This window comes from Brevibacillus borstelensis (assembly GCF_003710865.1).
GTDB lineage: Bacteria > Bacillota > Bacilli > Brevibacillales > Brevibacillaceae > Brevibacillus > Brevibacillus borstelensis.
Genome location: NZ_RHHO01000026.1, coordinates 57,672 through 106,055, shown reverse-complemented (window position 1 = coordinate 106,055; position 48,384 = coordinate 57,672). Strand labels below are relative to the sequence as shown.

The following is a 48,384-nucleotide window of genomic DNA, read 5'->3' as shown; positions in this document are numbered from 1 at the left end:
ACAAAAATCTTGACAGACCCCTGGTGCACGTTCTCTTTGAAAAAGGGATCATTTTTTCTTGCCTTTCAAGGCAAACTCCTCTGTTTTTACCGTTACGTCGAGAGATACTGGTATTCGACTAAACACCTCGTCCCAATTTTCCTTTCGCTTCTTCCACTCCTTCGGATAATGGATGTGCAGTTGTTTTCCAAAGCCGGCTACATCTACGCGAAAGTCCTTTTGTGTTTTTTTCAAGGTATTGTTGACTATCTGTTCAATCCTTGTTTTTACTGCAGCATTTACTCTATCGAGGTAGTCTTTTTCAAAAGCGTTTTCGTTTAGAGCCCAGTCTTCTCCCAATCGCCCTTCCACTTTGATGTCTACTCTGAAAGACAATTGTCCATTTTTTACGATCGGAATGATCTTGCTGCGGATTTTTCCGATTTCATATGAAAAAGGATCTCTACTCCCTTTGATGACTGCTTCAATAATGCCGCCTTTATGGCCCTCTTCTGATTTTCCCGTACCCTGGACCAAATTGAGTCCGGCTGTTTCCTCTTCGCCGATCCACCCTAGCATTTTTCCGGTTTTTCCGCTTATGACGGCTGCGCCAGCCAGCTTCATTTCTTTTTGGTGCAGAACCACCCTTGGTACGCAAAAGCTGCTGTCGGCAGATAATTGTTCCGAGACTGTCCCAATGGATATAGGCTGGGCGATATGAATGGATTTAGAAAGGTTATCGATTAGGCTTAACAGCTCGAAGGAGGGCAAGTCTTCATTTTTGGTTTTTGCTTCAAGAATCTCTCTCCCGTTTCCCTCCGCTATGGTCAGATGAACGGTACGACGCATCTCGGTATCTCGCAAATTCATGTTTAGCAATTGGGCCAGATTAATTTTACGAGATACCTAATCACCCAAAATAATTATTTTCAAGTGCATGAAAAAGGGCGGACGACCTATGCGAGTAGCTGTTTCTCTCGCAACCTGGAAAGCCGTATCCCCTGAACTTGTAATGTTAATGTAAGGCTTTTGGTTGGAAGGGTTTCCCCTTGAGGTTCCCCCAATAATTTTGGGGTTTACGATCTGATAAGTAACGGAGATAGGCATTATCGTTTTATGCTTGTGAACGATTTGTTTTTCTTCCTCGGAGGTCCGCTTCTTCTGTATAGCCTGGTCAACGGACATCCCGATGGCGATCCCCAGGTCCTCGATCTCCCGACGATCCCAGCAACCGCTGGAAACGATGGCGCTGCACAGGAGGAGCGTAACTAAGATTGGCAGAGATCTGGCTTTCATCATGCTCATGGTCTCGACCCCTCATTAACCGGTTGATCGTGTTTCGGCCGGTTTCTGGCTATCGCGATCAGAAGCAAAAAAAGCGGGATGAGGGTCGAGACAAGGACAGAGAAAAAGCCAATGCTCTTGCCGAGTTCCAATGCCCCGTTGAGATCTTTTGGCAATAGCGCGATTCCGTATATCACGGGGAGAAGCAAACACATGACGAGCTTGATATTCCAGCCGATGAGAAGGTGAATTCCTAAAGAAGCTAAATACAAATTAATAAAAAACGTTGTAAACATATTTAGCAGCCAGATGGTGATAAAAAAGATTTCAAAGTGTTCAAAGAAAGCTCCTGGAAATTCGATCTGCTTTACGAATTCCATCGTGGGCCAAGTCAAGGTAATCACTTCGTTAAGCGTCAAGGAGCCGATTACCATGATGACGATGGTCATATAGATGAGTGTGACGAGTGCAAAGCCGAGCAGTATAGGGAGCGTTGATTTTTGGGCATTGCGCGTATAGGCCACAAGAAACAGGATCACGTCAAAACCTGAGAAGGCCTGGGCGGTAGGGAGGATGCCCGGGAGTAAGGCTGACGGTCCGTTTTCAAGGAACGGACGTATATTGTCAAACTCAAAGTTTTTCCAATTGAGAAAGAGAATCGTAAACACGATCAACAGGGTGATGGGGAGATAAAACTCATTGATCCGAATGATCGCATTCAAACCGCCTGACACCAAATAAAAGCCAACCAGTATAAAGGCCAGCATGGTTACCTCCAGAGGGGTTTCGTCCAATAGGAAGTGACGGACAACCTCCGCCTGCACCCGCGCTTCAAAGGCCCCAAATGTCGTAAAGTTGCAGATGTACAAAACACTGATCAGAGTCCCCAGTACTTTTCCTACGATGCGCACGTTGTAAATATAAAAAGTCTCACCCGGAAAGCAGTTGCTTAGATGCAGGCAAATCATTGCCGCGACCGCAGTAATGATTCCCCCAAGGATAACGTCGATCCAGACATCCGGCGTTCCCACCTCTTCAGCGATGACGCGGGGGAGGGTAAGGATGGCTACCCCGATGATGGTAGAAACAGTTGTAATCGTCAGCTGGAATGGTGAAAAAGGAGAAATCCGAAGGGAACTCACGAAAGCCCACTCTCCTTTACTTTGATTGATCGGAACGGTTTCGGTCGAGCGGCTTGAACATCGCTGGCCGGAATTTTAACAGCGTCTGCAAGGGCAAGCGAAGGAACAGGTCCTTCCACGTGTATACACGATTGGGGACATATGGAGCCGCATAATTGATGCCAAAGCTTTTGAGTCTTACCACATGAGAGGTGATCAAGACAAATACGAGAATGATCCCGTATAGACCGAAAATAGAGGCGGCCAGCATCATCCCGAAACGAAGCAGACGTATCGCGATGGCAGCAGGGTATTGTGGAAACGCAAAGGACGAAATGGCCGTCAACGCAACGACAATCACCATGATCGGGCTGACGATACCCGCTTCGACAGCGGATTGTCCGATGACAAGGCCCCCTACTATTCCCACTGCTTGACCGACAGGCTTTGGCAAGCGCAAACCAGCCTCCCGCAAGAGCTCAATGGTTATTTCCATAAACATCGCTTCTACAATGGTGGGAAACGGAACTCCCTCTCGCGTACCCGCAATAGAGATGGCCAATTTCGTCGGGATGAGTCCTTGATGGTAGGAGACGAGCGCTACGTATAACGCAGGCAAGAAAAGCGCAAAGAATAGCGCCAATGTCCTGAGCATGCGGATGAGTGAAGCGGGAATCCAGCGGTCGTAGTAATCCTCCGGCGATTGCATCAGCATGGGGAACGTTACGGGGACGATCAGTGAAAAAGGCGTACCATCGATCAGAATCGCAACCCGGCCTTCCAAAAGCGCGCCCTCCACGCGATCCGGCCGTTCCGTATTTTGAACCTGCGGAAAGGGAGAATAGGGGTTGTCCTGAATGTAGTTCTCAACATACCCGGATTCAATCGGATCGTCGATGTCGATTTTTTGCAGTCTCCGTCTTACCTCATTCACCAGATCCGGATTCGTTACCCCGCGCAGATAGCAGATGATGACCTCTTTTCGTGCCCGCCTGCCTAAAAATAAAGATTCAAAGGTCAGATGGGGATCCTTCAACCGCCGGCGGAGAATCGCTGTATTTTCATTCACCTCTTCTACAAAACCGATCCGCGGACCACGTACGAGGGCTTCGCTGGCAGGCTCCTCTTGCTGCCGGGACTTGTCCTTAGCCGTTCCAAATATGACGGCGCCGGGATACTCGTCGAAGAGAACGCAAGTATTTCCGGCCAATATCTCCGAGACACATTGATCAGATTTGTATACCACTGAAATATCCCCGAATGTGCTCGCATGCTGTGCAAAATGTTTCAGGTTTTGCGGATAGTCTGGGGGACTGGCCTCCACCTCTGTGAGAAAGCGCCGGGAGATCACCCCGAATACTTGACTGTACAAAAATTGCTGGTCAACCATCCCTTTTGCATAGATGGCGACAGCCTTGCGTTCTGTCTCGCCCAAGGACATTTCTCTATAAACGATATCGGAGCTGTTTCCGAGCAGCGTCAAGATATGCTCCAGATTGTCGCTGAGAGAGGGGACAAGCTCCGGGGAGTGGGACTTTGCATACGGCTTCATCTGGGTGAATCCTTTCCAGGTGAATTCTTAGCTCCGAATGACAAGCTCGGATTTGCGAGTTTGGGTAGAGTTTGCCCCAAAATGTGCCATCTCACTCAAGCGAAAGAAGCTCCGCGGCATAGTAGGGGCCTCGCGAATCGACACCAGTCAGCCGGGCAACAAGGCGCTCACCTGATGAGAGCAGGGGAGTAAATCGACCTTTGCAAAGGAATACTACGAGTATCCAACAAAAGGGAAAGAGGGATTCAAATGATTTCCGCGAAACAGCGTCAGCAGGTCCAAAATCAGATGCAGCGGGACGAAAGCAAAGTTGTCAACATTGTCCTGAGCGATGAACGGCAAGTAGCGGGAGAAATCGAAAAAGCCACCCACCAGGGATTGTTCCTGACGGATGGCAGTTACTACAGCTACGCCGATATTCGGGAGATCAACGGACTATAGACGGTTGCAGGCGGACAACTACAGATCGGAGGCCGGAAAAAAGTGTCGCAAGCCATCCGGCAATTCTTTTTGCCACAGGCCCCAGACATGGTTTCCCGGCTTCTCCCGGTAGGAAAGCGAAGCGCCCTTTTTTTCAAAAATGTCTTTTGTTTTGCGGTTCCATTCCACAAAGTCAAAGGTTCCCATGTGTGTTTCGACAGTTGTTTCATCCAGTCCAACCACCATCCAGACATTCAGCCAAGAAAGGTCGTCTGCAGCGGACAGTTGGTCCAAAGTAGGCTGGAAATACGCCCCCGACAGGGAGAGCAGATTCGGAAAGAGAGCGGGTTCGTCCAAAGCGATGTGCAAGGAGACGGTTCCGCCAAGCGAATCGCCCGCCAGCACGCGCGCTTCCGGATTTTTCCGTACCGGATAACGCTCTTCGATGTAGGGGATCAATTCTTCTATAAAGAAACGCTTGTACCCCTCGTGCCGCGATCCGATAGGGGAATATTCGCTTGTCCGTTTGCTTCTCTCCACGGAGACGCCGACAACGAGAAAGGGCGGCACTCCTTCGTCGAGGATCAGTTGATTGGCAATCGTGGCAATCCGACCCATGGTAAAAAAATCATTCCCATCCTGGCAGTAGACGACGGGATAGGAGAGCAGCTCGTTGTATCCGGGGGGGAGATATACCTTTACGGAGCGGGGCGAATCCAAATAGACGCTGGGAATTTCTTCTTTGACAATCGTTCTTTTTACATAGTCTGACATGGGATTTCATCTCAACTCCTAAACGAAATTCCAAACTAATCCTTGAAAAAAACTGATACAGATTTTATAGTAAATGATAACAGGAAGGAAATAAACCCTGTAATATCAATACTATAACACATTGAACAGTTATTTTATCTGAGGTATAACAGGGTTGTGCGAAAGTGGTTGTAAGCACTTTCAACACGGCGACTTTCTGCGCAATTAACCTTTCCCGCTTTATAATCCAGTGACGAGGTGAATGTGATGAGCGTGACTACTGCTGTTGAACAAACGGGTAACAACACTCCGCTGCAAATTCTTGCTCCGGACGGTACCGTTGTTCGTCCTGATCTCATGCCCAAGCTTTCTGATGATGAATTGCGCGATCTGATGCGCAAAATGGTCTTTACCCGTGTGTGGGACCAACGTGCAATCAGCTTGAACCGCCAAGGCCGTCTTGGTTTCTATGCGCCGGTTGCCGGCCAGGAAGCCGCAATGATCGGTTCCGAGGCTGCCCTTTCCAAAGAAGACTTCATCCTGCCAAGCTACCGCGATATTCCGCAAATGGTATGGCACGGTTTTCCAATGCACAAAGCTTTCCTCTACTCCCGTGGTCACATTGAGGGCGGACGCATTCCAGAAGACGTCAACGTTCTGATGCCGCAAATCATCATCGCTGCTCAATGTACACAGGCTGCAGGTATTGCGATGGGCTACAAGCTCCGCGGTGAAAAACGCGTAGCGATCAACTACTTTGGTGACGGCGCAACGTCCCAGGGTGATTTCTACGAAGGGATGAACTTTGCCGGCGTTTACAAGCTGCCAGTCATTTTCTTCTCGCAAAACAACGGATACGCTATCTCCGTGCCGTTTGAAAAGCAAACAGCTGCTGAAAACGTTGCTGTAAAAGCAAAAGCTGCCGGTATCGCCAGCGCGCGCGTAGACGGTATGGACATTCTTGCTGTGTACCATGCTGTGAGCGAAGCGAAGCAACGCGGTATTGACGGCGAGGGAGCGACTCTGATCGAGGCGCTTACTTATCGCTATGGTCCGCACACAATGGCTGGTGACGACCCGACTCGCTACCGTACTGGCGAAGAGCAAAGCGAATGGGAACAAAAAGACCCGCTGATTCGCTTCCGCAAGTTCCTGGAAAACAAAGGGCTGTGGAGCGAAAAAGACGAGGAAGCGGTTATCGAAGAAGCAAAACAAGCGGTTGCTGACGCGATCAAGAAAGCGGACGAAGCGCCGAAAATGAAAGTTAGCGACCTCATCGACGTTATGTTCGAAACACTGCCGCCTGAACTGGAAGAGCAAAAGGCGGAATATCTGGCAAAGGAGTCGAAATAACCCATGGCACAAATGACAATGGTTCAAGCCATTACGGACGCAATGCGCGTTGAATTGAAACGCGACGAAACCGTTCTCGTCTTCGGTGAAGACGTGGGTAAAAACGGCGGGGTATTCCGTGCAACAGAAGGTTTGCAAGCCGAGTTCGGCGAGCAGCGCGTATTTGACACGCCGCTTGCCGAGTCCGGAATTGGCGGCCTGGCTGTGGGCCTCTCCGTCAACGGATTCCGTCCGGTTGCCGAAATCCAATTTTTCGGCTTCGTATTCGAGACATTTGACGCGATCGCCTCTCAGGCGGCACGTATGCGTTTCCGTTCCGGCGGACGCTACAACAGCCCGATCACATTCCGCTCTCCTTTTGGCGGCGGGGTAAAAACGCCTGAGCTGCACGCTGACTCGCTGGAAGGCTTGATCATGCAAACGCCTGGGGTGAAAGTGGTCATCCCATCCAATCCGTACGATGCAAAAGGCTTGCTGATCTCTGCCATCCGCGACAACGATCCGGTTGTATTTTTGGAGCACATGAAACTGTACCGCTCTTTCCGTCAGGAAGTACCGGAAGGCGAGTACACCATTCCACTCGGCAAAGCAAACGTAGTGAAAGAGGGCAGCGATGTTACCATCATCACCTACGGCGCTATGGTTCATACCAGTCTGAAAGCGGCTGAAGAGCTGGAAAAAGCTCGCGGCGCGAAAGTGGAAGTGATCGACCTGCGCACAGTAAACCCGATCGACATCGACACGATTGTCGCGTCCGTGAAGAAAACCAACCGCGCCATCGTGGTGCAGGAAGCGCAAAAAACATCCGGCGTAGCTGCCGAAATCATCGCTCAAATCAACGAACGCGCCATTCTGCACCTGGAAGCGCCAGTGCTTCGCGTTACTGCACCGGATACGATCTTCCCGTTCGCACAAGCAGAAGACATCTGGCTGCCAGATGTGAAACGCGTCGTAGACGGTTTGACCCAAGTACTCGATTTTTAATCACATACCCGGCGGAAAGAGATTGCTTTCCGCCTTCTTTAGGCAACTCTTTTTCCATAATGGATAGTTATGCTTGTACAAACAACCTCATTGAGGAGGAGATAGCGTGAGTCGTTTTACTTTTAGACTCCCGGAGCTTGGCGAGGGCATCCATGAGGGCGAAATCGTCAAATGGCATGTCAAGCCGGGGGATACCGTTGAAGAAGACCAAGTTATCATGGAAGTGCAAAATGACAAGGCTGTAGTGGAAGTTCCATCTCCTGTAAAAGGAAAGGTACTGGAACTGAAAGTTACGGAAGGCACTGTCTGCGTAGTCGGCGATCCGCTGATCGAATTTGACGTGGAGGGCGAAATCCCGAATCTCCCTGACCATGGTCATGGAGACAGTCAAGCAGCAGCACCGGCTGTCGAAGAGAAAATGGAACCGGGCTGCGATATTGGCTCCCAGGTAAGCGCAAACGCAAACCAAGCAATGGATACTCCGCTCGCACAACCTGCAGCGACAGCAACCGCGGCACCAATCGATCGCAAACACGTACTGGCTACGCCGTCTGTACGCAAATACGCTCGTGAAAAAGGCGTTGCGCTGGCAAATGTGCCAGGCACAGGCAAACTCGGCCGCATTACGCGTGAAGATATCGACCGCTTCCTGACTGGCGGAGCAGCAGTTGCTCCTGCAGCAGCTGAAGCGGCAGCACCAGTGGCTTCTGATGCTCCGGAAGCAACTGGCGTACAGCAAGCAGCGGCAGCTCCGACTGTCCACTACGCGGCACAAGCTGGCGAAATCGAAGAACGGGTGCCTCTCAAAGGCATTCGCAGAGCGGTTGCCAAAGCAATGGTTAAATCTGCTTACACCGCTCCGCACGTCACCATCTTTGATGAAGTGGACGTGACAGAGCTGGTCGCTATGCGCAAAGACGCGAAGCCGCTGGCTGAACAGCGCGGCGTAAAGCTGACCTATTTGCCATTCATCGTCAAGGCTGTTGTCGCAGGACTGAAAAAGTTCCCGGAACTGAACGCTTCCATCGACGACGAAAAACAAGAAATTGTTTACAAAAAATACTATAACATCGGTATCGCTACCTCTACGGACCAAGGCTTGGTTGTGCCGGTAGTGAAGGCTGCCGAGCGCAAATCGATCTTTGAAATCGCTGGCGAAATCAGCGAGCTGGCTGCAAAGGCACGCGACCGCAAAGCGTCCGCTGACGAGCTGAAAGGCTCTACCTTCAGCATCACAAACATCGGTTCCGCAGGCGGCATGTTCTTTACTCCGATCATCAACTATCCGGAAGCTGCGATCCTCGGCGTAGGCCGCATCAGTGAAAAACCGGTTGTGAAAAACGGTGAAATCGTGGTTGGCCAAGTGCTGTCGCTCTCGCTCAGCATTGACCACAGACTCATCGACGGCGAACCTGCTCAGCGATTCGTCAACTACGTGAAGCAGCTCTTGGAAAACCCAACACTGCTCGTCATGGAGGGATAACAAGCGATGGTAGTAGGAGAATTTACAACAGAGGTAGACGTTCTCGTCATCGGTGCCGGTCCCGGCGGTTATGTGGCAGCCATTCGCGCTGCCCAGCTGGGCAAAACCGTGGCTGTCGTAGAGAAAGCCGAGCTCGGTGGCGTATGTCTGAACGTCGGCTGCATCCCGTCCAAGGCCATGATCCATGCAGCTCATACGTATGAGCATGCTCAACATACAGATGCCATGGGCATTACCATGGAAAACGTAAAGGTAGACTTTGCCAAAGTTCAGGAGTGGAAAAAAGGCATCGTCAACCAGCTGACTGGTGGCGTCGGCAAACTGTTTAAAGGCAACAAAATCCAGGTAATCCCCGGCGAAGCTCTGTTTGTGAGCGAGAACGAAGTCCGGGTATTCCATGGCTACGATGTAAACCGCTACCGTTTCAACCACTGCATCATCGCGACCGGCTCCCGTCCGATCGAGTTGCCGGCTTTCCCGTACGGCAAGCGTGTGCTGTCTTCGACGGAAGCACTTGCACTGACGGAAATTCCAAAGAGCATGGTCGTAATCGGCGGTGGCTACATCGGCGTGGAGCTGGGTACCGTGTTTGCCAAATTCGGCACGAAGGTAACCATCCTGGAAGGTTCTGATCAAATCCTTCCGGGCTTCGAAGCGGAAATGACCCGCCTCGTTGACCGCAAGCTGAAAAAGCTGGGCGTGGAGATTCATACAAAAGCGCTGGCACAAGGAATGGAAGAGAAGGAAGACGGCGTTGTCGTTACGGCTGAGGTAAAAGGCGAACAAAAGCAAGTCGAAGCTGAATATATCCTCGTGACAGTTGGCCGTCGTCCGAACACCGACGAGCTCGGCGTACGCGATATCGGCATGAAACTGACTGACCGCGGTTATATTGTCGTAGACAAGCAAGGTCAAACCAGCATCCCGAATGTCTACGCGATCGGGGACATCGTTGAAGGACCAGCCCTGGCCCACAAGGCTTCTTATGAAGGAAAAGTGGCTGCCGAAGCAATTGCTGGACACCCGGCAGAGGTCGACTACAAAGCAATCCCGGCTGTCGTATTCAGCGACCCTGAGATCGCAAGCGTAGGGATCAGCGAGCGTGAAGCGAAGGAAAAAGGCATCGAGTACGTATCTGGACGCTTCCCGTTTGCTGCCAATGGCCGCGCGCTTTCGGTCAATGCGGGTGAAGGCTTCGTCAAGCTGATCGCCGACAAGGAGACCAACCTGGTACTCGGGGCGCAAATCGTCGGACCAGAGGCTTCCAACATCATTGCGGAGATCGGTCTTGCGATTGAAATGGGTGCGACGCTCGAAGATATCGAGCTGACCATTCACGCGCATCCAACTTTGGGTGAAGTGACGATGGAAGCAGCGGAGCTGGCTTTGGGTCGCCCCATTCATGTGATGAAGTAAATTCGTTTATGGAAACCCTGCATCCTGAAATGATGCGGGGTTTTTTTCAGCATTTCCCCTTTCCACCGTTTATCAAATAATGTAAAATAGTGGGAGAACGAGTCGGGTGGGGGTAGACACCATGGAGATTACGCAAAAGATGATTGATGATGTTCGCCGGCAGTTGGAACAAGCAGCCAAGAACGCTGGCTACAATTTTCTCGACCCGGAAATCGTAAAAATTAGTCAAAAACTGGATAAATTAATCGTTGCGCACATGATCCAAGACGGAAAACGCCCTTAACGGGGCGTTTTCCATTTCTTCATCGGATAGATGAGGTATGTGGATAATCCTTCTTTTACGAGGCGAACCTGATCGTAAAAATAGCTTGGACACAAAATCAGCTGATCTGCCTGGACGTTTTCTGTCGTTCCATCGTCACAGATCAGTTTTTGCTCTTCTTCACGATATGTAAAAAGCGGAGCAACTTTTTGCAAAAAGGCCATACAGCCTTCTGGCGTGCGTATTGCCTCGTAAATGTTCTCGGCTTCATTCACAAACAACGGAGCGATTTTTTCCCATTTTTCCTCAAAAAACAGCAGCCAATACGTTGAAAGAAATAGGGAGAACCGACCTTTGACGAATTCGGCATCCTGTCTTGCATCCTGATAGATGGCAGGAGGAGCATTACCGGTTTCTCTACCATCCTCGGGTGTTAAAAAACTTTTTGTAAAAGATGTTGTTGGCATCTGAACAAAGTAGCCGTAGAGGTCTTCTACGAACATGACCTCTTTCGTCTGGACAGGATCCAAAACATCCGGAATTGTCTCGCGAAAGATGGGAGCAAAGTACTCCCATTCTTTCAAGATCCCTTCTGAATCAAAGCCAGACAGAAGTTCCTCTGCCCAGTCGGAATGCTCCTTTGTCTGCGTTGTGTGGGCCAAGCTGTGAAGGCTGGCGGCTGCCTCAAATAGTGGAGAAACGCTGTAAGTAACGGTAGGATGAAGAGGGCTGCCGCCCGAAAGAGGGACTGAAATCATTATTGTAGACCTCCAACAAGGATACTGTTATCATCATAGTTCATCCTTGTGGGACAATTCAATCTTTGCACTGTAAAAAACAGGAAGGGGCTATCCCTATCCTTCCCGTGTCTTGATTTGACGCGAATGGTTTTCTTGTTTTACTTTTTTGGAGCCTGGCATCGGCCTGCCCGTTTGTTCCATCGGCTCGTAGGTGTTATTGTAGGTTTGGTGCGGATTTTCATCCAGCATATGCTCTTTTTCCATCGTATCCACTCCTTCCTTTTTTAGAATGCCGCAATCAAATAGTGACGAACCATAGGAAATACTGGTATTCTAAAGGGAAGTCTGTGTACAAGCATGTTGGCAGTGAAAAGGCAATCTCGGAAATACTTGCATATTTGCGAAAAGCACCGTGTTGTCATCGAATATGTTATGGTATGATTAGATATTTCACTCGATTTTTGGGCTTTCACGCAGGAAAGGAGATGACTGTATGCCGACATTGATTGCCCCAATTTTTAATACCACTACAACGAAACCGCTGCACATCGAGCTTCCCAAATCATTTCATCTTGTTTCTGGTGCCGAAAAGCCGTATAACGTCGCTTCGCGGTATCTTCGCAACGTGATGGACGAAAGCCGCTACTTGTTCGATCGAAAAGTCGACTTGACGAGTATCTTTTTGCTGGCGGAATATCCTGCGGAAACGCACGAATTAAAGTATTCGGATGAACGGACTTGGATTGAGGAGATTGAAAACAAGCTGAATCTGGCATCCACCGGGGGAATCTGCTCGATCCCATACATCATTACAGCAAAATTTCCTGTGTACGGCATTACGTACCTCAAGCGATCGCTTGATGGAGATAAATACTTGTTTGACGAAGAAGCACAGAAAATTTTCCTCGCGCTTATGGAGGAGGGAATCACGCTGCCGTCATTGGCGCTCAGACGTTATTCCCTGTCATTAGAAAAGAAGAGCCTGGAAGACCAATTGCTCGATCTCTGGATCTCGCTGGAATCCCTCTTTGCCCCTGACGGGAAAAAAGGGGAGATTACCTACAAGCTTCGTTTCCGCATGGCGTATTATTACGGAGACACGCCCGAGAAGCGGGAAAAGATCGCACAATTTGTCAAGAGCTCCTACAACCATCGCTCTGAGATCGTCCACAGCGGAAAAGAGCATGGGGATTCGCTGGCTGACGAAGTCAAGCTGCTCAGGCAAATGGCCCGTGCCGTTATTTTGAACACGGCGATGGAAAAGATTTCGTTAAACGAACTTCGCCGCCGTCTCGATGAGCAAGTTTTAACAGGGTCCAGCTACGAATTGCGTTATCAGCCGAAATTCTTTGAGAACGTCTCCTTTTGACGTAAGAATATTGCAGGAGGATCTTTATGAGTGTTTTGATCGTTGAAAATTTATCACATGGCTTTGCGGATCGCGCACTATTCCGCGATGTCAATTTTCGGCTGCAGCCCAATGATCGGGTCGGATTGGTCGGTGCCAACGGTACGGGCAAGTCCACGATGATGGGGATTTTGACCAAGCAGTTGATTCCTGATCAAGGGAAAATCGAATGGATGCCGAAGGTTCAATACGGGTACTTGGACCAGCATACAAAATTGCAGGCGGGCAAAACGATCCGCGATGTTTTGAAGGATGCTTTCTTGCCTTTGCTGCAAGAAGAAGCCGAAATGCTGGCGATTGGCGAGAAAATGGCAGAAGCGACTCCTGAAGAGCTGGAAGAGCTGCTGGAGCGCATGGGAGAAATCCAGGACCGTCTGGAGAACAGCGGCTTTTATCTGATCGATGCCAAGGTGGAGGAGATCGCGAATGCGCTCGGTCTGACTGCCATCGGTCTGGACCGCGATGTGTCCGCGCTCTCTGGGGGTCAGCGGACAAAGGTGCTTTTGGCCAAGCTTCTGCTTGAAAAGCCAAGCGTGCTTTTGCTCGACGAGCCGACCAACTACCTGGATGAAGAGCATATCACCTGGCTGAAAGGGTACCTCAAAGAGTATCCGTACGCCTTTATCCTGATTTCCCATGACACCTCGTTCATGAATGAAGTCGTCAATGTGATTTACCACCTGGAGTTCACCAAATTGAACCGGTATACCGGGAATTACGAGTCTTTTTTGGCTCAGTCCGAAATGAAGCGCTCCCAGCACTTTGACGCCTACGAAAAGCAAAGAGAAGAAATTTCCAAAATGGAAGATTTCATCGCCCGCAACAAAGCTCGTGCCTCTACATCCGGACGGGCGAAAAGCCGCCAAAAGCAGCTGGAAAAAATTGAGCGGATCGACAAACCGGAAACTGCGGCAAAACCAACCTTCATTTTCAAGGAAGCCCGTGCAAGCAGCCGCTTTGTCTTTACGGCAGAGGATTTGGCGATCGGCTATACCCATCCCCTCCTGCCCAAGCTTACGGTCAGCCTCGAACGCGGGGAAAAGGTAGCAGTCGTCGGTATGAACGGTGTGGGAAAATCGACGTTGTTAAAAACAATGCTGGGGATGATCCCGCCATTGGGCGGTAAGCTGGATCGCGGGGACTTTTTGTTCCCGGCTTACTTCGAGCAGGAGGTAAAGCCGAAGCCAGTCACTGCTCTGGATGATGTCTGGAATGAGTTTCCACACATGAACAACCACGAAGTACGGGGGGCACTTGCTCGCTGCGGTCTGAAAAACGAGCACATCAATCGTTCGCTGACAGCTTTATCTGGCGGTGAACAGGCGAAGGTGCGGCTGTGCAAGCTGCTGCAGAGAGAGGCCAACTGGCTGGTTTTCGACGAGCCGACGAACCATCTGGACGTTGTGGCCAAGGAAGAGTTGAAGCGAGCTTTAAAAGAGTTCAAAGGGACTGTATTGCTCGTCTGCCACGAGCCCGAATTTTACGAGGACTGGGTGACACAGGTCTGGAACGTGGAAGAGTGGAGTCTCGATCAGGCCAAAAAACCGATCAAATTGTAATAACAAACAGGCAGCCATTTTGACGGGCTGCCTGTTTTCTGTTTGCGGATATTTTTGAATCCGGTCATTACAGCCGGGCATTTCGCAGACGGATCATGGAAAACTGCATCGTGGAATCGAGCAGGGAATCGTGCAAGGGCTTCAAAGAAGGAGTGAGACGAAGCTCCACGTTTGCTTGAGTCAGGCAGTCCAGCAGATCGCCCATTGGCTCCACGGATAGAGGCGTAACTGTCTCGTGGCAAACATAATAGCCGGCCCCATGATCCCAGCAAACAAAGGGGTTGGGAGGGAACGTATACTTGTACAGCTTTGCTTCTTTGATTCTTTGATACCATGCTGACTCTGCAGCGATGATCATGGAAGCATCCGAGTATCCCATAAACCGGGCGGCATCCTCAGGCGTGGTCTTTGCCGAACGGCCAAACCCGATCCGGGGACAGTCCCGCGGGAAAAAGTACAGCGGGGATTTCTCCTGGTCGATCGCCCAGACTACCGGTGCCAGAGACGGATGGGATGGATGCGGTCGCGGATGAAAGCAGATGATCGACGGGTCTTCGCTAAAGTGATAGTACAAGCCAAACCTCCTATATAACTGCCCAGGCATTAGGCAGATAGCGGCCGCGGTAATACGGGCAGGACGTTTTCGTGATCGCTTCGTTATTATGCAGCATCATCGAGCTCGAGCCTCCGTCCATCGCCATCGCGGTAACCACTCCGCGCTCAGCCAGCAATTCGGCGATATCGTTCATGCTGGCGCCGATTGAATGTCCAGGCTGGCGTCCGTCAATGACGACAAATACGATCGTTCCGTCTTCCTTCTGACCAATGGCTGTCCTCGGCTGAATCCCCCAGCTTTTTGCCGGCTTGTCCGCGAACAGATTTTTTCCATTGACGATGAGCTGCGGACGGAAGCTCATGGCGTCTTTCACGCCCATGTCCACTAGCTGTTGGGCTGTGTAGTTCCCTGTGATCAGCTTCCCGTCAAAAGTGATCCCAAGCGCTGTTTCCCCGCCTTTTGCGTTGTAGTTCTGCAAAATCTTTCCATCCTTGATCAAAAGTCCAAACGCTTTGACGCCATTTCCGTAACCATCGGGATCGGAGAAGCCGCTCGCATTTACAATTCCCAGAGCGTTGTGCTTTTTGACAAATTCATCGAGCAGCTCGCCGCGATCCTTCCGATTGGAGACGAGCAGTTGAACGCGTTTCGGATCGCTGATATACATGATCTTTCCTTTAAAGTAATAATTGCTGCGCTTTTCGTCGATTTCCTCGATTTCAATCAATTCCTTTTTTACTTCCGGAATCGCTACAGCAGATGGTTCATCCACCGGCTCATCCTTTGGCGTGTTCGTGGTTTCGTCTGCCGAGTTAATGACGACGGGATTGCGGATTTGCTGTTTGAGAGCCTCCAGCTTCTCCTCCGGCAAAAATGTATAAGGCGCCCAGTAATCGTGCTGAGTCGTCAGCAGCGTGCCTGCGGCCCATTCCCGAAGCTCCTCTCCCGTGTCGGTAGCGAACAGAAATGTAGCTCCGAGAAGCATAAAGGTAGCGGCGGTCATCGTGCCCATAAATAGAAGGCGTTTCAATAGCCGCCAGGGGCGGTTTCGTCGTTGGCGTCTTTTTCTCGTACGAGTGCGTGATAAAGTTTGCATGGTGACCCTTCCTATAAAATGTAATAAGTTCTCTGTAATAGATTGACGAACGGAGCGTAAAAAAGTTTCGTGAAACAGAAAAGCAACATCCGGACAAAATAACCGCAGGAGGTGATAGTGATGCGCGGCTATGATGAAGAGTTTCAAAACGAGGTGGAGGCGTATCGGGAAAATCCCCCGGGAACCCATAATCAACGGACGGAGAAGGATCGGCATGACAAGATGGAAAAGCGGGAGACCCGTCTTGACTCGAACAATCGGTGACCGATGAGCGAAATCCTCCAGGCGGATTTCGCTTTTTTCACAGCAAAGACGGTGTTGAAAAGATGAGGAGTTGCCCAGGACAATGATACTGCCCGGCAATGGCAAGGTTGGCTTGGGCGAGTGCAGAAACCGCGCTGTTTCGCACAGGCGCAAAATGTGGTAAGCTTACCCAAGCACGATAAAGCAATGCCAGGAGGGTTTTTGTGAGCACCACGTTTGCAGATTTTACATTAAGCGCACCGTTGATGGATGCTTTGCGAGAGCAAAAAATAGAGCGGCCGACGCCTGTACAGGAGGAAGCGATTCCTCTCATTCAGAGCGGCCGAAATGCATTGGTTGAATCACCTACCGGAACGGGAAAGACGCTTGCTTACCTGCTCCCGCTGATCGATCGTCTGGATACCGAGTCCAAAGACATACAACTGCTCGTTTTGGCACCTACGCACGAGCTCGTCATGCAAATAACGAAGGTCGCGGAAGGCTTGCTTGCCAAGAAAAACATGTCGGCAGCGGCAATCATCGGAGGAGTGGACGTAAAGCGCCAATTGGAGCGGCTGAAGAAACGCCCCTCACTCGTAGCTGCCACCCCCGGTCGACTGGTTGAACTTTTGGAAAGTCGCAAGGTAAAGGTGCATGAAGTCAAAGCAGTCGTCGTCGATGAGGCAGATCGCTTGCTGGATAGCGGCTTCCTTCGATCCGTGCAGGAAGTGATGCGCCGGGTGATGCGAGATACCCAGCGGCTCTTTTTCTCTGCGACACTCCCTGACGCGGTTATCGAACTAGCGTCCGAAATGGCAAACGATCCTGCTTTGATCAGGGCATCGGGGCCGGAGAATGCCATTGGCGTCGTTCACATGTATCTTGTCAGCGAACCGCGGAAAAAGGTGGATACCCTGCGGCGTCTCCTGCGGTTGGTAAATGTTCGGGCGGCTATCGTCTTTGTCAATCAGATCGACAAGGTAGAGGAGATTGTCTCCAAGCTGGAATACCATCACCTGCCGTGCCGTTTCCTGCACCGCGACACGAGTAAAGAAGAGAGGGCCAGGGCCTTGCAGCAGTTCCGCGAAGGCGTGTATCCGGTCTTGATCACGACAGACGTCGCGGCACGGGGCCTGGATATACCGGAAGTGGAGTGCGTCGTTCACTTTGATCCAGCCCCTGACTCCGATACATACGTGCACCGCAGCGGACGAACAGGGCGAATGGGCAGGGCTGGACTCGTCTTTTCCATCAGCACACCCCAGGAACTGTTTATTCTCCGGAAATTTTCAAAGCAAACCGGGCTTGCCATCATGGAAAAGGTCATGTCTCACGGGCAATTGCTCGACCCCGAACAGGCCAGGGAAGTCTCAAACGAAAGACGTCCGGTACATAAGAAGCGGCGTTTTGAAACAAAGTAGGAGTGGGTTCACCATTCTTTTGTCCACAGGAGGTTCCCATGCGCAAAGATCGGTTGTATGAGGAAGATTTGCTGGTCAATGGTCCCGCCGGCGGAGAAGAGCTCTCGAAGCATGAGCGTCAGACCTTGCGTCGTGAAGCGGGGGAACTCAAGCAAAAAATGGAGAATGCCAAGCAGGAGCCAATCCGCAAGTAATGCAAAAAGAGCAGATACCCCAAGCTATGACGAGGGTATACTGCTCTTTTTCATCTTCTGGTTGCGGATAAAGGCTTTCAGCTCATGCAGCCATTCGTCCACATCGGCATAGCCTTGATCGATGTGCAGGAGTCGCCTGATCATCGAGGAGACCTCCGGCTGAAGTGTCAGCTCTTCTTCCCAGCTTCGCTCTGGCTGGTTCTCGGGCGGCGTATACCCGGTGTAAAGCAGAAACAGAAAGAAGTGCCCGAGGGCGTAAAGGTCGCTTGCAGGTTCAACACGGCGTTTCAACTGTTTTTCCTCCGGATAGCTGCTCATGTCATCTGCGATGTAGGTTGGCGAATCTCCGTAAAAGCGCGCCAGACCAAAGTCGATCAGGTAAGGGGTCCCCTTTTGCCAGATCACATTCGGTATTCGCACGTCTCTATGAATGATCCCTTGCTTGTGCAGATAGGAGACAAGTTCGCCGACCCGGAGCATGAATCGGGCCGCCTCGTACTCGCCGAGGACAGCTTGCTCGTCAAACAGCAGTTCTTCCAGCGTCGGTCCTTCTATATATGACATCGCCAAAAAGGAATCACCCCGAAAATGAAACCGTTCCATAAAACGGGGCATTTGCGGGTGGCAAAGAGCCTGGAGAATACGCTGCTCGTATGCTTGCATGGCTTCTCCTTTTGGGCTATGGCGCAGGCTAGGCTTTACCTGTTTGAGGACGATCAGCTCACTTGTCACTTCATCACAGGCAAGGTACGCGATCCCGTAGCTGCCCATTCCGAGTACGCGATCGACAGTGTACTTCCCGATGCGAGTCCCGATCGGATAGGGCTTGTCTCGAACGGTTTCATTCCACCAAGCGACCAGTCGTTTCCACATGAATAGATCCTCCTCCTGAAACCATCATACCATAAGCGGCAGCGAGTCCATTTGAAAAGGAAGCGCCTTTCATGCTCCGAAAAAGGCTGACCGTTTCTTCCGCCATTTGTTATAATCAGTTCTGTTACTTGTCAGACAGGAGCGGAAGCGTATGAATTTTGTAATCGATTGGCTTTCATTTTATCTCATCGAACAGCCGGAGGAAGAGAGCGGGAACAAGCAGGTACGGATGACCCGCCATTTGTCTGGAGATGAATATGAGAAGAGTGAGCTGCGGGAGTTTCTGGATGGCGAGTTTGCCCGCATCGCCAAGCGAAAGGCAGAGATGAATCCGAAGAGTGAAGCAAGCCCGACCAAACTGGGCCGGTTTGTGATCGAAGAGGGCCATCCGCTGGAGGCGAACCCCAACTATGCCCTGCTGAATCGTTTGCTCCAGGCCGTCACCGTAGGAGAGAGCAAGCAGCCATCGCAGGAGCTGGTGCAATCGTATCTGCGTACATCGCAAGTGAGAGGCGGGGTCCTGATCGTGGTGCGGACCCGGTTGGAGACCTTGGACGAGCCGTTCGTCTTCATCCTCAAGTGCGATTTTGAACAGAAAACAGCGGTAATTACCGATGAACACAGTCTCATTTCCAATGTGCAAATGGCTATTAATGCCAAAAACATGAAGTCCTTGATGTATCCGAATATGATTGAAACCGGCATGAACGACCCGTATCACGTCAAAATACACCAGTTCTCCCATGCTCGCTATTTTGAGGAATTTTTGCGCTTTGTGGAGTACCCGCAGACGGTGACGCAACTGATTTCGGAGGAAGTGCTCACGCTGGCCCGGCAGCATATCGAGCTCGTCTACCCCGAGGCTTCTGAAGAGCGGCAGCGGGCGGAGGAAGAGATCGAGCTGATTGCTGCAAGCCCGAAGCGCGAACTGGCGGAAAAATGGGACCATGAGACGGTGATGGAAGCCGCCCAAATTCTTACCGACAGGCAGCCGGAAATTGAGCTGAAGTGCAAGCTGGACCACATGCAGGTAAAAGCGCTGCTTGCTGATTACGGGAACAATTTTCATATCGCCAAAGTGAACGGCCGATACGTCATTTTGCTGGATGGGGACTTTTTGCAGTTCGAAAGAGGGGTGTCTCCCGTCGAGTTTTTAAAGCCGAAGGATCTTCATGAAATTGTTCGAGAATTGGAGAGTCGCCAGCCTGGCCCAGGCTACGCCCAGTCGTATGCGCCAACTGTTTCCGAGAAGCCGCCATGGAATGACGCGGATGCCGGACCCGGCAAACCCGCTCAAGGTATCCCAACAAATCGGCAAACACCTCCCGACGACACCCCGCCATGGGACTAAAGCTCGGCAACAGCAGGTGAAACGGAGGCTCGCTTGCGGCCAACAGGAGTATACTTTCAAAAAGAAACGGGTGGATAGGTCATGGAAAACACCAATCGACAATCTCTCATGCAAAAGACGGTGGAATTGTTGAACAGACAGCTTCCGGCAGGTCTTTCCTGTGTGGGAGGGGATGGAGAAATCCGTATCGTGGAAACTGAATCAGGCAAGCAATTGATCGCTGGGCTGCCGTTAACGCCGCTTTTTGTCCGAGCTGAAAAGACTCCGCAGGAAGCTGCCGAACTGACGCAGGCGTTCGCCAGGCGTGTGCTCGCCATTGTTCAGGGACATTTGAAGCCGATGACCTTGAAAGGTGCGGAAAGCCATATATATCCCGTCCTGAGGCATTCCTCGTTTGTGAAGAAAAACCCGGAGCGCTGGGTCCATCGCACGCATACGGAACAAACGTCGATCCTGTACGCTTTGGACGATGCAAAAGGCTATCGCCTGATCGAACAGGAAATGCTCGTCAGTGCCGGTTGGACAGCGGAAGAGCTGCATCGGCATGCCATCAGCAATCTGCAACAACTGCCGATCCCGAAAAAGCAGCAAAAAGTAGGGCCAAACACAATCACCTTTATTGCGGCTGCGGACGGGTATGCGGCAAGCAGAATACTGCTGCCCTCGCTCATCGAAGAGATGGAAGCGTCTCGGACAGGAGATGTTCTGGGTGTCGCCATTCCCCACCCGGATGTACTGATCTTCGGTGATTTGCATGGCGACTCGGGGGCTGAACTGCTGTCCAGACTCACCTATGACTTTGCATCCAAGAGCTCGATGCCGATCTCGCCGCTTCCGTTCGTCTGGGAAGCTGGGGAGCTTATTCCGATCGTTGTCGTCACGCATGAAAAGAAGAAAGGGGCCGGACCCGGAGCCAAGAGCTAAGGCCGTTTGGAGCCTCGGCCTCCTCGTGGCTATTCTCTCGCCTAGAAGCGGACATCTCCCGTCTCCAGCGCAAGCTCCATGAAGCGGCCAGCTTCATGGATGAGCCAGTAGGGACGGCGAGGCCCTTCGATGTACAAGGCTTGGGCGGTATCGAGCATGCGGGTTACCCGCGCGTAATCGCCCATCCGCAACGCGCAGACACCCATCGCCATCCACGGGTAAGGATCGTCCGTCTGGAACCGTTCGAACTGTGGAAAGGAGCTTGTGATACGCTGATACAGCGAATGCGCGATCTCTGGCGGAGCAATGCCGTACATAATGGGAAACGCCTGTGAAGTGGCATCCGGGTACCATTTGCGCCAATTGGGGAAGCTGCGGTTGAAGACCGCAAACGATTTTCGCAGCGGACTGTACATCCGGAGGATTCCCTGCCGGCAGGCCTCTGCCCGGAGCTTTGCTTCTCTGCAGGCTGCATGGTTTTCGAGCAGGGAGAACAGAAATGCGGCATCCTCCAGCCCCTTTGCGACCTCGCAGTTATCCATCAAGTATTTTACCCGATAAGAGCTCTTCGCCCACGTCAAACCGTCCTTCTGTTGCAAACGGGCGATTCCCTCCAGGAGTTCCAAGCATTCCTGCTCACGATCTCTCAACCATTCCCTGTCGCCTTCGTACCGCATCAATTCTGCCACCAGACTGAACCATGTGGCGTGGTAGCTGTCCTCGCTGTCTGCCGTGCCCGTGTCTTCCAGGCGTTCGCCGCGAACGAGGAAGTCATTTACATAGCCGTGTTCATTCCTGTTCCGCAAATACCAATCTGCATGGCTCTGCACGTTTTTACATTCACCCAGTCTGATCAGGGGGATCAAGGCGAGATTCGTGAAGTAAGGGTTGACCTGTTTTCGATCAGGCCCCAGTAGAAAGGTGCCAGACGGCAATTGACAGTCCAGTATGTATTGCTTCTGTAAACGTACAGCCGCTTGCATCAAACACAGCCTCCCGCCTTTTCTATGGGCTAAAAGCAGTGACAAATCTGACGCCCCACTCAATCATATGCAGGGAACGGATGTATTTCTCCTCGTCAATGGTAGGCAGATCAGACCGCTCATCCAACTCCGCATGCCATTTGTCGTCGCGATACCAGTCTACCCCGTCTGCAGGCGGATGCTCCTGATCAGGCCAAGCGGCAGTCAGTGTCGGACTGTACAGCTTGTGAGTGCCGGGACGAAGCTCCGTGCCTTCCATTCGCGGGGTGTATGCGACATGCGCATCCACTGCATGCGGCCGCGGCGAAAAGAGATGGGGCCAGTAGTCGGCACGCGAACCGGAATGGGGAATCCGCTGCGCCCATTCGTATATTTTTGCCAGGCGGACAGGATTGTCAAAGAGCAGTTGGTACAAGGCTTTGCCCGTAGCGATGCGCTGCTCCAGGGAAGGAAAGCGTTGAACGGTCATGCCGCAAATGCGGAGTCTGCGATCGGTCGGGTGCTCCTTGTAAGGAAAGAGTACCTGATTCAAAGAGAGGACTGACTGGGCAAAGAAAGCCGGGCTAAAGAAAATGTGCTTCTGCGCAAAGGGCTTGTCCACTACTCTTTGCTCAATGTACTGCTGTTCATTGACGATCAGCGCACGGGTCAAAAGCTGGCTGTCGCGTTTGTGTAGAAAGTCTTGCCAAATCGGCTGCATAAAGCGTGAAACACCCAGATCCGGCAGGAAAAGAGTCAAGTCTTCATTCGCGTCTTTCATTTTTTCGTAAAGCAGCAGCTGGGCGTAGGCATCGTGGAAAATAAGCCAGTTGCAGCGTTCGAGAAACCAAAACGTCCGCTCCACCTCACTTGCGTCCATGAGACGGGGGAGCCACTCTCCTTTCAGATCGGTCATATTCCACCCGCCATTGCGAGAGACAAGATGGGCTAGCAATGCCCAATGCACCTCAGGATGCTTCTGAAAAAAATCAAGGTACGCCTTGGTGCGAGTGAGGTTGTTCCGATTGGCTTCATTCGTTGCGCGCCTGATCTCTGCCACCAGCCCGCGCTCTTCTGTAAGAATTGGTTTCATCCAGATCTGCCTTTCTGATATCAGTCTGTCGGTTGTGTTTCATCCACCGTTCCAGTAAAAAAGCAGGCCGCCGTGGTGACCCGCTTTTTATCCTATCATTTCCAGTACGAGAAGACGCACCAATAGATTTTCTTTGGCCTCTTCCCATGTTTTCCCAAACTTAATGATACGCTCTGATTGGTATTCCATTTCTGCGATAAACATGCCGTCTTGCTCGTAGATGTTCATAAACGATCGTCTCCTCCAAAAAGCCTTTCAACCATTGTATGCTATTATGGAAGAGATGATGCATCAACAACAAAGCCGAACCCGGGAGTGGTGAGCACAGATGAAGATAACAGCAACACAGACAGCAATCGCGATTCTGCGTCCTATGGCCGCAGAGAGGGGGCAAGCAGTACGGATCAATGGAGAATTGGTGGGAGGCTGCGGGATGACCGTCGAATATGGCTTGTTTTGGGATGACCCCGCCCCAAGTGACCAGATAACCGAAGAAGCAGGTGTAACCTTCCTGTTGGACGCAGAGACAGTGGATTACATCGGGAGTGATTCGCTCGTTGTCGATTATCGGGAGCAGCAGGGGTTCCGACTGGTAACCCCTGAGCAAATTGTCGCCTATGGGCTGCGTGTCAAAGGAAGATGGGAGTAAGATTACTTGGGGAAGAATTGCAAAATGAAGGCGAGCATACCCGCCGCGATAAGTGGACCGACCGGTACACCGCGAAAAAACGTCACGCCAATGATCGTACCTAGCAGAATGCCGGTCACGACCAATGGATTTGCTGTCATCAGGGTGACTCCTCTGCCTCCCAAATAGGCAACGAATATCCCGACAAAAACGGCGACAATCGACTGCCAGTGGGTGAAAATAGAGAGGATGGTCTGCGGGCTGATCTTTCCGCTTGCCAGTGGCGCCAAGACGCCGATGGTCAACACGATGATGCCGATCTGTAAGCCATACTGTTCCAGGAAGGGAAAGGCCTTCTCAACATGGAGCAGCCTGACCAGAAGCAATACAGCGACGGCGATGGAGACAGCGGAGTTATTTCCGAGAATGCCCATGGCAAGCAGGGCTAGCAGCATCAGATTAATAATGTCCATGTTTACAAATACTCTCTTTCTTTTTGCCCCTATTATACCCGAGTAAAGCGGAGTCGTGGCAATCTTTTCATGAGAAAAGCCGGTCTTGTATCTGCCAAGACCGGCTTTCATACATACACCAGCTATACCCACAACTCCAGCATTCCGACAGGGAAACCGACAGCCTCGGGTGAATCGGGAAATTTCCCCCAGGCAAACACGCCATTGAAATACTCAATCGTAAATGGTTGATCGTGCTCATGGACGCGATAGGTTCCGCCGATCCGAAATTCATCGGTCCCGATGTAATACGATTTGGCCATAAAAAACTTTTGGCGATAGATGGCCAATTGCGACGAGTCGCCGAGTTGCTTATTTTCTTCGATCAAGAGGCGCAGACGCTCCATCTCTTCCTGCAGCTCAGCCAAGGTCATTTGACTTAACAATCGCACGCCGACGACCTCCTTTCCATGCCTTCCATTGTAACAGGAAACAGGGGAATTGACTATGTACGGCGAATGCTAAACGAGGTCGGCAAAGCACTTATAGGATAGAAAGACCAGGTATAGAGGATAAAGTCAGCAAAATTCAGCACGAAGAGGAGGATGAGGAACTTGAACCGATTTGATGTAACAGGAAAAACGGCGGTCGTAACCGGAGCAGGCAGAGGCATTGGCAAAGCGTTGGCGCTGGGATTGGCCGAAGCAGGGGCGAAGGTGGCTTGCGTAGCTCGCACAGAGACGGATATCCGCGAAGTGGTACGGGAGATCCAACAGATGGGTGGTACAGCTTTTGCGATCCAGGCAGACCTGACAGAGGACGCGGCTCCGGAGATAGTAGCTGCTTCGGTGATGGAAAAATGGGGTCGCTGGGACATCTTGATCAACAACGCCGGCATGAACATCCGCAAACAAGCGCTAGACGTATCAACGGAGGACTGGGACAAGGTCGTTGATCTTAATCTGAAAAGCACATTTCGCATGTGCCAGGCCGCAGGCAGAATCATGTGTGAGCAGAGGTACGGACGCATTGTCAATATTGCCTCGGTAGCGGGGCTGGTCGCCTTGCGGACGGGAGTAGCCTACGGTGCGAGCAAATCCGGGGTAATTCATATGACAAGGGTTCTTGCCTTGGAATGGAGCAAGTACGGCGTCAACATAAATGCGATCGCTCCCTGGTATTTTCGGACTCCGCTTACAGAAAAGCTCCTGGATGATCCAGCATTTCTGCAGGAAGTGCTGAGCCGTACTCCGAGCGGACGGATCGGAAATGCAGAGGATTTGGTCGGGCCGGCGATTTTCCTTGCTTCCGATGCTGCTGCATACATATCCGGCCAGACAATTGCAGTTGATGGAGGGATGTCCGTTTACGGGTTCTAGACAGAACCCTCTTTTTTTGCAAAAAAAAACAGCACTCCCAAGGGGAATGCCAAGTTTTGGGGGCGATTGAGAAAAATGTCGATTGGCCCAAAAGAAGCTGCTTTGCTCTCACCCAAAGCAACGATCTTCATCCGGCATTTTCACAGTAGGCATAACTAGATAATCAAGAGACCTAATCATGCGTACTGTGAGAAATCGTGAACTTTTCTCAATGCGTTGAAAAAGTGCTTACGTATAGAAATGTAACAGAAAAAGGTTAACTGTTGATAAAATAAAAATAAAGTAATATTAAATTTAATTCACAAATCTGATGTCCGGCCTTATCGGGCAAACACATGATTCTTGATACGGAGCGTTGGCGTTCTGGACCAGATCCAATCCGACGTTGCCGTTTTTGGATTGAAAAAGTAAAGAGCTCCCCCAGAAGGATCCCGTCCGTTGACCGCATCGCTCACAGCCTTTCTCGCCGTCTCATTCGTTTTTTGTGATAAACGGCCGTTTTGTACGGGCGAGAATGCATTGCGGGCAAAAATGACCTCTCGAACCGTGTTTGGGAATTGAGGAGACTCTACCCGATTCAACACGACCGCGGCGATGGCCACTTGTCCCTCATACGGTTCTCCCCGGCCTTCCGCGTAAACCAACCGGGCTAACAGTTCCATATCTCGTTTCGAGATTCTTGCTTTTCCGTTTCGAATAGCGATCCGCTGATCGTCTCGACTCGCTCGAACGGATGTGCGTTCTTCTTTTGCAATGCGAGGTTTTGAACCATTCCGTGAAGATTGCTTGTCCGCCACCTCGGCTTTCGCTGGCTGCATGTCACCCTTCAACGGCAGAGAGGGTCCCCACTTGATAATCTGGGGGGCAGTTGCGTTCGTCGGGGTGACAAACAAACAAAGCAACAATAAAACAAAGCTGTTTAGAAAGAAGAAAAAGCGCATTCGCGCTTCTCGTGTCATCACGATCAAAACCACTCCTTTTCGCTTTTTGCTCGTGTGTCGCGGAAGCGAATCAGGTCATGTGCCAGTTTACCTGTGGATTGGAAGTGGTTCAATAGGAGATTGGTTCCATAGAACTATTTACTAATTGCTGATTGGCGTGCTGCAAGCCGGACCAAGATGAGGGAATACAAACAGCAGAAGATAAAAATCAGCTGCGGGATAAAGAGAAGCGCAACTATTCCGTCGACCGAATGGGGGAGGAGCGGCGAGGTAAACGCCACTGCCAGAAACGCATATAACAGTATTTTTTGAGCCCCTTCGAGCTTCTGGGCAAAGTCGAGGGAGCCTTGCATTTTGGCGACGGAACAGATCGCCTGGTACATGGTGTAGATTATCAGGAAATGAAATATGGTTTGAATGCTTTCGAGAAAAGGTGTCAAGGGATAAGAAAGTATCGGTTTTCCCTCTTCGCTCCCGGGGAGAATGACTGTCAAGGCTACCCGATAAATGACGGACAGGACCGTCATAAACATGGCCGTACGGAAGCGGAGATGTAGCGAGACCAAGGCTCGGAATCCGAGAAAGAGCAGCACGTAACCGATGAAGTCAGGCAACAGATCAATCCCTTGCACACGGAAGGATATCAAGAGAAAAAGCAAGCCCCACCATATTTGCAAATACGCTTTTCGATACACGACGGGTTATCTTCCTTTCCGGATGGCTTGGAGTAGTTGATCGCGATCGCTTCTGGCGCGGAATGGCACTTCCTCTACGAATTCAGTGCCATCAGAAGTTCGGAAGTGCAGATGTATCGTTCCGGCGAAGCTCACACCGTCCTCAGATACTACGCGATAAGAAACCTTGAGCGGCTCCCCTTTCGAGAAAGAGAGTGTCTTGCCCTTTTCCCACAGGGAGTCATTGATCGAAACTTCCAAATCTTTTGCGGATACGGCGGCGGGCAGGAAGGTTACATTTGTAAGCAGTGCATCTTTTGCAAATCGGGAAGTGGCGCTGCCCTCATTTTCCGAGCCTCTGCTGTGATAACCGCTTAATACTGTTGAAGGCTCTCCTTCCCGCTCTTCATCCAGATAAAGCTCACCGATGTCGACCATCTGCGAGGAGCCATCCGAAAAAGTGACCTCCAGCTCTGTTATTTTCTTAGGAATGTCGGATTCGTTTGGAATGATAAATTGAACTCCGCGATAGCTCACATAATTGTCTAGATGATAATTGCCGTCACCGCCGGAGGCGCGGATCGCCGAAGGAAAACCGGGTACAACAATGCTTCGCACCTCTCGGGGGTCATTCGTATTTTTGACGAAGGATAGATTCCATACATATCCTTCATTGAAGAGGGGCAGGCGCTCGTAGTGGCGCAGTATATACAGTTCACTGAGGGTTTTGTGCTCGTACCAAGCGATACTCAGAACCCACATGACAAGCCAGATGGCACTGGCTGCAAAGATTGTCTTTTTCTTCATCCATGTACACCTCAAAAGAAATAGACGCTCGGGATTGGTAAAAGTTTCAAAAGAAAAGCCGCCGGTTTTAACCGACGGCTTCGATGCATTATTTTTCTTCGATCGTAATGGTTTTGATGGTAACGGGTTGCTCCGGTACGCTTTGCTCGTTGATGAGCGGGTTTGCTTTTACTTTGACGGCGGCGATTTTGTGGACTACATCCATGCCGCTTACGACCTTGCCAAAGATGGTGTAGTTAGGCGAGTTGTTCAGTCCCTCGACATCCTTCCCTGATCCGATGAAGAATTGGCTGCCGTTTGTGTTGGGGCCGACATTGGCCATCGCGACGATGCCTTCTTCATATTTGTGGCCGTTGTTGAGTTCATCCTCAAAGTTGTACCCAGGGCCGCCGGTTCCATCGCCTTTCGGGTCGCCGGTCTGGATCATGAAGTCTTTGATCACGCGGTGGAAGGTCAGGTTGTCGTAGAACTTGTCCTTCGCCAGGAAAACAAAGTTGTTGACTGTTTTGGGAGCGTCTTTGGCAAACAACTCCACCGTAAAATCTCCCAAAGAGGTCGATACTTTTGCAGTATACTTCTTGTTCGTGTCGATCGACATGGCTGGGTATTCCTTATATTTTCCCGGAGGCGCCGGCTGAGCCGGGGTCTTGTCCTTTTCTTTCGGCTGTTCTTGAGTCGGTTGATTATTTGTATTTTCCGGAGAGGTAGACTCGTTATTGGAACTACAGCCGATCAAGAGTCCGATTGAGAGCACAATCGTGAAGATAGCCAGTAAGGATTTCTTCATCTAGTCATCCATCCTTTCGTAATATCCTTGATTCACAACACACATTATCATACACTTCACCATCTCGTCAAAATGCGGCAGGGATATGGAAAAGTTGAGGAAACTTATGAAGAAAGAAAAAAATCCTCTCGTGCAAGAGAGGATAGAGCATGCTAGCCGATCACTTTTTTTATCGCTTCATGAACCCTGTCAGGATGAAATGGTTTTACGACAAAGTCTTTTGCCCCTGCCTGAATCGCAGCGACGACCATGTGCTGCTGACCCATCGCGGAGCACATGATCACTTTTGCTCCCGGATCAATCTGCTTGATTCCCTTTACAGCGTCAATGCCTTCCATTACCGGCATGGTAATATCCATCGTCACCAAATCCGGTCTCAATTGGTTATATTTTTCAATGGCTTCCTGACCATTCTCGGCTTGTCCGATGACCTCGTGCCCGCCCTTTTGCAAAATATCAGTCAGTTGCTTCCTCATAAACGCTGCGTCGTCAACCACTAAAATCTTAGCCATGTATTGTTCTCTCCTTGCTTCTTGGTGTACAGGGACTATATACCCATTCGCTCGCAGGACTAAACCTGCGCAACGTTGAAGGATCGTCACTTGATCGACAGAGGTAGGCACATGATATAATGTTAGGAAATGTGACATTGGAGGGGTTAGCGTGGCAGACCGCTTTGAAACCAAAACCGTACATATTGGACACGAACCGCTGAGACAGGTAAAAGGGAAAGCTACTCCCATCTACCAGACGTCTGTTTTCGCTTTCTCGAGTCTGGAGGATGTTGAGCGATATTATGCCGGAGAAGGGGAGTTCTTGTATACACGAAATGGAAACCCGAACCAGCATGAGCTGGCGGATACTGTGGCCCGCCTGGAGGAGGCAGAAGCGGGAGTCAGTGCTGCTTCTGGAATGGGAGCGATTATGGCTGGTCTGCTTTCTGTCCTGGGACCGGGGGACCATGTGCTTGCCTCTCATGAGATTTACGGAGGCACTTATCATCTGCTGTTTCACGAATTGGCCAAACTCGGAATATCTGCGGAGGGCATTGATCTGAATCGTCTTGATTCGCTCGACAAGCATATCCGTTCCAACACCAAGCTGTTTTTCATGGAAACGATCACGAATCCTTTGCTGACGGTTGTCGATATGCCCTATTGGATTCAGCAAGCAAAAAGCTACGGTCTGACGGTCATGGTCGACAATACGTTCGCGACCCCCTATCTGGTGCAGCCAACGCTCTTCGGAGCTGATCTGGTAGTGCACTCGGCAACCAAATACATTGGGGGTCACAGCGATGTAACGGCTGGTGTTCTGGTCGGGTCGAAAGAACTGATTGAGCGTGCCCGACAAGTGATAGTCAACTACGGGGCGTCTCTCAGTCCGTTTGAAGCCTGGCTGACCGCGCGGGGACTCAAAACATTGGCGCTTCGCATGGAAAAACAATGTGACAATGCCAGCAGGGTCGCTCAATTTCTCAAGGACCATCCGGCTGTAAAAGAGACGTTTTACCCGGACGCGGAACACACCGCCTTCTTCGTCCGTCCAAAGCAGGGGGCGATGGTTTCATTTACGCTTGCCGATGAGAGCCGGGTGTACGATTTTTATCGTTCCTTGCGTTGGATCAAGCTCGCTCCTTCGCTGGCTGGCGTGGAGACAAGTGTCTCTCATCCAGTAACGACCTCGCATCGGGCCTTGTCAGAGGAGCAGCGTTCCGCAAGCGGAATCACCATGGGGCTGGTCCGTTTGTCGGTAGGGATTGAGGCGGCAGAAGATATCATGGAAGAGCTTAATCGGGCATTGTTGACATGATTTTCCAACACCTTACCTTTTTTAACAATTTTTTTCGCCAAATCCTGTAACATTTTACCCATTTGAAACGTAGTACTTTGATGTAGTCCAAAAGGGGGGAAGCTCCTGCAATGTCGATTTTTTGTACCCAATTTTGTACCCAAGATTCGTCTTGCAGCGGGTGACGAACAGTATGGAGATGGCGATTAAGCGATCGGAAGGGCCGTCCACCGAGTCATCAAATCAATATTTTGAAGCGCGCGATTTTAGCGAACTGTACGATGAGTACTTTGACCGGGTAAACCGCTATCTTCGCTGCCGAGTCCGGAATTCTTGGGACGCGGATGACTTGACCACGACGGTCTTTTTAAAAGCGCTAGAAAAATTTGAACAATACAGCAGAACCAGTCCCTTTGCATCCTGGATTTTTCGGATTGCCCACAACACGTATGTCGATTTTATGCGAAAAAACAGGGAAGTGCCGGTGGATCAGGAAATGTTTGTGGGAGCGGAAGCAGATGAGACGTGGCAGCCGGAGCGGTTGACACTGTTGAATGAAGATATTCGCATGCTTCGGGACCGTCTGGAATTATTGACGCAGGACCAGCGGGATGTGCTGACGCTGCGCTATTTTGCCGACTTGAAAATCAGCCAAGTGGCAGAAGTGTTGGGGAAAACGGAATCAAGCGTAAAAATGATCTCCTATCGGGCTTTGCATCAGCTCCAGAGGATGTACGAAAGGGGAGACAACCAATGAGAGACCAAGAGCGCTTCCCCAACGACGGTTATGACGAAGGTACCATTGCACAGCTTCTCTCCCACCTTCAGGAACTTAGACGGGCAGTACCGGTTAACTATATGCTCAAAGAAAAGTTGAAAAAGCAATTGCTTCAACGGATACAAGAGCTAGAGCAGGAACGGAAACGAGCGCAGACGAGCCAGAAAAGCGGCAAAGCCCGCCGTCTGCTGCTGGTGACAAGCGGCGGCCTTCTGTTGCTGCTTCTTGCTGTATGCTTCGGTATGTGGGGAGACAATACTCCGTCGGTGCGTCACTACTCGGTGATGACGCTCGCCACCGATGGGACGGAGCCGCTGGTTGACCTGAATGCGGATGGTACCGTTGTTGCCTACGTGGAAGACAAGAGGGTTGTCAAGTCAAGAGAGCCGGATCATTCGCAGTCACAAGGGACCCTTGTCCTTTCCGATGGCGGCGGTGAGTATACGGCAGTAGCCTGGTCAAATCGCGGAAAACAACTGGCTGTTGTGGAACAGGCAGAAGAGTTTTCGCGTTTGTGGATTGTCAGCTTGGCAGATGAGAATCGTCCTTCGAGCAAACGGCTCCTGAAAGAAGAAAAAGGCGTTGTACTCGGAGCTCCAAGCTGGTCGCAATACGATGAAAGCATCGCCTATACGCGGCAGACGAGCGATGGAACCGAGGAGATTTGGGTCAGCAGCACCGTAGCCATGCAAGACTGGAAGCTGGTCGAGGGAACGCAGCCGGAGTGGTCGCCTGACGGAAGGTTATTGGCTTTTGTAAAACAGGACACCGTCCACGTTATGGAAGTACGGTCGGGGGCGGTCACAAAGCTGGAGGCAGGCGTATGGCCATCATGGAATAATGACGACAGCCTTACATTTACCACACCGGATGGAAAAATGAAGCAAGCCCAGATGAGTCAAGACCCGCCTGAGATACGGATTGTTCCCATTCGAAGATTAGGGGATGGCGCATTGGTCAAGGCTCAGTGGTCCAGCGACCGCAACCACCTGCTTTTGACTCAAAAGCAAAAGGGTGAGACGAAGACCATAATTTCAATTGCGTCACGATGACGAGCGGAGGATAGAGGCATGAAATGGAAATGGCTGCTCGCTTTGATAGTGCTTTGTCTGGGGGCAGCAGCTGCACCCGCAGCTGCAGAAGGGAACTACGAGATAACCGTTAATGTCCCTCTTGATGGCATTGTCAAATACGATTCCTGGATGAGGCTGGAGGTAGCGGTAACAAGCAGAGACAAGCCTTTTTCCGGGACGGTAGAATTGCGAAAAGATCCTTACAGGCAGCAAAGCCGCAAGGTCATACTGAAACAGCCCTTGACCTTGCAAGAGGGAGAGAAGAAACAGATTTTTTTCGATCTCCCGGCCGAAATGATGATGAACGACTGGAAGCTGCACCTGGTCGAGAATGGCAGGACGGTGAAAAGTGAAAAAGTACGATTGCCCTACCCCAGAGACGGTATCATCATAGGCGTGTTGCACTCCGGCGACAGCGCCTTTCACTTTTTGGCAATGAACCAACCTGGTCCCGGTGTCAGGGCGCCTTATATCGTCCACAATTTGTCACCCGAGCTGATGCCTGAGGTGCCGTGGCAATATAACAACCTGGATATTTTGGCGCTAGGTGGAAATGACGTTTCGGCCCTTGGAGACAAGCAAGTAGAGGCGATCAAACTCTGGGTCAAGCAAGGCGGGGTTCTCATTTTTTCGGCAGGACCGGATCAACCGAGGGTATCGGAGAGATTCTCGGACCTCCTTTCCTTGAAATCACACGAGCATGGAAAAATATCAGCAACGGAAGGTCTCCGTCCATACCTTTCGGAAAAAATCATACCTTCTCTTGACATCCCTGTTTACGATGAGCGTCAGCCTTTATTCGTCTCTCGGAAAATGGGCGAAGGGTTATTTCTGTTTGTCAATTACGATGTTTCGCAAGAACCGTTGGCATCTTGGCAATACAACGCACAGCTCTGGCAAAACGTCTTTCAACAACACGGCATTCAGAACACCTTGTCAAATAATATGTACTTTGACCAGCTTGGGCGTCCGTCTTTGGAACTGAGCAGACAGATTCCGCAGGTAAGAACGCCTGACCCGGTCATGATGGCCGGATTATGGGTGCTGTATGTACTCATCGTCGCTCCCGTTTTGTATTGGCTCTTGAAACGCAAAGAGAAACGACAATGGGCCTGGGCCATCATTCCAGGGGCGGCTGTCTTGCTCAGTACAGGGATATTTTATCTGGGCAAGCCTATGGTCGTATCGGAAGACGTCAGCTATGCCGTGACAAAGGTTCGTTTGCTGGATAAAGAGGCGGCGGAGGCGATGACCGCTTCTTCTTTCCTGGTCGTAAGCGGCGGGAATTTTGACGTCGATACCAAACCGGGAACCGTGGCGGTACCGCTGTCTGTCGGACGAAATGATTACGAGCCGGAAGGGATGGTCGCGGAAGGGAAAAACAGTGGTGACAGCATTCTGACGTTTCAGAATGTCCCGTATCTGACCCCCCGGCAAACGGTAGGATTCAGCATGCTGCGCGATACAGGACAAATCGAGACCCATCTCCGGGTAACAGGAGACCGCATCACGGGCAGCATCAAAAACGATACCGTGTTTTCGCTTGAACAAACCTATCTGGAGGTTGGGTTTCAGCGCATCCCGATAGGAAGCCTGAAAAAGGGGGAGGGAAAGAATATCGATGTAAAGCTGGAGTCTCTGTACATTCCTCGTCAAACATTTTCCGAGGGTGAAGAGACGCCGGAACAACGCGTTCGCCGCATGCAGGATGATGTCCTGGCATATGGCAGTGGCAACACGATCCGAATCAAGGGTATCAATCAGGAGCCGCTTTCTCCTTTCACGCTGAAGCTTCCCCATCGGGACCATCACTGGAATGTCATCGCGCAAAATGTTCAGCTCGAACCGGATGCAAATGGCTACATCACATATCCATTCGGGATGCTGCGTGTCGATATCCACGAAGTAAAAGGCGATTTCGATTCCAACAGTGATGGTCTCTGGGAGCTGTCCAAAGGCAGTGCAACCTTTGCCCTGCAATTGGGCGAGGCCCTGCAGACAGCGGTTCAATTGACCGTGCCTCTCGACCACAGCATGTTTCGTCCCTTCGAAAAAGAGGTCTTCCATCAAAAGAGCGGCAAATGGATGCCGCTGCCAAGGGATAAACGGCTGATGCTTGAGAAGGAGCTTCGTGAGTACCTTACCCCCGATGGATCGATTCTGATCCGCTTCTCAAATCCGGGAGAGCAACGCCTGGCATTGCCGATGCCGTATTTCCAGGTGGAGGGAAAGGAGCGCAAGCAAAATGATTGAGACCATTCACCTAAGCAAGAGCTATGGCAAGGTGCAAGCACTCATCGATCTCCAGCTACGGATCGAGCAAGGAAAGGTATTCGGGTTTATTGGCCCAAATGGGGCGGGGAAATCCACGACGATGATGATCCTTTCGACATTGCTGGAGCCAACCGAAGGCGAGGCGTTCGTCTGCGGTTACGATGTGCGGAAGGAACCGGCTGAGGTCCGCCAGTCACTCGGCTACATGCCCGACTTTTTTGGCGTGTATGACAATTTGACAGCTGTCGAGTACCTTGATTTTTACGCAGGTGCCTTCAAAATAGCTCCGCATAAAAGAAGCTCGCTGATCGCAGACCTGCTGGAGCTGGTGAATCTGTCGGACAAAGCGGAAGCCTATGTTGACTCCCTGTCCCGCGGAATGCAGCAGCGGCTCAGTCTGGCTCGATGCCTGATCCATGACCCGCAGGTGCTGATTCTGGATGAGCCGGCATCCGGTCTGGACCCCCGGGCGCGAATCGAGCTCAGGGAAATTTTAAAGCAGCTACGCTGTATGGGGAAAACGATCCTGATCAGCTCGCACATTCTGCCAGAGCTGGCTGAGCTTTGTGATGACATCGGAATTATCGAAAAAGGCCGATTAATCGCTTGCGGCGGATTGGATGAAGTGAGCATTCGGGCGCGCGGAGTGACACTGATGATGGTGAAAACACTCAGAAATCACCATCGGGCAGCGCTTATCTTGGCCGAAAACATGTTTGTGGAAGATTTGGAGGAAAACATGGACGGTTTTCGGTTTCGTTTCATCGGAAGCGACCATCAGAAAGCGGAGCTGCTGCAAAAACTGATCGAGGCAGAGGTAGCCGTGTCGTACTTCGGTGAGTCCAGTGAGAATCTGGAGGCTGTCTTCCTCGCCATCACGGAAGGAGTGGCGGGAAGATGAAGTCGTCATCATTAAATCCGATCATCGTCAAAGAGCTGCGTGAACGTTTTCGCTCCAAAAAAACAGTTTGGACATTGGCACTGTTTTTGTTGATCATGGGAGGGATTCCGCTTGGCTTTTTGATCGTCAATCCGATCAAAGCCGGAAGCCTCGGGCAAAACAAAGACCTGTTCGTCATCTCGGCAGCCCTTCACTACGCCATGATCTGCTTCGTGGCGCCGGCCTTGACGGCGGGCGCGGTAAGCGGCGAGAGAGAGCGGCAGACACTGAACATCCTGCTGACCACTCAACTGTCGCCGAGGACGATTATTTGGAGCAAGCTGTTTACTTCGCTTGCCTTCACATCCTTGCTCGTGATTGCATCCATGCCTCTGTACAGTATCGTCATGCTGTACGGCAGCGTATCCCCGGAACAGCTCCTGACACTGGCTCTGTTCTTCGGTGTGAACATCATGTTCCTCGGATCGCTCGGGCTTTTTTGTTCCACCTGGATCAAGCGGACGGCAGTCAGCACGATCATCGCGTACGGCATTGCATTCTTTTTTGTCGTGGTAACTGGTCTGCTCTTCCTCTTTCTCGGAGAGATTCTGATTCAACTGACCCCTGATCGGTCGCTCCAGCAGGAAGTGTGGGGCAGGCCGGAGCTTCAATACCTTGCCGGGATCAATCCGGTGATCGTGCTGTTCGCCATACTGGGCGAGACAGTACTGCCTACTATTCGCTTCGATTTCACCCCTTGGCTGTTTTTTTCGTGCTTCTATTTGGTACTGAGCATTTTGCTTGTCTTATGGAGCGCATATCTCTTGAGGCCGATCCGGCGAAAATGGTGGAGTTGGAAGAAGTAGAACATTCATGTACAATAGGTTCATAGAAAAAGGGGGAATACGCGGTGAGTGATCAGGACATTCAGATTATCGATTTTGAAGAAATGCTCCGCTTCGTGGAACGCCGCCTGGCCGAGGCCGGGAAGTACGTGCAGCGGGATGCGATCATTATGATCCTTCAAGCAGAAGAAGCGTTTTTGATGGAAAAAGGAGTCATTCAAGAAGTGAAAGAATAGCGATAGGGCAGCCTGCTTTGAGTAGGCTGCCTTTCTTTTTCGGAAAAAAAGAGGATACAGGAAAAAATGGCGAATACATGACCCATCTGAACATTGTTATAAAGGAGTGCTTTCCGGTTGCAAGCGCAAGAGAGGGATGGAAAGCAGGCGATCGATCTGTATCGGGATGAACTGCGCCGGACCATACAAAATGTACATAATCTGATTTTCAAGTACAAACGCGGCGAAGATGGGTCTTTTATTTTTACGTTGTCAGAAGGTAAGCTGGCCAGGGATTTTGGGCTGACGACTGAATCAATCGGCCAAAAAAAGCTGCAAGAGATCTTGCTGACCTGTAACGAGGAAAAAATACTCCCTTTGTATGAACGTGCTTATGCAGGTCAAATTGTCGAATACGAAGCCTCGATCGGCGATCGGATATTTACAACGACATTGGCGCCGATTACGGATTCTGGCGACGTTGTGGAAGTAGTCGGTTCGCTTACAGAGATTACCGAACGAAAACAAATGGAACGAGAATTGAAAGAAACGGAAGAACTGTACCGCAGTCTTGTAGAAGACACGCTGGTTGGCGTATACATCGCCTATGTGAACGAACCCGGCTTTGTCTACGTAAATCCGCATATGGCGGATATGTTTGGGTATACTCAGGAAGAGCTGATGAAGCTGGGAATGGACGAAGTCATCCTCCCCGTGGAAACAGCCGATGAAACAACAAACAGCCACAAGGATACCAGTCACTCGATGCGCTATCCTTTTCGCGGATTGCGAAAGGATGGGAGCACAGTCGAGCTGGAAGTGCTGCAAAAAACGACGGTGTACAAAGGGCTTCCGGCAGTGATCGGCATTTTGCTTGATGTAACCGAAAGAAAACAGGCCGAGGAAATGCTGCGAAAGTCGGAGATGCTCTCCATTATCGGGCAACTCGCTGCCGGTGTCGCTCATGAGATTCGCAATCCGCTTACCTCGTTGAAAGGCTTCCTCCACCTATTGCAATCCCGCTATGAAGACAAACCGAAATACTACGACATCATGCTCTCTGAGCTAAACCGGATTGAGCATATCGTGAGCGAGTTTCTCGTCTTGGCCAAACCTCACAACGTTGTCTTTAATCTCCATGACATCCGTCCCATGCTGGAGCAGATCATCCTGCTCGCGGAAACGCACGCGATTATGCACGATGTACAAATTGTCACGAAATATGATGCAGACCTGCCCCCGGTTCGCTGCGAAGAAAATCAGTTGAAGCAAGTATTTCTCAATCTGTTGAAAAACGCGATCGAGGCGATGCCTGACGGTGGAGAGGTGCATGTAGAGGTGGAGCGCGAGGACAATGTTGTAGTGGTCCGTTTCCGCGATCACGGCTGTGGCATACCGGAGGATCGATTGCCAAAGCTTGGCGAGCCCTTTTTTACGACGAAGGAAAAAGGAACGGGGCTGGGTCTGATGGTCAGCTATAAAATTATCAACAGCCTGGGCGGAAAAATCACGGTCAAGAGCAAGGAACGGGAAGGAAGCACGTTTGAGGTGAGGCTGCCTGTTGTCTAAGCTTATTTGCTTCCTGAGGAAAAAACCGGTATGATGGGAAGGAAGTAGCCAATTTCATCAATAAGGACGTGAACACATTGACCGCTGAGGAAAAAGACCTGGAACTGGGTGACGTCATCACGCTTGACGACGAAAACGGAGAGCCTTTGGGCGATTTCGAAGTCATCGCAATGTTCGAATTGAACGGGAAAGAGTACGTAGCCCTTACAGAAGCTGTCGAAGACGAGGATAGCGACGAGGATTTGGAAGAGGAAGTTGACATTTTCGTATTTCAAATAGACGGTGGCGAAATGGTACCGCTGGAAGAAAACGAGGAAGATGCCGTTTACAATAAGCTGAACGAAGTGCTTGAAGGCATCGAATTGATCGAGAACGAATAAGAAAGAAATGTACAAAAAGACCGCTGCATATACGAGCAGCGGTCTTTTTGTTGCTAATCGTTCATTTTGATGATGTTGTCCTTCAGATCGCGAACGACCAGCAGGCAGGTGTAATCGGTCTCTTGCAATTCCCGGACTAGCGCGGAAGCCTCATCCTTTGTCAAACCCAGCTTTTCGAGACGTGTCCGCAATTCTTCCCCGCCATTGTCGAAAAAGTGAGCCTTGCTGTCAATATTTCCAACTGCGCTCTCAAAATGAGTACTGTACTTGTAGTAATTGTCACGCTGATTGGAGTGATTTTTGTCCGGATTCCATTTGAGTACCCAGATATCGTCCTTGTGATAGCCGGAAGCATTCAGAGCCTGTATATCGGAGGCCAGCTCCTGGTCATAACGGTGAAATTTCACGAAAGGTTTCGTTGCGCTGATCAAGGAAGTTCCCCCTTTTTGCCTGCGGTTTTCGCTCATTCGTAGCTTGCCCATAACGATGAAAAACATCGTTTGGAAAATCATAGATAGATTTGGAGGAAAACGGAAATTTCTGTAGAACCATGTAATCAGGTAATTATTCCCATGCGACAGACGCGAGCTACCCCATCACGCCTTCCGAACCCGTCGTCTGGCAGGGAAGATGACAGGAGGAAGTTGTCACAATGCCAACGCCACATTCATTCTCTGTAACCGCCAAGCATGTGCCTCTACGTACCAGTCCTTACTCCGTGTTTCCCCTAAAACGATTTCAGCATCCCGATTCGTTCGCTTCCGTCCAGCTGAATCAGCTCTACCACTCACTGTCAAAACCATTGATGGAGAGGCCGGACGATGTCCTGAACAGCCGCCTGTATTACTGGGCAAGTCCGACACAGGCAGATGCGTCGGCGTGGTCACAGGTGCAGGATATTATCAGCTTCAGTTACAACTACCGGTATCTGAGCGATCCTACGCAATATGTTCCGATCGGTTACGAAGTAGATGACAAGTCGCAAGTTTTTACTGTCCAACAGGATTTGGGAAATGACTCTGTTGTTTTGGCCACGGCCCGGGCAGTCGTGGGATCAGAGCTTGATTGCTACGACTTATTTGAAGGGGTAGAGAGGAGGGAGAAGGCGGTAGAATTTGTCCGCTTTTCCTTCCATCCCATCCTGGATATGTTTCCCAAGGATCCGAATGCGACTATGTTCAAAATCCTTCAACTGCACAAACGATATATTTTTCGCATGCTTCTCTCCACGATGGTGGACTTCGCCCAAAGGGCCGAATGGGGGACGATGTTTATTATTCTCCCGCCCCATGTAAAGAAGTATATGGCGGAATCTGGATTCGGTCTGATTCCGGTTCCATTCGCGTTGCCAAGTGAGGCCAAAGAGTATGACGAGATGCGAAATACATTTTCAAAGTACTGGAAGCCGGGTGCTCCCGTGGAAGAGCAGCCCGCTCTGTACACTGTTTCGCCGCAAGTGGAGCCCTTTAAAAAAGAGCTGAATGGATACACGATCATTTTGTAATCAGGACAAGTCGTCTGAAAGCGGGGGATTATGCATGCATTCATTCCATGATTGGCACCCGGGAACGAAGCAAGAGGAAACGGGATTCGTTTGGCGTCCGGAGTTTTTTCGCTTGTCACGAATCGAAGACCAGCATCGTGTAAGCGAGCTGATGGAGACGGAACGTCCGGAAGTCATTGATCGTCTGCGTCCCCAATTGCAGGAGATGATCAAGGCGAAACATGCAGGGATACGCTTTTCGCCCGAGGAGCTGTCTGCCGCGGTGGACGAGTACCTCGGCTCCACACCCATCTCTTTTCATGGGGTATGGGTGTATTATCCGTGGAGGAATAAGCTGGTTCACTTGCTGGACGAAGAGGATTTCATTTTTGTGCGGACCAATCGGAACCGCAACAAAATAACGGCGGAGGAGCAAAAGCGGCTCTCTGAAAAAAGCATCGGCGTTATCGGGCTGTCTGTCGGTCAATCGATCGCCCTGACTTTGGCGATGGAAAGAAGCTGCGGTGAAATCCGGATCGCCGATTTTGATACATTGGAGCTTTCCAATTTAAACCGCATCCGGGCCGGTGTCTTCCAGCTCGGGCTGCCCAAGTGGGTGATTACGGCGAGGGAAATTGCGGAAATTGACCCATATCTGCGGGTAGTTTGCTATCCGGAAGGTATTACAGAAGAAAATATCGAACGCTTCTTATGGGATGGCGGCAAATTGGATATTCTCGTAGATGAGTGCGACAGCCTCAATATTAAAATTCTCGCCAGGGAGAAAGCGCGGCTGCATGGAATACCAGTCGTCATGGATACGAGCGACCGCGGATTATTGGACGTCGAACGCTTTGATCTGGAGCCGGACCGCCCCATCCTTCACGGATTGGCGGAAGGTTTGGATTACAGCCGGCTGCAGGGGTTGTCCGACCAGGAGAAGATTCCCGCCGTTTTGAAAATCGTCGGTTATGAAACGATGTCTGAACGGCTCAAGGCGTCTTTGCAGGAGGTGGGGAAGAGCATTATGACCTGGCCCCAGCTTGCCTCGTCTGTTTCTCTGGGAGCCGCAGTGGGCGCAGATGTTTGCCGCAGAATCTCGTTGGGGCAATTTACCGGTTCAGGCCGGTACTTCGTCGATATGGAGGAAATCGTTTCCGACAGGCAGGAGAATCTTGTGTAGGCTTTTGCAAAAAAACATGTCACCAGCCATCTCGCGCAGCGTGAGATGGCTTTCTGTTGCGCCAAATGGATCGCAAGCACCCGCGGAACCACTCTATTCGCGATGACTCGTCAGCAGTTACCGTTTTGAATGGTGAGAGTTTGCTGGCAGCATTGTCGGCAAAAGCGCGCCGCACTGGGGATTCGATACATTTTTTTTGATCGGCATATACGCATTCGCAAGTCTTTTTCCGTCCGAAATGGCGGCTAAACATTGAATACAATGGTTTCCATACGGTACAATAGCGATTAAGTGTTCGCTTTTATAACGAGACTTCGCCAGCGACCTTGGCGGAACTGCAGTGAAAGAAGTAGAGGGGAGAAAGCGCTTGAAGGAAACAGATGCACTCCGATATACCGAAGAAGACATTCAGGTTCTAGAAGGATTGATAGCCGTCCGCAAGCGGCCGGGGATGTACATAGGTTCTACGGGCAGTCGCGGTCTTCACCATCTTTTGTGGGAGATCGTTGACAATGCTAAGGATGAGGCGTTAGCCGGATTTAACGATAAGATCATTGTAACTTTACATAAAGACGGAAGTGTCAGCGTGGAAGACCACGGCCGGGGAATTCCGACCGGCATGCACAAGACTGGACGTCCTGCGCCCGAGGTCATTTTCACGACCCTGCACGCCGGCGGAAAATTTGGCGGCGGAGGCTACAAAAAGAGCGGCGGGCTGCATGGCGTAGGCTCCAGTGTGGTTGTGGCGCTGTCGAAATGGCTGGAAGTAGAGATTCACCGCGAGGGCTCGGTGCACAAGCAAAAATTTGCCTATGTCGTGGACGAGGCAGGAAATGAACATGTGGGCAAGCCGGTAACGGATCTCGTTATTACCGGAAAAACAAGACGTACGGGTACGACGGTTCGCTTTTTGCCGGACGAGGCGGTCTTTGGAAACGCTCGCTTTGACTATGAATTGATTCGCGACAGGTTCCGCGAGACTGCCTTTTTGCTGAAGAAACTGCGGATGGTACTGATCGATGAGCGGGGTCCGGAGAAAAAGCAGGAGGAATTTTACTTCGAGGATGGCCTCAAGTCCTATGTCGAATATTTAAACGAAGGCAAGCATACCCTCCATCCGGTCGTTTACTTCGAAGGGGAAAAGGATAACGTCTACGTGGAGCTTGCATTTCAATACAACGACGGCTACACAGAGACCCTCGTCTCGTACGTAAACTCGATTCCGACCACGGATGGCGGTACGCATGTGACAGGCTTCCGCAACGGGACGACCCGGGTATTTAACGAGTTTGCCCGAAAAAAAGGCTACCTGAAGGAAAAGGACGCCAACCTGACAGGGAACGACCTGCGGGAAGGCTTCCTCGGGGTTCTGTCTTTGCAGATGGCTGACGTCCAGTTTGAATCCCAGACCAAAGACAAACTCGGGAACGAAGAAGCGCGGACAATCGTGGAGCAGATCGTCTCGGAAAAGCTGGGCTTTTTCCTGGAAGAAAACCCGGAAGTCGGAAAGCTGCTCGTAGACAAGGCCATTCGTTCGGCAGAAATCAGGGAAGAGCTGCGAAAACAGCGGGAGGCTTTGCGCGGAGACAAAAAGAGCAAAAATACAAAGAAACGCAAGTCCATTTCGGAGAAGTTTGCTCCACCGCAATATAAAGACCCGAAGCGCAATGAATTGTTCCTCGTGGAGGGGGATTCTGCCGGAGGCTCGGCCAAGCAAGCACGGAGCTCCGAATTTCAGGCGATCTTCGGATTGAGGGGAAAACCGCTCAATACAGAGAAAGCCAAGCTTTCCGATGTCCTATCCAACGAGGAATTCCGCACAGTGCTGGAAGTGCTGGAAACGGATATCGGCGAAGACTTTTCGATCGAGAATTGCGCGTTCAACAAAATCATCATCATGTCTGACGCAGACGTCGATGGATCGCATATTCAGACCTTGCTGCTCACTTTCTTTTTCCGCTATATGCAGCCTCTGATTGCAGCCGGGCATCTCTATATCGCCCAGCCGCCTTTGTATCAGGTGAAAAAAGAGGGGCGGGGAAAGGCGGAATCGATATATTGCTGGAGTGATTACGAACTGGAACAAGCCCTCAAAAAGCTTGGCCGCGGTGCTGAAGTGCAGCGCTACAAAGGTTTGGGCGAGATGAATCCGGATCAGCTGTGGGAAACGACGATGAATCCGGAAACGCGCAAACTGATCAGGGTTCAACTGGAAGACCTGGCCCACTGCGAAAAACTGGTGACGGTACTGATGGGCGACAAGGTACCGCCCCGCAGAGAGTGGATTGAAAGCCACGTCACCTTTGAAGTGGGGGAGGATGAATAAGCATGCTGTCCAATCAAATTATCGAACAAAGCTTTGCGGAAATCATGGGAAAACGCTTTGGCGATTATGCCAATCTGGTCATCCTGTCCCGCGCGATCCCCGATGCGCGCGATGGCTTGAAGCCGGTGCAGCGCCGTATTTTGTACGCGATGTACCAAGAGGGAAACACCCATGACAAGCCGTACCGGAAATCGGCGAAAACAGTCGGTTACGTGATGGGGACGTACCATCCGCACGGAGATGCCGCCATTTATGAAACGATGGTCCGCATGGCGCAATGGTGGAAAATGCGCCAGGTGCTGATTCAGGGGCATGGCAACTTCGGCAGCCTCGATGCCGACCCGCCTGCGGCGATGCGTTATACCGAGTCCCGTCTTTCGGCGCTCGCCAACGAAATGCTGCGGGACATCGAGAAAGATACCGTTACCTTCATCCCGAACTACGACAATTCGGCGGAGCAGCCGGCAGTGCTGCCGTCCCGTTTCCCCAATCTGCTTGTGAACGGAGCTTCGGGGATTGCCGTAGGGTTTGCCACGGATATTCCGACACATAATCTCGGCGAAGTGATTGATGCGGCCATTGCTCAAATGAAAAAGCCGGACATCAGTCTGGATGAGCTGATGACCTACGTAAAAGGGCCAGATTTCCCGACAGGGGGAATCGTCCAAGGGATCTCCGGCATTCGCAAGGCTTTTGAAACAGGGCGCGGACAGTTCATCATCCGCGGCAGAACCCATGTCGAGGAGCCAAAGGGAGCCAAGGTGAAGAAAATCGTCATCTCGGAAATTCCTTACGACGTGGTCAAGTCCAAGCTGGTTGCCCAGATCGATGAGCTCGTCATGGAGCGAAAAATCGAAGGGGCTCTTGCCGTCCGGGACGAGACCGGCCGCAAGGAGGCGGAGCAGAAAAAGGTGCGGATCGTCATCGACATCAAGAAGGATGTGGATGAGACACCGATCTTGAACTATCTTTACAAAAACACCGACTTGCAAATTTATTACAACTACAACATGAACGTCATTCACGAAGGCACGATTCGCCAGATGGGATTAAAAGAGCTGCTCGTCGCCTACATCGATCACCAGAAGGAAGTCGTGACCAGGCGTACCCAGTACGACCTCGATCGAAAATCCAAGCGCGAGCACGTGGTGGAAGGCCTGATTCGGGCGAAATCGATCTTGCGGCAGGTCGTGGATACGATCATGGACTCGGAAGATCGGGCCGATGCCAAGAAAAACATCATGGAGAAGTACGGCTTTACCGATCCGCAGGCCGATGCCATTCTAAGCATCCAGCTCGCTTCCTTGACCCGCCTGGACATCGTCAAGCTGGAAAAAGAGCTGGAGACGCTTGCCAAGGAGATTGCCGAGCTGAAATCGATCCTGGAGAGCGAGAAAAAGCTGATCCAGGTAATTACGTCCGAGCTGAACGAGATCAAAAAGAAGTACGCAGATCCACGTTTGACAGAAATACAGGGCGAGATCGAGGAAATCAAGGTGGATATCGCCATGCAGATCAATGCGGAGGATTGCATCGTCACCCTGACCAACGAAGGCTACATCAAGCGGACAAGTCCGCGTTCGTTCAAGTCGATGGGAGGGACGATCGATACGTGTGGAGTGAAGGAAGGAGACCGGGTCCGTTACTTCATCGAGACGAACACGTCCCATACAGCGCTGTTTTTCACGCAGGATGGCAAGTATTTTGCCACATTGGTGCATGCCATTCCTGACGACAAATGGAAAGACATCGGCACGGCGCTCGTCAACATCATTCCGCTTGAAAAGCATCAGCGCGTAATCGGTTTTGCGATCGTGGAGAACTTCAAGCAGCCGTTGCAAATCGTTCACATGAGCCGCTCGGGTCTCGTGAAGAAAACGGCTTTGAGCGAGTACGAAACGAATCGTTCCGGCGCGCTGGTAGCGGCCAAGCTGAAATCCGAAGAGGATGAGTATGTCGCTGCGTTTGCGGCGGAGGAGAAGGGAGCATTCCTCGTCGTCACGAAAGACGGGATGGGCATCCGCTTCTTGAAGAGCGACGTAAGCCCGACTGGACGGGCTTCCAGCGGTGTCAAGGCGATCACCCTCGCAGCAGGCGATCATGTGGTCGGGGTATTGCCGATCGAAGAGAAAGATCCGCGGGTATTCAGCATTTTGACTGCAGAAGGGACCCTGAAGCGCACCTATTTGGAGAGCATCCCCTTGCAGGGAAGGGCCGGAAAAGGGGTGCAGCTCATCCGCAAACGGAAAACGCATCCCCATATGGTGGTCGCCGTGACTGTCGAAGAGACCCTCTATGCCTTGACAGACAAACAGGAGTGGGTACAGGTACAGGCTGAACAGGTTGGCATCACGGAACAAGGCGGTATTGGCAGGGCCGCAGTCGAAGGAGAAGTCCGCAGCGTCGCATATGAAGCGGTTCTGACTGGCGAAGAGGAGGACGCTTCCTCAAAAGTCAATGAAGAACTGCAGGCCGCTCCACGCGGTGAGGAGAAAAAACCGCTGATCCAGCAAAGCTTGTTTGACGACCCAGAAAAGGAATGATCGGAATGGGAGTGCCTTTTGAAGCGTTTGTATCGCAATTGACTCAGCAGCAAGTATCCCTGCTCGCTGATACGGTTCAGTATTTCGCAGATGCGCCCAAGCTCCTGTCCATTCCGGATGAGCAAGGGAATCGGGTAGCCGTGCCGATTTTGCCCGAGACGATGGGCAGCTTGCTGGCGGCTTTTTCAGACGGAACGGAAGCGAAGAAACTGACGTTTGGATTCCGCTGGGAGGATGATGGAGGAGATGGAACTGGCACGCTGGTCATCGCTTTGCCAAACGGTTCTGAGCTCCGTCAGCCGACCGTCCTTTCACAATTTTCACCTGTCTAAAAAAAGCGCAGCTTTCGCGTGAGAACCCCCGACACCGGGGGTTTTTGCATTCCAAGGAGATGTTTTCATGGCGGAAATGTCCTCATGTTCTTGACAATGAAATATATATGCGATATATTTCTGACAAATCAGAAAGAGGGTGTAAGCACATGCCAATCCCGAGAGGATATCAATCACCTGTACGGATGTCTGCAAAAGAAAAAGCATTTCACCAACTCCAGCGCTGGATCATTGATGGAACACTGGAGCCGGGTGAGCAATTATTCGATGCAGAGTTATCGGAAGCGCTGGGAATCAGCCGGACGCCGGTCCGAGAAGCGCTGCAATTGCTCCAGACCCAGGGATTCATCGAGACGTACCCTGGCAGAGAAACCAAAGTCACGACCATTACCAAAGAGGACGTGCCGAAAATATACCCGCCGCTTGCCGCTCTTCAGGCACTGGCTGCCGAAGAAGCTGCGAGGAAAATAGCGACCGGAGATATCCGCAGGCTGGTCGATGTCAATAACGATTACCGGACTGCGATCGGAGAGGAGCAGTTGTTTCAAGCGATGGAGCATGACGAGCAGTTTCATGATTTGATCTTGGAGATTGCGGACAACCCGTACATTACGCAATTTTCATCCATCCTGCAACTCCACGTGCGCCGCTTGAAATACGTATTTCTGCAACAACCCGTGGGGTCCAAAACAGAATCGGTGCTTGAGCATGAACGGATGATCCGCGCGTTTGAGAATCGGGACAGTGAAACGGCTGCAGCAATCATGAGACAAAACTGGCTGCGCCCGATGCAAGAGGTGTATGAGGTGTTGGTACGAGCGGAGCAGGATAGCAGCAGTCAAAAAAGGCGGATCAGCAAAGGGGATAACGGAAGTGAAAACCGAAACAGCCAATAAAGATTGGAGCATATACATTTGGATGTTTACCGTTCCGCTTTTCTGGGGAGGGGCTTTCGGGGCGGCCCAGCACGTCATCACGGAAGTTCCGCCGATAACCGCAGCCGCTTTTCGTTTTGGAACGGCCGGTCTGATTCTCTTTGTCTTTACACTTCTGCGCGGCGAGTGGCAGGTGGCGGAAATGAAAAAACATTGGCTGGGCCTTTTGTTAATGTCAGTCACAGGAGTGTTCGCCTACAATGCGTTGTTTTTTATCGGACTTTCCTATACATCGGCGATTAACGGGTCATTGATTATGGCGAACTCCCCTGTATTGATTACGCTGGGGGCTGTCTTGTTTTTAAAGGAATCGTGGAATAAGAAGCTTGGGATTGGCTTGCTGTTGTCGCTTTCCGGCGTTTTCCTCGTGATTGTCAAGGGCTCGTGGGAAGCGATGACTTCTTTGTCGTTTAATGCAGGTGATTTGTTGTTTCTGTCGGCGCTCCTATGCTGGGCGCTTTACGGCTTGATCGGCAAGGTCGTGATGAAAGGGGTATCGCCGTTATTGACAACTGCGTCGACAACGATGGCAGGCGCGTTTTTTCTCATCGTATGGTCCTTTACAGCGGGCGGCTGGGATCGTGTACCGCACATGTCCGGTCAAGCATGGGGAGAAATGGCTTATATGACGATTTTCGCGACGATTCTCGCCTTTTTTCTCTGGAATCAGGGTATTCACCGTCTCGGAGCCAGCAAAGCCAGCATCTACATGAACCTGGTGCCGATCAATGCTTGTTGGATCGCCGTTCTTTTTTACGGCTCGAGCATGACCTGGGTCCAGTGTATCGGGATCGTCCTGGTCATTGCAGGCGTGTGTACGGTGACACTTGGCAGCGGGAGAAAAGCGACTGATCGGCGAGCAGAACAGATAGCGGGAAGGGTTTGATGTTTGAGAGAAAGTGTTTAGGGAGATGGAGGAAACATCAGTTTTTTTTGCAGGATATTAGTGTGGTGAGAGGCTGTTATATAAGTAGTTACAACTAGAAAATAAACCACTCAGGCTGCTCCTGAGTGGTTTTTATCTTTAGTCAATTTTGACGGTGTAAATGTCATAACTTGTATCTGCATTTAAGTTGGTTAAT

General features: G+C 51.0%; 51 protein-coding genes and 1 pseudogene (1 of these 52 cut by a window edge). 31 read left to right on the top strand and 21 right to left on the bottom strand.

Annotated elements, in window-relative coordinates; translation table 11 throughout:
* Positions 1-48 precede the first annotated feature (48 nt).
* From EDM54_RS13555 to EDM54_RS13540, 3 genes and pseudogenes are all read right to left on the bottom strand, one after another.
* Positions 49-1,275, bottom strand: a pseudogene (locus EDM54_RS13555) (Ger(x)C family spore germination protein).
* A 5-nt stretch (positions 1,276-1,280) separates the two neighbouring features.
* Positions 1,281-2,405, bottom strand: a complete 1,125-nt coding sequence (locus tag EDM54_RS13545; RefSeq protein WP_052259697.1) for a GerAB/ArcD/ProY family transporter — start codon at positions 2,403-2,405, stop codon at positions 1,281-1,283.
* A gap of 16 nt (positions 2,406-2,421) precedes the next feature.
* Positions 2,422-3,936: a spore germination protein gene (locus tag EDM54_RS13540; RefSeq protein WP_003385726.1), complete on the bottom strand. Its 1,515-nt coding sequence runs from the start codon at positions 3,934-3,936 to the stop codon at positions 2,422-2,424.
* A 249-nt stretch (positions 3,937-4,185) separates the two neighbouring features.
* Between EDM54_RS13540 and EDM54_RS13535 the strand changes: the two genes are divergently transcribed.
* Positions 4,186-4,377, top strand: a complete 192-nt coding sequence (locus tag EDM54_RS13535) for a hypothetical protein (RefSeq protein WP_003385725.1) — start codon at positions 4,186-4,188, stop codon at positions 4,375-4,377.
* Between the two features lie 18 nt (positions 4,378-4,395).
* Here the strand turns inward: EDM54_RS13535 and EDM54_RS13530 are convergent, their stop codons facing one another.
* Positions 4,396-5,130 (bottom strand): alpha/beta hydrolase, encoded by a 735-nt coding sequence (locus EDM54_RS13530; RefSeq protein WP_003385724.1) that lies wholly within the window; start codon positions 5,128-5,130, stop codon positions 4,396-4,398.
* A gap of 246 nt (positions 5,131-5,376) precedes the next feature.
* On the opposite strand from EDM54_RS13530, the gene pdhA reads away from it, so the two are divergent.
* The 5 genes from pdhA to EDM54_RS13505 all read left to right on the top strand — a co-directional run bounded on the left by pdhA (position 5,377) and on the right by EDM54_RS13505 (position 10,628).
* Positions 5,377-6,462 (top strand): pyruvate dehydrogenase (acetyl-transferring) E1 component subunit alpha, encoded by a 1,086-nt coding sequence (gene pdhA / locus EDM54_RS13525; protein WP_003385723.1) that lies wholly within the window; start codon positions 5,377-5,379, stop codon positions 6,460-6,462.
* Positions 6,463-6,465: 3 nt separating this feature from the next.
* On the top strand, positions 6,466-7,446 hold the full coding sequence (locus tag EDM54_RS13520) for an alpha-ketoacid dehydrogenase subunit beta (RefSeq protein ID WP_003385721.1): 981 nt from the start codon (positions 6,466-6,468) through the stop codon (positions 7,444-7,446).
* 106 nt (positions 7,447-7,552) lie between these two features.
* Positions 7,553-8,929, top strand: coding sequence for a dihydrolipoamide acetyltransferase family protein (locus EDM54_RS13515; protein WP_003385720.1), 1,377 nt, complete (start codon positions 7,553-7,555; stop codon positions 8,927-8,929).
* A 6-nt stretch (positions 8,930-8,935) separates the two neighbouring features.
* Complete coding sequence (gene lpdA, locus EDM54_RS13510; protein ID WP_003385718.1) at positions 8,936-10,345, top strand: dihydrolipoyl dehydrogenase; 1,410 nt, start codon at positions 8,936-8,938, stop codon at positions 10,343-10,345.
* Positions 10,346-10,466: 121 nt separating this feature from the next.
* Complete coding sequence (locus EDM54_RS13505) at positions 10,467-10,628, top strand: aspartyl-phosphate phosphatase Spo0E family protein (RefSeq protein ID WP_024984100.1); 162 nt, start codon at positions 10,467-10,469, stop codon at positions 10,626-10,628.
* Here EDM54_RS13505 and EDM54_RS13500 read toward each other — a convergent pair.
* On the bottom strand, positions 10,625-11,365 hold the full coding sequence (locus EDM54_RS13500) for a hypothetical protein (RefSeq protein WP_024984099.1): 741 nt from the start codon (positions 11,363-11,365) through the stop codon (positions 10,625-10,627). The genes EDM54_RS13505 and EDM54_RS13500 overlap by 4 nt on opposite strands.
* A 96-nt stretch (positions 11,366-11,461) precedes the next feature.
* Entirely contained in the window at positions 11,462-11,611 is a 150-nt protein-coding gene (locus EDM54_RS13495; protein WP_003385715.1) for a small acid-soluble spore protein P, read from the bottom strand.
* A gap of 229 nt (positions 11,612-11,840) precedes the next feature.
* Between EDM54_RS13495 and EDM54_RS13490 the strand changes: the two genes are divergently transcribed.
* Complete coding sequence (locus tag EDM54_RS13490) at positions 11,841-12,716, top strand: HEPN domain-containing protein (RefSeq protein WP_003385714.1); 876 nt, start codon at positions 11,841-11,843, stop codon at positions 12,714-12,716.
* Positions 12,717-12,742: 26 nt separating this feature from the next.
* Complete coding sequence (locus EDM54_RS13485) at positions 12,743-14,314, top strand: ABC-F family ATP-binding cassette domain-containing protein (protein ID WP_122958334.1); 1,572 nt, start codon at positions 12,743-12,745, stop codon at positions 14,312-14,314.
* 67 nt (positions 14,315-14,381) lie between these two features.
* On the opposite strand, the gene EDM54_RS13480 is transcribed toward EDM54_RS13485, so the two are convergent.
* Both EDM54_RS13480 and EDM54_RS13475 read right to left on the bottom strand, forming a co-directional pair.
* Positions 14,382-14,888, bottom strand: a complete 507-nt coding sequence (locus EDM54_RS13480; RefSeq protein ID WP_227277615.1) for a DUF6886 family protein — start codon at positions 14,886-14,888, stop codon at positions 14,382-14,384.
* Between the two features lie 10 nt (positions 14,889-14,898).
* The gene (locus EDM54_RS13475) at positions 14,899-15,966 is read right to left on the bottom strand and encodes a phosphodiester glycosidase family protein (protein WP_024984096.1); all 1,068 of its coding nucleotides are present in this window, start codon (positions 15,964-15,966) and stop codon (positions 14,899-14,901) included.
* Positions 15,967-16,086: 120 nt separating this feature from the next.
* Here EDM54_RS13475 and EDM54_RS26490 point away from each other — a divergent pair, with 120 nt between their 5' ends.
* The 3 genes from EDM54_RS26490 (at position 16,087) to EDM54_RS26485 (ending at position 17,824) form a co-directional block, all read left to right on the top strand.
* Positions 16,087-16,230 (top strand): hypothetical protein, encoded by a 144-nt coding sequence (locus EDM54_RS26490; RefSeq protein ID WP_003385710.1) that lies wholly within the window; start codon positions 16,087-16,089, stop codon positions 16,228-16,230.
* Between the two features lie 203 nt (positions 16,231-16,433).
* Positions 16,434-17,630, top strand: a complete 1,197-nt coding sequence (locus tag EDM54_RS13470) for a DEAD/DEAH box helicase (protein WP_122958332.1) — start codon at positions 16,434-16,436, stop codon at positions 17,628-17,630.
* A gap of 38 nt (positions 17,631-17,668) precedes the next feature.
* A complete protein-coding gene (locus tag EDM54_RS26485; RefSeq protein ID WP_003385706.1) occupies positions 17,669-17,824 on the top strand; it encodes a hypothetical protein in 156 nt (51 codons plus the stop codon).
* A 24-nt stretch (positions 17,825-17,848) separates the two neighbouring features.
* On the opposite strand, the gene EDM54_RS13465 is transcribed toward EDM54_RS26485, so the two are convergent.
* The gene (locus tag EDM54_RS13465) at positions 17,849-18,697 is read right to left on the bottom strand and encodes a serine/threonine protein kinase (RefSeq protein WP_003385704.1); all 849 of its coding nucleotides are present in this window, start codon (positions 18,695-18,697) and stop codon (positions 17,849-17,851) included.
* Between the two features lie 151 nt (positions 18,698-18,848).
* Here EDM54_RS13465 and EDM54_RS13460 point away from each other — a divergent pair, with 151 nt between their 5' ends.
* Positions 18,849-20,048, top strand: a complete 1,200-nt coding sequence (locus EDM54_RS13460) for a DUF3900 domain-containing protein (protein WP_003385702.1) — start codon at positions 18,849-18,851, stop codon at positions 20,046-20,048.
* Positions 20,049-20,129: 81 nt separating this feature from the next.
* A complete protein-coding gene (locus tag EDM54_RS13455) occupies positions 20,130-20,972 on the top strand; it encodes a DUF1444 family protein (RefSeq protein ID WP_228006815.1) in 843 nt (280 codons plus the stop codon).
* Between the two features lie 41 nt (positions 20,973-21,013).
* On the opposite strand, the gene EDM54_RS13450 is transcribed toward EDM54_RS13455, so the two are convergent.
* From EDM54_RS13450 to EDM54_RS26480, 3 genes are all read right to left on the bottom strand, one after another.
* Complete coding sequence (locus EDM54_RS13450) at positions 21,014-21,955, bottom strand: hypothetical protein (RefSeq protein ID WP_003385699.1); 942 nt, start codon at positions 21,953-21,955, stop codon at positions 21,014-21,016.
* 22 nt (positions 21,956-21,977) lie between these two features.
* Complete coding sequence (locus tag EDM54_RS13445) at positions 21,978-23,027, bottom strand: DUF2515 family protein (RefSeq protein WP_122958331.1); 1,050 nt, start codon at positions 23,025-23,027, stop codon at positions 21,978-21,980.
* A gap of 87 nt (positions 23,028-23,114) precedes the next feature.
* Positions 23,115-23,255 carry a hypothetical protein gene (locus EDM54_RS26480; RefSeq protein ID WP_170208365.1) on the bottom strand — a complete coding sequence of 47 codons (141 nt, stop codon included), beginning with the start codon at positions 23,253-23,255 and terminating at the stop codon, positions 23,115-23,117.
* A gap of 100 nt (positions 23,256-23,355) precedes the next feature.
* On the opposite strand from EDM54_RS26480, the gene EDM54_RS13440 reads away from it, so the two are divergent.
* The gene (locus tag EDM54_RS13440; RefSeq protein WP_003385694.1) at positions 23,356-23,676 is read left to right on the top strand and encodes an iron-sulfur cluster biosynthesis family protein; all 321 of its coding nucleotides are present in this window, start codon (positions 23,356-23,358) and stop codon (positions 23,674-23,676) included.
* Positions 23,677-23,678: 2 nt separating this feature from the next.
* Here the strand turns inward: EDM54_RS13440 and EDM54_RS13435 are convergent, their stop codons facing one another.
* Both EDM54_RS13435 and EDM54_RS13430 read right to left on the bottom strand, forming a co-directional pair.
* Positions 23,679-24,128 (bottom strand): DUF441 domain-containing protein, encoded by a 450-nt coding sequence (locus EDM54_RS13435; protein WP_024984090.1) that lies wholly within the window; start codon positions 24,126-24,128, stop codon positions 23,679-23,681.
* 122 nt (positions 24,129-24,250) lie between these two features.
* On the bottom strand, positions 24,251-24,559 hold the full coding sequence (locus EDM54_RS13430; RefSeq protein ID WP_024984089.1) for a YfhH family protein: 309 nt from the start codon (positions 24,557-24,559) through the stop codon (positions 24,251-24,253).
* A gap of 162 nt (positions 24,560-24,721) precedes the next feature.
* Between EDM54_RS13430 and EDM54_RS13425 the strand changes: the two genes are divergently transcribed.
* Positions 24,722-25,486, top strand: a complete 765-nt coding sequence (locus EDM54_RS13425; protein ID WP_122958330.1) for an SDR family NAD(P)-dependent oxidoreductase — start codon at positions 24,722-24,724, stop codon at positions 25,484-25,486.
* A gap of 320 nt (positions 25,487-25,806) precedes the next feature.
* Here the strand turns inward: EDM54_RS13425 and EDM54_RS13420 are convergent, their stop codons facing one another.
* The 5 genes from EDM54_RS13420 to EDM54_RS13400 form a co-directional block, all read right to left on the bottom strand.
* A complete protein-coding gene (locus EDM54_RS13420) occupies positions 25,807-26,448 on the bottom strand; it encodes a cell wall hydrolase (protein ID WP_003385690.1) in 642 nt (213 codons plus the stop codon).
* 113 nt (positions 26,449-26,561) lie between these two features.
* The gene (locus EDM54_RS13415) at positions 26,562-27,122 is read right to left on the bottom strand and encodes a hypothetical protein (RefSeq protein WP_003385689.1); all 561 of its coding nucleotides are present in this window, start codon (positions 27,120-27,122) and stop codon (positions 26,562-26,564) included.
* Positions 27,123-27,128: 6 nt separating this feature from the next.
* Positions 27,129-27,908: a hypothetical protein gene (locus EDM54_RS13410; RefSeq protein WP_003385688.1), complete on the bottom strand. Its 780-nt coding sequence runs from the start codon at positions 27,906-27,908 to the stop codon at positions 27,129-27,131.
* Between the two features lie 88 nt (positions 27,909-27,996).
* On the bottom strand, positions 27,997-28,695 hold the full coding sequence (locus EDM54_RS13405; RefSeq protein WP_003385687.1) for a peptidylprolyl isomerase: 699 nt from the start codon (positions 28,693-28,695) through the stop codon (positions 27,997-27,999).
* A 152-nt stretch (positions 28,696-28,847) separates the two neighbouring features.
* Complete coding sequence (locus EDM54_RS13400) at positions 28,848-29,207, bottom strand: response regulator (protein WP_122958329.1); 360 nt, start codon at positions 29,205-29,207, stop codon at positions 28,848-28,850.
* Between the two features lie 151 nt (positions 29,208-29,358).
* On the opposite strand from EDM54_RS13400, the gene EDM54_RS13395 reads away from it, so the two are divergent.
* From EDM54_RS13395 to EDM54_RS13360, 9 genes are all read left to right on the top strand, one after another.
* Complete coding sequence (locus EDM54_RS13395; RefSeq protein WP_003385685.1) at positions 29,359-30,507, top strand: trans-sulfuration enzyme family protein; 1,149 nt, start codon at positions 29,359-29,361, stop codon at positions 30,505-30,507.
* A gap of 172 nt (positions 30,508-30,679) precedes the next feature.
* The gene (locus EDM54_RS13390) at positions 30,680-31,243 is read left to right on the top strand and encodes an RNA polymerase sigma factor (RefSeq protein ID WP_003385684.1); all 564 of its coding nucleotides are present in this window, start codon (positions 30,680-30,682) and stop codon (positions 31,241-31,243) included.
* Positions 31,240-32,316: a PD40 domain-containing protein gene (locus EDM54_RS13385; protein WP_122958328.1), complete on the top strand. Its 1,077-nt coding sequence runs from the start codon at positions 31,240-31,242 to the stop codon at positions 32,314-32,316. The genes EDM54_RS13390 and EDM54_RS13385 overlap by 4 nt, the downstream gene beginning before the upstream one ends.
* A gap of 18 nt (positions 32,317-32,334) precedes the next feature.
* Entirely contained in the window at positions 32,335-34,590 is a 2,256-nt protein-coding gene (locus tag EDM54_RS13380; RefSeq protein ID WP_003385682.1) for a DUF8725 domain-containing protein, read from the top strand.
* Positions 34,583-35,512: an ABC transporter ATP-binding protein gene (locus tag EDM54_RS13375; RefSeq protein WP_003385681.1), complete on the top strand. Its 930-nt coding sequence runs from the start codon at positions 34,583-34,585 to the stop codon at positions 35,510-35,512. The genes EDM54_RS13380 and EDM54_RS13375 overlap by 8 nt, the downstream gene beginning before the upstream one ends.
* Positions 35,509-36,357, top strand: a complete 849-nt coding sequence (locus EDM54_RS13370; protein ID WP_035979656.1) for an ABC transporter permease — start codon at positions 35,509-35,511, stop codon at positions 36,355-36,357. Before EDM54_RS13375 ends, EDM54_RS13370 begins: the two co-directional genes overlap by 4 nt.
* A 44-nt stretch (positions 36,358-36,401) precedes the next feature.
* The gene (locus tag EDM54_RS26475) at positions 36,402-36,572 is read left to right on the top strand and encodes a hypothetical protein (protein ID WP_003385677.1); all 171 of its coding nucleotides are present in this window, start codon (positions 36,402-36,404) and stop codon (positions 36,570-36,572) included.
* Between the two features lie 117 nt (positions 36,573-36,689).
* On the top strand, positions 36,690-38,120 hold the full coding sequence (locus tag EDM54_RS13365; RefSeq protein WP_031932869.1) for an ATP-binding protein: 1,431 nt from the start codon (positions 36,690-36,692) through the stop codon (positions 38,118-38,120).
* A 77-nt stretch (positions 38,121-38,197) separates the two neighbouring features.
* The gene (locus tag EDM54_RS13360; RefSeq protein WP_003385675.1) at positions 38,198-38,500 is read left to right on the top strand and encodes a DUF1292 domain-containing protein; all 303 of its coding nucleotides are present in this window, start codon (positions 38,198-38,200) and stop codon (positions 38,498-38,500) included.
* A 53-nt stretch (positions 38,501-38,553) separates the two neighbouring features.
* Here the strand turns inward: EDM54_RS13360 and EDM54_RS13355 are convergent, their stop codons facing one another.
* Positions 38,554-38,931, bottom strand: coding sequence for a YflT domain-containing protein (locus tag EDM54_RS13355; RefSeq protein WP_003385674.1), 378 nt, complete (start codon positions 38,929-38,931; stop codon positions 38,554-38,556).
* Between the two features lie 221 nt (positions 38,932-39,152).
* Between EDM54_RS13355 and EDM54_RS13350 the strand changes: the two genes are divergently transcribed.
* The 7 genes from EDM54_RS13350 to EDM54_RS13320 all read left to right on the top strand — a co-directional run bounded on the left by EDM54_RS13350 (position 39,153) and on the right by EDM54_RS13320 (position 48,188).
* Positions 39,153-40,004, top strand: coding sequence for a hypothetical protein (locus tag EDM54_RS13350; RefSeq protein WP_003385673.1), 852 nt, complete (start codon positions 39,153-39,155; stop codon positions 40,002-40,004).
* Positions 40,005-40,038: 34 nt separating this feature from the next.
* A complete protein-coding gene (locus tag EDM54_RS13345) occupies positions 40,039-41,166 on the top strand; it encodes an Rv1355c family protein (protein ID WP_039070989.1) in 1,128 nt (375 codons plus the stop codon).
* Between the two features lie 367 nt (positions 41,167-41,533).
* Positions 41,534-43,492, top strand: coding sequence for a DNA gyrase/topoisomerase IV subunit B (locus EDM54_RS13340; protein WP_024984158.1), 1,959 nt, complete (start codon positions 41,534-41,536; stop codon positions 43,490-43,492).
* Positions 43,493-43,494: 2 nt separating this feature from the next.
* Positions 43,495-46,035 carry a DNA topoisomerase IV subunit A gene (parC, locus tag EDM54_RS13335; protein ID WP_122958327.1) on the top strand — a complete coding sequence of 847 codons (2,541 nt, stop codon included), beginning with the start codon at positions 43,495-43,497 and terminating at the stop codon, positions 46,033-46,035.
* Between the two features lie 5 nt (positions 46,036-46,040).
* Positions 46,041-46,367 carry a hypothetical protein gene (locus EDM54_RS13330; protein WP_024984160.1) on the top strand — a complete coding sequence of 109 codons (327 nt, stop codon included), beginning with the start codon at positions 46,041-46,043 and terminating at the stop codon, positions 46,365-46,367.
* Between the two features lie 149 nt (positions 46,368-46,516).
* Positions 46,517-47,263, top strand: coding sequence for a GntR family transcriptional regulator (locus EDM54_RS13325; protein WP_081607691.1), 747 nt, complete (start codon positions 46,517-46,519; stop codon positions 47,261-47,263).
* Positions 47,241-48,188 (top strand): DMT family transporter, encoded by a 948-nt coding sequence (locus EDM54_RS13320; protein ID WP_003385666.1) that lies wholly within the window; start codon positions 47,241-47,243, stop codon positions 48,186-48,188. The genes EDM54_RS13325 and EDM54_RS13320 overlap by 23 nt, the downstream gene beginning before the upstream one ends.
* A gap of 138 nt (positions 48,189-48,326) precedes the next feature.
* On the opposite strand, the gene EDM54_RS13315 is transcribed toward EDM54_RS13320, so the two are convergent.
* Positions 48,327-48,384, bottom strand: the end of a protein-coding gene (locus EDM54_RS13315; RefSeq protein WP_003385664.1) for a hypothetical protein. The gene runs 410 nt beyond the window's last position; only the last 58 of its 468 coding nucleotides appear in the window; the start codon falls outside the window, past its right edge — the gene reads right to left on this strand; its stop codon occupies positions 48,327-48,329.

Bases quoted from the DNA above. Each gene is read 5' to 3' on its own strand.
- EDM54_RS13540 (WP_003385726.1), bottom strand. From the start codon at position 3,936: ATGAAGCCGTATGCAAAGTCCCACTCCCCGGAGCTTGTCCCCTCTCTC.
- EDM54_RS13535 (WP_003385725.1), top strand. From the start codon at position 4,186: ATGATTTCCGCGAAACAGCGTCAGCAGGTCCAAAATCAGATGCAGCGG.
- EDM54_RS13530 (WP_003385724.1), bottom strand. From the start codon at position 5,130: ATGTCAGACTATGTAAAAAGAACGATTGTCAAAGAAGAAATTCCCAGC.
- pdhA (WP_003385723.1), top strand. From the start codon at position 5,377: ATGAGCGTGACTACTGCTGTTGAACAAACGGGTAACAACACTCCGCTG.
- EDM54_RS13520 (WP_003385721.1), top strand. From the start codon at position 6,466: ATGGCACAAATGACAATGGTTCAAGCCATTACGGACGCAATGCGCGTT.
- lpdA (WP_003385718.1), top strand. From the start codon at position 8,936: ATGGTAGTAGGAGAATTTACAACAGAGGTAGACGTTCTCGTCATCGGT.
- EDM54_RS13505 (WP_024984100.1), top strand. From the start codon at position 10,467: ATGGAGATTACGCAAAAGATGATTGATGATGTTCGCCGGCAGTTGGAA.
- EDM54_RS13500 (WP_024984099.1), bottom strand. From the start codon at position 11,365: ATGATTTCAGTCCCTCTTTCGGGCGGCAGCCCTCTTCATCCTACCGTT.
- EDM54_RS13495 (WP_003385715.1), bottom strand. From the start codon at position 11,611: ATGGAAAAAGAGCATATGCTGGATGAAAATCCGCACCAAACCTACAAT.
- EDM54_RS13490 (WP_003385714.1), top strand. From the start codon at position 11,841: ATGCCGACATTGATTGCCCCAATTTTTAATACCACTACAACGAAACCG.
- EDM54_RS13485 (WP_122958334.1), top strand. From the start codon at position 12,743: ATGAGTGTTTTGATCGTTGAAAATTTATCACATGGCTTTGCGGATCGC.
- EDM54_RS13475 (WP_024984096.1), bottom strand. From the start codon at position 15,966: ATGCAAACTTTATCACGCACTCGTACGAGAAAAAGACGCCAACGACGA.
- EDM54_RS26490 (WP_003385710.1), top strand. From the start codon at position 16,087: ATGCGCGGCTATGATGAAGAGTTTCAAAACGAGGTGGAGGCGTATCGG.
- EDM54_RS26485 (WP_003385706.1), top strand. From the start codon at position 17,669: ATGCGCAAAGATCGGTTGTATGAGGAAGATTTGCTGGTCAATGGTCCC.
- EDM54_RS13465 (WP_003385704.1), bottom strand. From the start codon at position 18,697: ATGTGGAAACGACTGGTCGCTTGGTGGAATGAAACCGTTCGAGACAAG.
- EDM54_RS13460 (WP_003385702.1), top strand. From the start codon at position 18,849: ATGAATTTTGTAATCGATTGGCTTTCATTTTATCTCATCGAACAGCCG.
- EDM54_RS13455 (WP_228006815.1), top strand. From the start codon at position 20,130: ATGGAAAACACCAATCGACAATCTCTCATGCAAAAGACGGTGGAATTG.
- EDM54_RS13450 (WP_003385699.1), bottom strand. From the start codon at position 21,955: ATGCAAGCGGCTGTACGTTTACAGAAGCAATACATACTGGACTGTCAA.
- EDM54_RS13445 (WP_122958331.1), bottom strand. From the start codon at position 23,027: ATGAAACCAATTCTTACAGAAGAGCGCGGGCTGGTGGCAGAGATCAGG.
- EDM54_RS26480 (WP_170208365.1), bottom strand. From the start codon at position 23,255: ATGAACATCTACGAGCAAGACGGCATGTTTATCGCAGAAATGGAATAC.
- EDM54_RS13440 (WP_003385694.1), top strand. From the start codon at position 23,356: ATGAAGATAACAGCAACACAGACAGCAATCGCGATTCTGCGTCCTATG.
- EDM54_RS13435 (WP_024984090.1), bottom strand. From the start codon at position 24,128: ATGGACATTATTAATCTGATGCTGCTAGCCCTGCTTGCCATGGGCATT.
- EDM54_RS13410 (WP_003385688.1), bottom strand. From the start codon at position 27,908: ATGAAGAAAAAGACAATCTTTGCAGCCAGTGCCATCTGGCTTGTCATG.
- EDM54_RS13405 (WP_003385687.1), bottom strand. From the start codon at position 28,695: ATGAAGAAATCCTTACTGGCTATCTTCACGATTGTGCTCTCAATCGGA.
- EDM54_RS13400 (WP_122958329.1), bottom strand. From the start codon at position 29,207: ATGGCTAAGATTTTAGTGGTTGACGACGCAGCGTTTATGAGGAAGCAA.
- EDM54_RS13390 (WP_003385684.1), top strand. From the start codon at position 30,680: ATGGAGATGGCGATTAAGCGATCGGAAGGGCCGTCCACCGAGTCATCA.
- EDM54_RS13385 (WP_122958328.1), top strand. From the start codon at position 31,240: ATGAGAGACCAAGAGCGCTTCCCCAACGACGGTTATGACGAAGGTACC.
- EDM54_RS13380 (WP_003385682.1), top strand. From the start codon at position 32,335: ATGAAATGGAAATGGCTGCTCGCTTTGATAGTGCTTTGTCTGGGGGCA.
- EDM54_RS13375 (WP_003385681.1), top strand. From the start codon at position 34,583: ATGATTGAGACCATTCACCTAAGCAAGAGCTATGGCAAGGTGCAAGCA.
- EDM54_RS13370 (WP_035979656.1), top strand. From the start codon at position 35,509: ATGAAGTCGTCATCATTAAATCCGATCATCGTCAAAGAGCTGCGTGAA.
- EDM54_RS13350 (WP_003385673.1), top strand. From the start codon at position 39,153: ATGCCAACGCCACATTCATTCTCTGTAACCGCCAAGCATGTGCCTCTA.
- EDM54_RS13345 (WP_039070989.1), top strand. From the start codon at position 40,039: ATGCATTCATTCCATGATTGGCACCCGGGAACGAAGCAAGAGGAAACG.
- parC (WP_122958327.1), top strand. From the start codon at position 43,495: ATGCTGTCCAATCAAATTATCGAACAAAGCTTTGCGGAAATCATGGGA.
- EDM54_RS13330 (WP_024984160.1), top strand. From the start codon at position 46,041: ATGGGAGTGCCTTTTGAAGCGTTTGTATCGCAATTGACTCAGCAGCAA.
- EDM54_RS13325 (WP_081607691.1), top strand. From the start codon at position 46,517: ATGCCAATCCCGAGAGGATATCAATCACCTGTACGGATGTCTGCAAAA.